Genomic DNA, 49,981 nt, shown 5'->3' on the forward strand with positions numbered 1-49,981 from the left:
CCGTGAAACGACTCCACGCCGATGATAGTGCGGATTGCCCGTGTGAAAGTAGGTAATCGTCAGGCTCCCCAGCAGCATCAGAAACCCCACCCCACAAAAGGTGGGGTTTCTGCGTTTACACGGCGGTAAAACGCGGCGATAAAACAGCGAGGCCACCTTACAGCCTCACTGCCTGCCGATCCGCAGTGCGTTCGCATAACCCGTCAGCTCAAGATAAGCCCGCCCGAGATCCGCGCCATCGCGGCTCACGCGCACCGCGCCCTCCCAGTACACCGCGCCAGTAGACTGGCGCGAGTCCAGTTCCTGGTCGTCCATCAGCGGATCGAGTTGCCATGTCAGCGCACCGGTTCGCACCGACATCGACACCGGGTACGACGTGTTCGTGCGCGGCGAGCGCCATGTGCGACGCGGCGTGAAGTCGACCTCGTTCGGAGCGAACGTTGTCACTCGTCCGTCGCGGTCGCGTAATGCAGCATGCGCCCACATCGCATGTCCGTCGCGGCTTCTCACCTTGAAGGCCATCAGTGCCGAACCGTCTGAGAGATTCGCGCCCAGCCAGTCCCATCCAACCGAATTCGCGTCGAGCAATGTGCTCGACCACTCATGATCGAGCCATGCAACGCCCGTCACGGCAGTGTCTCCATGCGATGAATCGCCATTGGCGCCCGGTCGCCTCACGCTGCCCGACACGCGCAATTGCGGCTCGCTGTAGTAATAACTGGCCTGTTCCGGCCGCGGGCCTTTGCGTGAGTAGCCATGTTCGCCCTGAATCAAAGGCGCTTGCGTTGGCGTTAGCTCGAGATGCAACGCGAACTCGCCGGCATCGGCGGTAACATCGTAGCGGCCATCGGCGGCACGAACAATTTTCCACGCGTCGAGCTTGACGTCGGTATTCGCAGGCTTCGCGTAGGCGAGGCCGAATCCCTCGCGGCCAATCCGCTGATCATGCACGAGGTGGCCGAGTGCAGGATCGCTCAACGCGGCGTGTGCGATGATCAGTTGAGAAGGCGCGAAAGCACTCGGATCGGCGGCATCGTGTCCCGTTGCCGAACGGAAGAACGTGATCTGAAAACCGAGCGGCCGATTATCGGGCGTAGTCAGCCAGCCGGTGGCGTACCACCACTCGGTGCGAAAATCGGCATGAGCGCCGGTGTCCATCGGCAGCACAATCTGATGGTCTTTCGTGACAGCGGCGAATTCCGGCGTTGCGGCAAAGACCATGTTGGCCGACAAGGCGAACGCGCCGACAACGAACAAATGTGGAACCCGTGGCCGAGTCCGACGAAAACGCGCGACCGAAACCTCGTTCCCCGCGTTCGCCCAATGCATGGATTGAAGCGCCATCGATTGAAGCGCCAATAACCGGCGCAAAGCTCGCATCACCAGTCCTCCTTGACCGCGCGCACTGCATCCACGGAAACGGCGCCACGTCCCGCAATCACCGCTGTCGAACACGACGACGCGAGCATCACGAGCGCAACGGTGGCCAGCATCGTCCACGGAACATGCAGCGACATGCTCCAGTGAAACGACTGCGGATTGACGACGAATACGAGAATCAGACTGATCGCGAAGCCGAGAACAAAACCCATTGCGATACCGCACGCGGTGAGCATGCCGCCTTCGAGCGCGAGGATCGCGAGAATTTGCGAGCGTGTCACACCGACATGCCGAAGCATGCCGAACTCGCGAGCGCGTGCGAGCGTCTGCACCGAAAATGTTGCGGCCACGCCGAACAAGCCGATGACGATAGCGACCGCCTCCAGCAGATATGTGACTGCAAAGCTTCGGTCGAATATCACGAGCGTGCGCGCGCGAATGGCGCCCGGTTGCGAGATGTCCAGCCTCGCGCCGAAAGGCAGTGCACGCAAGCCGGCTACCGTGCGCTCAATGCTCGAACCTCGCTCGACGGTAACCGCGACATCGGTAGCGCTCGTGTCGGCGGTGAGGCGACGGTAGTCGGCAAGCCGTATCTGGATCGCGCCCGTCTGCCGCGCGTAATCGCGCCATACGCCCGCCACCGCGAACACATTTGCGCGCTCGCCGATGGGCAAGCGGATACGCTGTCCGAGCCTATAACCATATAGATCCACCATTGCTTCGGACACCCAAACAGGTGTTTCAGCGCTTTGCAGATCGCGCGGCGTAAGCACAGGTCCCGTCATTTGCAGATTTGCACCCGGATCGGTTGCGTCGATCTCGCGTGCGAGTATCGCGACGTCCGGGCGCGCCGGATCGAGCGTGATATGTGAAGTGCGTGCGAACGCCGCCCTTGCAATGCCCGGCACGGCCGCAAGCCGCGTCTGTTCAGCAGGGCTCAAGCCGCCTGTGTCGCCGTTTTCCGCGACGCGCACATAAAGATCAGCAGACAGTAGATGGACCAGCCAGTCTTCGACGGACACGCGAAAGCTGGCCACCATGATCGCCATCGCCACGATCAGCGCGAAGCTCGACAACACACCGCCCATTGCAATCGACGCATGACCCGGCGCATTCGCGAGACGCGCAAGCGCTAGCGTACTGGCCGCTCCGGCGCGTGAGCGCGATGCGAACCCCCGGCTCGCTACGCCAAATATGAGGGCGGTGACCCGCGGCATCAATGCAATTCCGCCGATCAGCAGTAGCGCGACGGCCACATAACCGCCAATCGGCGCGTCGAACCATGGCGGTGCCTGCGTGAGAAGCGCGGCGATAACCAGGCACAAGAGGGCGGGCCACGGCGTGGCGAGCCGCGCGAGCGCGCCTTCTTCGGCACCGGCCTTGAGTGCGGAAGCGGGCCGTGCGCGCGCCGCTTCCAGTGCCGGCGCGAGGCTGCCGAGAACTGCCACGGCGATGCCGAGCGTCAGAAAAATAGCAGTTGCGACTGGTTCGAAGCCGACCTGCGGCTGCACGCCGGGAAAGTAGCCGCCGCCGAGATCGCTGCCGAAAAAACGCAACGCGCCGGCAGCGAGTGCATAACCGAGCGCGAGGCCGCATAGCGAACCGAGCAGGCCGAGCAGCGCGCCTTCCAGCAGAATCTGACGCAACAGTTGGCCACGCGTCAGTCCGAGTACGCGCAGCATCGCAAACTGCGCGCGACGACGCACCACGCTGAGTGCCTGCGTCGAAAACACGAGGAACGCCCCGGTGAAAAGCGCAACCAGCGCGAGCACGTTCATGTTGATTCGATAGGCGCGCGACAGCCGGTCCGTGCGGCTCTCGACGTCACGCGCTTCGGTAACGACCCATTGGCTGCCCAGCTCATTTTGCAGATCGCGTTTGAAGCGCTCGCGGTCGACACCGCGCTCAAGCTGCACGTCGACGCGCGAAAGCTTGCCGACCTTGCCGAACTTCCATTGAACCGCGGCAATATCCATGATCGCGAGCCGTTGACCCGGCCTTGTTCTCACGATGCCGCCGGCCACACGCAAGTGCACGATCGACGTGCCGCTCTGCAGCGCCACCTGATCCCCGGTCTTCACGTGCAACCATTCTTGCGCGGCGGTCGAGAGAAATACGGCGTCGGACGCGAGCGTGTCGAAAGGCTGTCCGCTCGACGGCACGCCCATCAGGTCCGGCGCAATGCGGCTTGCCTTGAACACGTCGATGCCGAGCACAGGCAAAGCCGCGTTCTGTCCCGGCACCGTGACGTCTAGCGCAAGAACGGGACTCGCGAGCGCGACACCTCTTTGCGTGGCGAGGCGCGGATAGATCGACTCGTCGAGTAGCGGCTGAGCGCCGCGCACCTGCAGATCGGCCTGGCCGGAGAGGCTGCGCGCCGCAGCGGAGAACTCGTTGAAGGCTGCGCTGTTGATCAGTTGCACAGCGTAACCGAGCGCCACACCCAACGCGATGGTTGCGATCGCAACGAGCGCGCGTGCCCGATGACTGCGCCATTCGGCGGCGAGCAGCCAGCGCGCAAGAATGCGGTGTCCGCCTCCGGGCGCGGAGCGCTGCGAATCAGCGGGCGTCATCGGTTGAACGCGCAGTGGTTCGCGCGCCGTGTTGCGCCTGTGAAGACGCCGGCACTTCCGACGCGGCATGCAAGCCGCCATCGCTGAGAATCATGATGCGGTCGGCGACGGCGGCAGCGGCCTCCGAGTGCGTCACCATCATCGTGGCCGCGCCGGTCGCCTTGCTTTGCGCACGAAACAACGCGAGCACGCCGTGGGCGGTATCGGGATCGAGGTTGCCCGTCGGTTCGTCGGCGAGGATCAGAGTAGGGCGATGGACCAGGGCGCGCGCGATAGCAACGCGTTGCATTTCGCCGCCAGACAGTTGCCGCGGAAAGTCGTCACCGCGGCCTTCGAGTCCGACTGCCGCGAGCATGTCGAGCGCCGCGGAAGAGGGCAACTCGTTTAGCAGCAGTGGCAGCGCGACGTTCTGCGCGAGTGTCAAATGCGGCAGCACGTGAAACGCCTGAAACACAAAACCGAGCTTTTGCCTGCGCAGACGCGTCGCGGCATTGTCGTCGAGACGCGACACGGCATGGCCGCCGATCATCACATCGCCGCTGTCCGCCTGATCGAGACCGGCGATCAGATTGAGCAGCGTCGATTTGCCGACGCCTGAGTCGCCCATGATCGCGACGAATTCGCCGGGCGCGAGCGTGAAGTCGAGATTTGCGAGGACGACGCGGCCCGCGCCGTAGGTCTTGCTAAGCCCGCGGCACTCGAGCGCGGGAACGACACCTTCGTGAAAAAACACCATGCAAGGTCCGGAGAATGAGGTCGACGCGGCTGCATCCGCTCGCTGAATGCGCGGCCTTCGATGTGTTGGCCGCCAAAGTATATTCGGCTTCTGTAAGGCGCGTCGGCGGATCCGCTCCTCGTGTGAAGCCTGCGTCCGGTGACGGCTTTTCCTGACACGGCACCTCGTTCCGCGCGTGCACCTGCATAAAAAATATTTCTGTCCAATACAGCGGGTCCTGCAGATCGGTGCGCGAAAAGACCCATGCGCGGCGCTGTCGAACGCATTCCGTGTGCCTTGTTGACGAAATCGCCATTGCGCACGTCATGAACTGGTCGCAAATGGTCGTCAAAAGCGCGCTTCTGCGGGAAATTTGCCGGACCGCGAAGGATCCCTAGCCCGTTTGTGCAGGTGCACATTTTTCCGGCTTGTGCAAGCGAAGCTACCGCAATAAGTCATTGTCTAGGGCATGAGCGCAATGTTGCGCTGCAAAACTATTCTTATCTTGGTAATCTCCCACCTCGTCGTTCGACTGCGGGTAAACGTGTAGTCGAGCGAAGTCTGCACACGTCGCCCCTGCTGGCCCCGAACCCTACATATTCGCTTCAATGCTTTCGAAATGGAAAGTGTTGGTGCGGCGTTTTGTACTTCAAGTTTTCGACAGCGCACATGCCATTGCCTCTCCTTAGTCTGCTTATCTGGATCCCTATCGTTGCCGGCCTCGTCGTTTTGCGAGCCGGGTCGGACACGGCTCGCGGCCGTACGCGGTGGCTCGCATTGATCGGCGCGTTTGCGGGCTTCGTTCCCGTGATTCCGCTGGTCGCGAATTTCCGCAACGAAGCGACGTCGATGCAATTCGTCGAAAACGTCAGATGGTCGCCGACTTTCGATATCGCGTGGCACGTCGGCGTCGACGGCATTTCGCTGTGGCTCGTCGCATTGACCGCGCTGACGACGATCATCATCGTGGTCGCCTCGTGGGAGTCGATCACCGAGCGCACTGCGCAGTACTTCGGCGCATTCCTGATGTTGTCCGGTTTCATGCAGGGCGTGTTCACGTCGCTCGACGGCATGATGTTCTTCGTCTCGTTCGAAGCAACGTTGATTCCGCTTTATTTGCTGATCGGCACATGGGGGCACTCCAATCGGTCATATGCCGCGGTGAAGTTCTTCTTCGTGTCGTTCCTTGGCTCGCTGATGATGCTGATGTCGATGCTGTATCTGTACAGCCAGACGCATAGCTTCGACCTCGCGCTGTGGCGGGAAACGCGCCTTGGCACCATGCCGCAAGTACTGATCTTTCTCGGCTTCCTCGCGGCATTCGGCGTGAAGGTGCCCATGTGGCCGCTTCATACCTGGTTGCCCGACGTTCACCTCGACGGCCCCACGGGCGCTGCCGTGATGATCGGCATGCTCAAACTCGGCGGCTACGGCCTGTTGCGTTTCGCATTGCCGATTGCACCACAGGCAAGCCACTTTTTCGCGCCGATGATAATCACGCTGTCGCTCGTCGCGGTGATCTATTCGAGTCTTCTCGCGCTCGTGCAGACCGACATGCGCCGCCTGCTTGCGTATTCGACGGTGGCTCATATGGGCCTCGTCACGCTCGGTCTGTTCGTCTTCAACCGTATCGGTCAGGCCGGCGCGATCGTGCAGATGCTGTCGTACGGCGTGGTGTCCGGCGCGATGCTGTTGTGCACGGGCATGCTCTACGATCGCACGAAAACGGCTGCGATCGCCGAGTACGGCGGGGTTGCCAACACCATGCCGCGTTTCGCCGCGTTCGTGATGTTGTTTTCGATGGCGAATGTGGGCCTGCCGGGTACGTCGGGTTTCGTCGGCGAATTCATGGTGCTGATGGGCGCGATTCGCTTTAACTTCTGGATCGGCGCGATGGCGGCGTCTACGCTGATTCTGAGCGCGGCCTACACGTTGTGGATGTATAAGCGCGTAATTTTTGGCGCGATTGCGAATGCGCGTGTTGGCAACCTGAAAGATGTCGGCAAGCGCGAATTCGTGTTGCTCGGCGCAATGGCGCTGCTGGTACTCGCAATCGGACTGGATCCGAAGCCTTTCACCGACGCCATCGACCCGTCGGTCGGTACGTTGCTGGCGCAATCGGAGCGCTCCACGCGTCCGGAGCCGACGCCTCGCGATGGCGGTGAACACCTGCAAGCAGCCGCCCCCGCAGCGGTCGTTGCGGCGACGCGTACGCCAGGGTGACAGGGCAGTGTGAATGCCGGAATAGTCGATTCCAGTTCGGCAAAATGCGCGCACAATAGATGCCGCATATGCCGAACTGAGCCCGAATCGCACTTTCATGCATCACAACAGGAGAGCCCATGAGTCAGCAGAAAGCCGTGGAGTATTCCGCAGCATCGCCCGAAGTCAAAGCTGTGTACGACGATATCAAGCAGACGCGTCAGGTCGACGACGTCAACAACTTCTGGAAGTACATCGCGCAGCATCCTCCGACGCTCGCGCGCACGTGGGACAGTCTGAAAGACGTGATGAAGCCCGGCGCGCTCGATCCGTTAATGAAAGAGCTGCTCTACGTGGCCGTAAGCGTGACGAACAACTGTGGTTATTGCGTTGCGAGTCACACGGCCGCGGCTCGTCGTGCGGGCATGACCGACGAGATGTTTGGCGAACTGCTCGCAGTAGTTGGCATGGCTAATGAAACGAACCGCCTCGCGGTGGGATATCGCGTGCCGATCGACGCAGCGTTCGAGTAGGCCGATTCACGCCTTGCCGCGCCACGCGGCAAGCAAACCGGGCAAGTCGTTCATGTCCCGAAACACCTGAGCCACGCCGACTGCCTGCAATGCGGCAGCGCTGCTATGCCCGAATTCGTTCGGGCAGTAACCGAATACCGTCGCGCCGGCTGCAACGCCGGCCGTCGCGCCCGTCACCGTGTCTTCGACAATAGCGCAGTGCGCCGGGTCCACATCTAACGCCGCCGCCGCGGCGAGATACACATCGGGGAACGGCTTGCTACGCGGTGTTTCGTGACCGCTGAAGATGCGTCCCTCGAAGCAGTCCAGGATCTCCGCCTTGGCCAATTGCAATTCGACTTTGATCCGGTCGGCACCGGAAGCAACGGCGATTCGTCCCTTCAATGATGCGTGAAGCGAACGTACCGCTGTCGCTGCGCCCGGTATCGCGGTCAGTTCCTTTTCGAGCGCTGCATTGCGGCGCGCGCGAAATTGCATCAGCCAGTCGGTCGTGATCGCAACGCCAGTGCGCGCTTCGATCAGCGGCGCTTCGTCCTTCACCGCCTTGCCGACAAAAATACGCATCGTCTCTTCAATGCTCAGGTGCCAGCCCAACTCGCCCAGCATCTCGGTGAGTACGCGGTTAGTGATCGGTTCCGAGTCGACGAGCACGCCGTCGCAATCGAAAAGTACGGCGTGAAACGGAAAATCGGCCATCGGGAAGAGTGGGAAGAGATCGCGGAACGGGAGAGCATACAACAACGCGCCGCGTGGCGCTGCGCGCTTGCATGACCGCGCGCAGCGCGAAGAGTCACGATCCCTTAGCGTCGAACCCGTCACTCAAGGTCTTCATGAACGCAATAATGTCCTGAATATCCTGATCCGTCATTGCAGGCTGATCACCGAATTTGCGATCGAACGGTGCGTCGGACACATCTACGTTCGCGTGAAACTGCGGCGGCAGATCGTTGTACTTTTGCACCTTGCCCGATGCATCGCGCGGATAGATCTTTTCCGGCGACGTATTACGCAGATTGTAGAAGTCCATAACCTGCTTCAGGTCGTGATACACGCCGTTGTGAAAGAACACCTTGCGGTTCGCGACATTGCGTAGCGTGGGTGTGAGGAACATGCCGCAATACTGCGTCTGTTTCGCGAGATCTCCACGAAACGGCCCACATACCCCCATATCGAAGAACTTTGGATCCTTATTCGCGGGAATGGCCTGATTGCGCGGCACACCCAGCGCTTCGTATTGCGTATCGGTAAACACTGGCGGCAAGCCGTCCTTGCTCGGCTGACTCAGGTGGCAGCCCGCGCAATTCGCTTTGTCCTTGTCGTTGAACAATTGCAGGCCGTGCAGTTCGGCATGCGTGAGGCGAGCTTTGCCTTCCAGCCAGTAGTCGTACTTACTCGTGAACGCGTGGAATGACGGATCTTCGATCTGATAACGCCCCACCGCGAACATGGCCTCTGAAATCAGCAGGCTCGGATTGCCGACAATGGCCGGCCCGAACATCTGCTTGAACTGGTCGATGTACTTCGTCTGCAGCAGCTTGTGCGCGACGTCTTCGGGCGTTTTGTTGGCCATCTCGACGGGATTCGTCAGTGGGCCGATTGCCTGGTCCTGCAAAGTATCGGCGCGGCCGTCCCAGAAGAGCCCGCCCTGCGGCACCATTGCCGGAGCGGCAGGCGCGGCGAGAGCGGTCTTTTGCGCGCGCGCGACGCCGCTTGCCTGCGAAGCGAGTTGCGTCAGATCCACCGGCACATCCGTGTCGCCCTGGTCGGGACCAATGCTGAACGGCGCCTGACGATACAGATAGGTGAGCGAGGGCGGCGGACGAAAACCCGCGTCGGTCATATGCGCGCCGCCGAGCTGAACAGGAAACGCGTTATCCGGCGCGTACGAATTCTTCGGCGAGTGGCACGACGCGCAGGACTGCGTGCCGGAAGCCGACAGCGACTGGTCGAAAAATATCTCCTTGCCGAGCAGTGCCACCGCGCTCAGTGGCGCGCTTGCCGGACGCAAAAGATGCACCGGTCGAGGGTTCGCGCCTGTGAGGTCTTCAACGATCGCGCCGACTGCGGCCGGCATCCGCTCCGGATAAACAAGCGCATATGCGCTGAGCGCGACGGCCGCAATAGCGATGCAGGCGGCGCTTCGCGCAAGCAGCCGGAGCGCTGAGCGGCGCGTGAGAACGGGACCGGGTTCGCCGCTCGCGGGAAGAGTCGGCGGCAGGGCAGCGTCTGGAGCTTGGTTCATGGCGGTCGTGACAATAGTTCTTCTGATGCGATCAAAAGGGCAAATCGAGCCAGTACATATGCACTGGCTCGACGCCGACTACGCTTTGCTGCAAGCCGTGCTCTGCGTCATGACACCGCGTTCGTCAGCGATGCGCGCGAGATACTCGCGCATCGCATGAACGCGGGTTGCCTGATCGCAAGTTTCTGCACGGCTCGTGACCAGCTCTGGTCAGATTGCCGGCGCTTGCGCCAGCGTCGTACCGAGGTTCTGGTCCAGATACAGCGGCGCGTTGTTGCCCGAGCCCGAGAAGTCGAACATGTTCATGATGCTGCCCGCAGTGGCGTCGAACGAACCGCCGCCAATGCGTTGACCGCTGAGCCAGTTATCCTCGATGAACTTCACGACCGATGCTTGAGTGATCGGCGTGTCGTCGACGAAGTTCGCCTTCGCCCACGGCGAGACCACGATAAACGGCGTGCGCGTACCCGGACCGCAACGGCCGTTCACCGCGCCGCCGTTCACGCCCTGCGGCTGCACTGCGCCCGCGGCCGTACACTGGCCTGCCGCGCTCAGGTTGTCGCTGCCCGCCACCGTCTTGCCGCCTGCCGATTGCGGCGTCGTCGAGTCGAACGACGAGCTCGTAGGCGCTTTGTAGCGATGGTCGTACCAGCCGTCCGAATCGTCGTAGGCGATGATCACGGCGGTGTTCTTCCAGTCAGGCTGCTGCTGCAGGAAGTTGATGACCTTCGTGACGAAAGCCTGTTCGTCGATCGGGTCCGAGTTGCCCGGATGGCCGTCCTCGACTGCCGGCGCCTTCAGGAAATTGACCGACGGATAGTTGCCCGACTTCACCGCGGCAAAGAAGTCGTCGGTGTCGTACTGGTGATGAACCGGCGTTGCGGTGTTGTCGAGCGGATCAGCCGCACCGATCACGGCCGTCGAAGACGGACGCGTATGCGCAAGGTTCGCCGTGCTCGCGTAGTACTGGAACCACGCGTGGTGCTGCACGTAGTCGGTCTTCGTCGCGTTGAGCACCTGCGAGAAGGTCGAGCGGGCGCAGCGCGTTGTGCCGTTCGCGTTGACCGTCTGCAGATTGAAGCCGCCCATGAAGCCGCCCCACGTGATGTTCTTCGCGTTGAGCAGGTCGCCGATGTTCTTGTTGTTCGACGACATCGTGCCCGTCACCGTGCTGCCCGCCGCGGTCGTGCAGACGTCACCGGTCGGGTCGAGGTCGCCGACCATCGTGAAGCCGCCGGCCGAATCCGGAATCGCGTTGCCCGACGTGCCGCCCGAAACGATCACGCCGTTGTTCTGGCCGGAGACGACTGCAAGCGCGCCCGGCGTCGACGGACCGTACGTGTCGGTGTACGCGTTCTGGTTCATCGCAAAGTGCTGCGCGTAGTTCCACAGCGCGGTGACGGTGTTGCCGTCGAAGTAGCCGAGCACCTGGCCCTTCGTCGCGAATGCTCCGGTGCTGCCCGCGATCGTCGAACCGGCTGCGGTGAAGAGCGGGAACGAGTCCATTGCGCCGTTGTTATAGGCGAGCTGTTCGGCGGCGTATGCGTGGTTCTGACTCGACGTGTTCGCTTGCGAGCGGTCGAGGCGGAACGGCAACAGATCCGCTGCGGGCAGACCGAGCCCGGCGATAGTCACCAGACCGACCGTGCGGCCTGCCGTATTCGGCGACGTAGGTAGCGCATTCGGGTTGGTCGCGATCAGGTTGTTGCTCGCGAGGTTATTGACCGCCGGCGTGCCTGCAGCCGCCGTGAATTGCGGTTCGCCCACCGGATTCGACGCTTGCGGATAAGTCGCGAAGTAGTGATCGAACGAGACGTTCTCGCCGAAGATCACGACGACGTGCTTGATCGGCGTGGCAGTGGCCAGGGCATCCTGTGCCGTCACCGAGGGTGCCGGCGATGAGGCCGGCGATGAGGCGCCCGGACTGATGCTGTGGTTGCCGCAAGCGGTGAGCGTCAGCAGTGCGGCAAAGGGAATGGGTAACAGGGTTCTACGGAACATGTGACTGGCTCCAGATTCGACTTCGCCGTTCAGCGCTTCCATGATGTACGTGTGGAGTTCGCTGGGGATATTGTTTATTGGAAATAGTGCGGCGCTTGTGGCTGCTCCACGCTGCGGCAACTACAAGCTGCGCGCATTGAAGCATTCGATGATTAAGATTTAAGGGCGCGCATATTACGTTGGCTCTCGATCGCCATTCATTCCGATAACCGTTGCTGTCGTTGTGCTGACGGTGACACTGGCGCGCGGCGGCAGCAAGCGGTAGTTGACTCACTGCGGCCCGGCACGACGGATGCTCCGGCATCCAGACGTAGCTCGCCGGACAGGCCGCCAAAAACGTGCGCTGCCGTGATCCCGTCATCTCTTTCCGAGGATTCGCCATGACAGTGAAGCTCAAACCGGTCGGTCAGCAGGTCATCGTCATCACCGGGGCGACGAGCGGTATCGGACTCGCTACCGCGCGTCTTGCCGCGAGCAAAGGAGCGCGGTTGATGCTGATCGCCCGCGACGAGGAAGCGCTGACCGCGCTCGCGAGGCAACTCGGCGATCAGGGCGCGCTCGTCGACTATGCGGTTGCCGACGTGAGCAACGCCGGGCAATTGCAGGCCGCCGCCGACAAGGCCATTGCGCGCTTCGGCGGCTTCGACACGTGGGTCAACAACGCCGGCGCGTCGATCTACGGCCGTTGCGCCGACGTGCCCATCGACGAGCAGAAAGAGTTGTTCGAGACGAACTTCTGGGGCGTCGTGCAAGGTTCGATGATTGCGCTCGCACACCTGAGGCAGCGCGGCGGTGCGCTGATCAATCTGGGCAGCGAGCTGTCGGACGTCGCGCTGCCGCTGCAGGCCGCATATGTCGCGTCGAAGCACGCAGTAAAGGGCTATACCGACGCATTGCGCATGGAACTGCTGGAAGAGCGCGTGCCGGTTTCAGTTACGCTGATCAAGCCGTCGGGCATTCATACGCAGTTTGTCGAGCATGCCCGCAATCATCTCGACGTGCAGCCAAAGCTGCCGGCGCCGGTCTATGCACCGGATATTGTCGCGAGGGCGATTCTGCATGCGGCGGCCACGCCGGTGCGCGATCTGTATGTCGGCGGTGCATCGGCGGCAATGGTCACGTTCGCGCGTCGAGCGCCCAATCTGTATGACCGCGTGATGGGCCGTCTTGGCATATTGTCGCAACGGACTCAGGAGCCGCCGCACACGGCGGCCGGCAACAACGGCGGCGATGGTGCATTGCGCGAGCGTTCCGAACAGAAGCGCCGGGTGTTTGAGTCGAGCCTGTACACGCAGGCGTCGATGTATCCGCAGCAGACAGCATTGCTTGCCGCGGGCGCAGCGGCCGTGTGGTTGCTCGCGCGTTATGCGCGGTCGTCGCATGGGCGACGCGTATAGGCGAAGAGCCGCGCGTGTGATTCACTTATCAGGATAATGGGCGGCCAGGAAGATGGTGGGCAAGACAAAGGGTAGCAAGACAAAGGGTAGCGCCTCATAGGCGACAGCAGCGCGGGAGCAGTGCAAGGCGCAACCCTTCGTCGTCCGATGCAATCAGGCGTAATGCCACTGAACGACTCGGGCGATCAGCCTCCGCCGCCGTTCGGGTTGCCGATTGTGAGCTTGTTCGATACGGACTTCACACCGGCGACGCTTTTCGCCACGTCCTCGGCTTGCGGAATCTGGGCGCCGTCAGGCACCGATCCTGTTAGCGTCACTGCGCCGCCGCGAGCCCGCACGAACACGTTCGACACATCGAAGCCCTGCGCTTTTGCCAACGCCTTGCGCACGTCGAGACCGAGTTTGCGGTCCGTCTTTTTCACCGCTTTTGTGCGCGCAGTGGAGGAGTCCGTCATGTCGGACGGCGCCGCATCGCTCGATTGCGCATAGGCGCTCGATGCAGTTGCCAGACACAATGCGATGCCGAGCGTCTTCAAAAGATTGACTGTTTTCACGTTTTCTCCATCCTCGAAAAGTTGATGTCGCTTCGTTGCATGCAAAATAATACGCGCCTGTGAACGGTGTCCGCTCACTGGGAGCATCCTGTCTTGTACAAACGCAATGCCGTGGCGCTCCCGGCGCGCTTAAACAATAGTTCAGCACGCGCGCTCATGCTGGAAAAACTGGCGGTGGCGTCTGCACTGACAGGCATCAGTGCGCCATATGCAGTTTGGCATTAAGCTCTCAACGGCGAACCGTGCGTTGCATCGCGCACGATCCGCCGAAGAACGATGAGTCGCACATAACCTTGAATGCACTTGCCAACTTAAGAGGGAGTCAGCCATGAAGCGCGTTGCCATCAAAAAGATCATGCTGGGCTTTGCGGTTACCGCGATGGTCGCAGCCGGTATGCCACTCGCCGCCGCGCAAACCACGACCGATACGGACACACAGACCGCGCAACCCGGCGGAGCCAGCGCCGCCAAGCCGACCAAGGCCGAGCGTAAAGCGGCCCGCAAGCAGGCTCGCGCAAAGAAGAATGCAGAGCTCAAGAAGCTGGAGGACGCAGGCTATCAGCCGTCGCGGAACGACCCGAACTATCCGACCGATCTGCAAAATGCTCAGAAGAAGGCGGGCATAGGCACAGGCGCGAGCCAGTAAGCATTAACCCGTAATTCGTGCCACCGGGCAGCGCGATATCGATGCTGTCCGGCGCAATGCTCTCTCGAACGGCGCGCGTGGCGCGAACTATCGTTTCGACTGACGAATAACACGCGACTAGCCGCCAGAGAAAACTCGGTATTACGCGGCGACACCAGCGCATCTGATCGTCGCACGGCGTTTTTTCTGCTCTCGAAACCCTACATTTGGCTTGTAGCGACATCTTCGCCTGGCGCTTTCCATATCGGCGAAACCCTTACCCATCAAGGCTTTCGCGGCGGCCAAACTTTGTCCGTGCGACATGAGTGTCGTATTTCCTCATGTGGTTGTCGCAAATAGTCGGCTAGGCGTACTTTTTTCTGGCAACTATGTATGCACAGCGCGGACGACGTCCGCTCGCAGCTTTGCATGGGACCAGGGTAAGTGTTTTGCACAAACTCTGGCCGACATAGGAGAGCATTCAATGAATTCCCCCAAGGTCGTGGTCGAAGGGCTGTGCAAGGTGTTCGGCACTAACCCGAAACAGGCGCTCGCCATGCTGGCGGGCGGCGCGACGAAAGAAGAAGTCTTCGCGCGGACCGGTCAGATCGTCGGCGTTCACAACGTATCCTTCGAAGTCAAGGAAGGCGAGATCTTCGTGCTAATGGGGCTCTCGGGCTCCGGCAAGTCGACGCTGATCCGCCTGATCAACCGGCTCGTGGAACCGTCGGCGGGCAAGGTGCTAATCGATGGGCGCGACGTGGCCAGCGTACCGCGCGCCGAATTGACCGCGCTGCGCCGCAAGGACATGAGCATGGTGTTCCAGTCGTTTGCGCTGATGCCGCAACGCACTGTGCTGTCGAATGCAGCGTTTGGGCTCGAAGTGGCGGGCGTCAGCCGCAAAGAACGCGAAGCGCGCGCGATGACCGTGCTCGAGCAGGTTGGCCTCGCTCCGTTCGCGGCGAAGCTGCCCGCACAACTGTCGGGCGGCATGCAGCAACGCGTGGGCCTTGCGCGGGCACTCGCGGTCAACCCGTCGTTGATGATCATGGACGAAGCGTTCTCCGCTCTCGATCCGTTAAAGCGCAAGGAAATGCAGAACGTGCTGCTCGATCTGCAACGCGAGCAGCAGCGCACGATCCTGTTCGTGTCGCACGATCTTGAAGAAGCCATGCGGATCGGCACACGCATCGCGATCATGGAAGGCGGCAAGGTGGTGCAGATCGGCACGCCGCAGGAGATCATCACGAATCCCGCCGACGATTACGTGCGCGCCTTCTTCGAAGGCATCGACACCAGCCGTTATCTGACGGCCGGCGATCTGATGCAGACCGACGCCGTGCCGCTGATGCATTCGCATTCGCCGCAGATCGACGCGTCGAGCGTGGCCGCCACCTTGAACGGCAGCGCCGACTATGCGTTCGTGCTCGACAGCGAACGCAAGATTCGCGGCTTCGTGTGCCGCGACGAAACAGGCAGCGCGTCGGCGAAACTGAACTACGTCGAATGCATTCGACGCACCACACCGCTAGACGATGTGGTCGAACGCGTGGTCGCGAGCCGCGCGCCTTTGCCGGTCGTCGAAGCAGACGGCTCCTACTGTGGTTCGGTCAACAAGACGAACGTGTTGCACGTTCTTACGCGCCATCGAGGTTCCCATGTCTGAAGTCATTCCACTTGGCGCCTGGGTCGACCACGGCGTCCACTATCTGCTCGACCATGACGCCAAGACTTTCGATTCCATCGGCAAGGTCATCGAGGGTTTTGCGGCGCTGATCGAACAAGGTCTGCAAGCCGTTCCCATGTGGGCGCTGATGGCGTTCTTCGTCGGCATAGGATTGTGGCGGGTGGGCTGGCGTTTCGCGCTCTTCACCTTGCTTGCGATGCTGCTGATCTATGGCACCGGGTTCTGGGATCAGATGGTGATCACGCTCGGCCTCACGCTGTCGTCCACGTTGATCAGCCTCCTGCTCGGCGTGCCGCTCGGCATCTGGACCGCGAAAAGCCGGACCGTCGAAATGATCGTGCGTCCCGTGCTCGACCTGATGCAGACCATGCCCGCGTTCGTCTACCTGATTCCGGCCGCGATGCTGTTCGGCCTCGGCCGCGTGCCCGGCATTCTTTCCACGGTGATCTTCGCCATGCCGCCCGCGGTGCGTCTCACGTCGCTCGGCATCAAGCACGTGAACCGCGAGATCGTCGAAGCGGGGCAGGCGTTCGGCTGCACGCCGTGGCAGTTGCTCTACAAGGTGCAGTTTCCCAATGCGCTGCCTTCGATCATGACCGGCGTGAATCAGACCATCATGATGGCGCTCTCGATGGTGATCATTGCGTCGATGGTCGGCGCGGGCGGGCTTGGCAACGACGTGCTCGCCAGTATTCAACGGCTCGACATCGGGCTCGGCTTCGAAAGCGGACTTTCTGTCGTGATGCTCGCGATCATTCTGGACCGTATCACGGAGAGCTTTGGCCGCTCGCCCGGCATGGCGCGCGCGCCGCTTCTCTCGGGCTTGCGCAGTGTGATGAAGGTGCGCCGCGCGCCGGCGGCGCAGCACAGCTGAGCCGCACATGAAGCGCGACGCGATCACCCAGGTCGAGGCCCCTTCAGATTCGCCGCTTTCCCGGCTCGCGCACGTCGGCTTTCTGACGCTGCCGAACTTTTCGATGATCGCGTTCACGAGCGCGGTCGAGGTGCTCCGCATGGCCAACTACGTGGGCCGCGCGGAGCATTACAGGTGGTCCGTGATCACGCCGGACGGCGAGCCGGCGCGGGCGAGCAACGGTATTACGGTGAAGCCCACCACGACGCTCGCGCAAGCCGGCATGCCTGACGTGCTGATCGTCTGCGCGGGCTGGCACGTGCGCGACTACGTCAACGAAACGGTGATCGGTTTGCTGCGCGACGTGGCGGCCCAGAACATACCGCTCGGCGGCATTTGCACGGGACCGTATGCGCTACTCGCAGCCGGGCTGCTCGACGGCTATCGCTGTACCGTGCACTGGGAAGATATGTCGCCGCTGCACAAGAGCTACCCGCATGTGCGTTTCGCCGACGAACTCTTCGTGATCGACCGCGACCGCATGACCTGCACGGGCGGCACCGCGCCGCTCGATCTGATGCTGAAACTGGTTGCCATGCGGCTCGGTCATCCGGTCGCGGCGCAGGTGTCGGAGCAGTTCATCGTGGAAAGAATACGCGGCTCGACCGACTATCAGCACATACCCGTCGACGCCCGCGTCGGTTTCTCGCGTGCCGAACTCATCGAGGTCGTTCGATTGATGGAGGCGAATATCGAAGAGCCTTTATCGCTCGACGAACTCGCGCGGCTCGTGCATCTGTCGCAGCGCCATTTGCAGCGCATGTTCAAGATGTTCCTGAGCGTATCGCCGACGCACTATTACCTCACGTTGCGCCTGCGGCGAGCGCGTGAACTGCTGCGCAATACCGACGCTTCGATCGCTCGCGTCACGGCCGTTTGCGGCTTCCATTCGCCGTGCCATTTCAGCAAGGCGTACCGCGCGCAATTCGGTCATGCGCCGAGCGTCGAGCGGCGACTGTCGGCGTAGGAGGTTCGTGCTTCAAGTTCGGTGACGTGCGTTCGCGCGTGCCTCGTTGCGCAGCAGGCGGCGTCGAAAAAGTCAGTGTAATAAGCCAGTCAAGCATTCAATCACCCAGAGGAAACGCCATGAAACGTTTGTGGGCTGCGTCGTTGTGCGCGCTGTCTGTGTCGTCCGTTCCTTCGGCTTTCGCCGCCGAACCCGCTACATGCCGCGACGTCCGCTTCGCCGACGTCGGCTGGACCGATATCGCCGCTACGACAGGGCTTGCATCGACGGTGCTCGAAGGACTCGGCTACAAGCCGACCAAAACGATCGCCTCTGTGCCGATTACCTTTGCCGGTGTGAAGAGCAAGCAGATCGACGTATTCCTCGGCTACTGGTCGCCGACCATGGACCCGATGATCGATCCGTTCAAAAAGGCCGGTCAGCTGAGCGTGCTGCCGACGCCGAACCTGACGGGCGCAAAGTACACGCTTGCCGTGCCGGACTACGCGTATCAGGCGGGTATCAAGACGTTCACCGACATCGCGAAGAACTACGACAAGCTCGGCGGCAAGATCTATGGCATCGAGCCGGGTAACGACGGCAATGCGTTGATCAAGAAGATGATTGACAGCAACCAGTATGGGCTCGGCAAGTTCAAGCTCGTGGAGTCGAGCGAGGCGGGCATGCTGGTGGAGGTGAACCGCGCGATCCGCGACAAGAAGTCGATTGTGTTCCTCGGCTGGGAACCGCATCCGATGAACGTGCAGATGAAAATCGATTATCTGTCCGGCGGCGACGACGTGTTCGGTCCGAACTACGGCGAGGCCAAGGTCATGACGGTTACGCCGACCGATTACTCGACACGCTGCCCGAACGTCGCGAAACTCGTGTCGAACCTGCATTTCACGACCGACATCGAGAATCACGTGATGCTGCCGATCATGAACAAAACGGACCCCAACAAGGCCGCGCGCGAGTGGTTGAAGGCGAATCCCGCAGTGCTCGACCAGTGGCTCGCGGGCGTGAAGACGTTCGACGGCAAGGATGGTTTGCCGGCAGTGAAGGCGTATGTGGCGGGGAAGTGATATCGGCTTTTGGCGCCGCTTGACGCGGCGCTAAACCGCCTGTTGCAAGGTTTCAGGCTATTAAACAAGGGACGAAATCAAAGGGCATCGACAAAACGCCTTGAAACAGGGCCTCAAATCGCCTGCGCCCGCCCCGGAAACGTCTCGTCGAAATCCGCACCATATTCCGCTTCCGCCGCCGTGCCGCGTTGCTCGCGATACATCATCGGCGGCAAGCCGAATTGTTTGCGGAATTCGCGGCCCAGATGTGACGCATCGGAAAAGCCACAACTCGATGCAATGTCCGCCACGGTCTTGTCCGAGCTGGTCAATAGCCAGGCAGCCGTGCGCAGGCGCACCTGCTTCGCGTAGGCCTGCGGCGCCTTGCCGGTTTGCGCCTTGAAAAGCCGCTCCAGTTGACGCGGCGACAGATCCAGCTTGCGCGCGAGTTCATCGAGTGAAAGCGAACGCCCCACGTGCTGTTCCATCAGCAGAATTGCGCGCTTCACTTTCGGGTGCGCCGCAGGTGCAAGTCCCGGCGGATGCGGCTGCGGCGCATTGCCTTTCTGCATGTCGTCGACGAGAAGAATACGCAGCGCCTTTTGTACCGTTGCGGTTTCGAAGTGGCGCAGAAGAATGGCTGCGGCCACGTCGATAGAAGCGCGCCCGCCTGAACACGTAATGCGCCGGCGATCGATCACGAACAGCCGGTCTGCCACGAGCGCCTCTTCATTCACCGACGGAAAACGCTCGATGAAATCCCAGTAGTGAAACCAGCTTACGCAAATGCGATGACCGTCGAGCACGCCCGCGCGCATCAGCGAGAACACGCCCGTACACATGCCGACAAGCGTTGCATCGGCCGCCGCGGCGCGGCGTATGAACGCAAGGGTTGCGTCGTTCGCGGCCGGTCCCGAATGCAGCAGGCCGCCCACCACGACGACGTAATCGAACGGCTCGGCGTTGTCGAAGGTTTCCCACGGAGTGATCTGGATTCCGCAACTCGCGCGTACCGGAGCAAGGGTTTCCCCTATCACGCTCCATGAACAGCGCACGGGCTTGCTGAAGTCGCCTTCGTCCGCGGACAGGCGCAACAGGTCGACGAAACCCGAAAACGCCGTCAGCGTGAAGTTCGGCAGCAGGATGATGCCAAAGCGGATGCGCTGCTTCGGCGTGCCGTCGATAGATTGAAGGGGAAGCGGTTCAGCGGAGTTCATGCATGCAGCCAGAGCAAAAAAAGGTTGAGTCAAGCATAGCACCGGGATCTACCGGGGCACTGATCATACGTGTCGTCAGCATCGCGAGGCGCAGGGGCTGCGCCTGTCGCAAATGCGTCAGAAGCCTTCGTAAATACGTCGCGACGCTTGGCGCGCAGTGCGCTTGACGCCACTATCCCACTGTCATGCCGTTTTTATTCTATCGGTCCAATTTGACGTGCGGTGCAATAGGGCCTGTTTCGAGGTAAGTCCCTCCACCCAGGCATTGCAACGCACAAGGCTAGCCATGAACGTCAGCGTATTCGATCTGTTCAAGATCGGTATCGGTCCCTCCAGCTCGCACACGGTCGGGCCGATGATCGCTGCTTGCCGCTTCGCGTCGCATATCGAAGACGCCAACCTGCTCGGCTTCGTGCGCCGCGTGAAGGTCGAACTGTTCGGCTCGCTCGGCGCAACCGGCAAGGGCCATGGCACCGACAAAGCGGTGCTGCTCGGCCTGGAAGGCAACCTGCCCGAACTGATCGACCCGGACACGATCGAGCCGCGTTTGCTCGCGATTCGCGAGACGAAGCAGCTCGCGCTGCTCGGCAAGCATCCGGTGAAATTCGACGAGCGCGAGCATCTTGGATTTTTTCGCAAGCTGATGCCGGGTGCGCCCGGCTCGGGCATCGTGCATCCGAACGGCATGCGTTTTCAGGCATTCGACGAGTATGGGCAGCTGCTGGTCGAAAAAGAGTATTACTCGATTGGCGGCGGCTTCGTCGTGAACCGCGAGGGCGATCGCGTGAACGGCGTACGTGCGGGCGCCGAGGTGCCGTACCCGTTTCGCACCGGCGACGATCTGATGCGCGTGTGCCGCGAAACGGGCCTCTCTATCGCCCAGGTGACGCTGCGCAACGAATGTGCGTCCCGCTCCGAACAGGAAGTGCGCGAAGGCCTGCTCGCGATCTGGCGCGCGATGTCGGCTTGCGTCGAACGCGGTTGCAAGGTGCGCGGCGAATTGCCCGGACCCATGCATGTGAAGCGCCGCGCAGCCGACCTGTGCGGGCAATTGCGCTCGCGCTCCGAGGAGTCGCTGCGCGATCCGCTTTCGATGCTCGACTGGGTCAACCTGTACGCGATGGCCGTGAACGAAGAGAACGCGGCAGGCGGGCGCGTCGTGACCGCGCCGACCAACGGCGCGGCAGGCGTGATCCCTGCCGTGCTGCACTACTACGTGAAGTTCATGCATGCGTCGAACGACGAGGGCATCGTCAACTTCCTGCTGACGGCTGCGGCTATCGGGATCATCTACAAGGAGACCGCGTCCATCTCCGGCGCCGAAGTGGGCTGCCAGGGCGAAGTCGGCGTGGCCTGTTCGATGGCCGCAGCGGCGCTTGCCGCAGTAATGGGCGGCACGCCGACGCAAGTCGAAAACGCCGCAGAAATCGGCATGGAACATAACCTCGGCATGACCTGCGATCCGGTCGGCGGACTCGTGCAGATTCCGTGCATCGAGCGCAACGCCATGGGCGCGATCAAGGCACTGAACGCCGCGCGCATGGCGATGAAGGGCGACGGCCAGCACTACGTATCGCTCGATAACGTGATCAAGACGATGCGCGAGACGGGCGCGGATATGAAGACGAAATACAAGGAGACGTCGCGCGGCGGGTTGGCCGTGAACGTCATCGAGTGCTGAACAGCGCTCTATTAGAGTCGTGATGAAGCACCAGGCATCAAGCACACGAGCACTACAAGCACCATAAGCACCGACAGTACCCACAAGGACCAACGATGAGCCGCTATTCGATATTCAGCCTCTTGCGCAACGGGATGTCGTATCACGAAAACTGGGAGCGCCAGTGGAAGAGCCCCGAGCCCAAACGCGAGTACGACGTGGTGATCGTCGGCGGCGGCGGACACGGTCTCGCCACCGCCTACTACCTTGCTAAAGAACATGGCGTGCGCAATATCGCCGTGCTCGAAAAAGGCTGGATCGGCGGCGGCAATACGGCGCGCAATACGACCATCGTTCGCTCGAATTATCTGTGGGACGAGTCGGCTGCGCTCTACGAAAAGGCAATGAAACTGTGGGAGGGTCTCTCGCAGGATCTGAACTACAACGTGATGTTCAGCCAGCGCGGCGTGATGAACCTCGCGCATACGTTGCAGGACGTGCGCGACACCGAGCGGCGCGTGAATGCGAACCGCCTGAACGGTGTCGATGCCGAATTCCTCACTCCTGCGCAGATCAAGGAACTCGAGCCGACTATCAATCTGAATAGCCGCTACCCGGTGCTGGGCGCGTCGATTCAGCGGCGCGGCGGTGTCGCGCGTCACGATGCGGTGGCTTGGGGCTTCGCGCGGGGCGCGGACCAGGCGGGCGTCGACATCGTGCAAAACTGCCAGGTCACCGGAATTCGCCGTAACGGCAGCCAGGTAACGGGCGTGGATACGACGAAGGGTTTCATCAAGGCAAAGAAAGTCGCGGTGGTGGCAGCGGGCAATACCTCCACGCTCGCCGACATGGCCGGCGTGCGCCTGCCGCTCGAAAGCCATCCGTTGCAGGCGCTGGTGTCCGAGCCGATCAAGCCGGTCGTGAACACAGTGGTGATGTCGAACGCCGTGCACGCGTATATCAGCCAGTCCGACAAAGGCGATCTGGTGATCGGCGCGGGGGTGGACCAGTACACGGGTTTCGGACAGCGCGGCAGCTTCCAGATTATCGAAGGCACGCTCGAAGCCATCGTCGAAATGTTCCCGGTGTTCTCGCGCGTGCGCATGAACCGGCAGTGGGGCGGCATCGTGGACGTCTCGCCGGACGCATGCCCGATCATCAGCAAGACCGACGTGAAGGGCCTCTATTTCAATTGCGGCTGGGGCACGGGCGGCTTCAAGGCGACCCCCGGTTCCGGTTGGGCCTATGCGTACACGATCGCGAAAGACGAGCCGCACGAATTGAACGCGCCGTTCTCGCTGGATCGCTTCTACACCGGCCATCTCATCGACGAACACGGCGCCGCCGCCGTCGCCCACTAACGCACTAGCGCTGGATAGAGAGACAAACATGCTGATGATCGAATGCCCCTGGTGCGGGCCACGCGCCGAAACCGAATTTTCCTGCGGCGGCGAAGCGGACATTGCGCGTCCGCTCGATACCGAGAGGCTCACCGACAAGGAGTGGGGCGACTACCTGTTCATGCGCAAGAATCCGCGCGGCGTGCATCGTGAGCAATGGATGCATACGCAAGGCTGCCGCCGCTGGTTCAAGGCGCAGCGCGATACGGTGAGCTACGAGATCCAGGGCTACGAGACGTTCGACCGTCCGCTGCTCAAGATGGATAGCAACGACGGCAAGGCACAAGAGGGCAAGACGCAATGAGCCAGAAAGACCGACTCCCGAATGGCGGGCGCATCAACCGCGCATTGCCGCTTACGTTCACATTCAACGGCCGCCGGTATCAGGGTTATCAGGGTGATACGCTGGCTTCGGCATTGCTCGCCAACGGCCTGCATTTCGTTGCGCGTAGCTGGAAATATCACCGGCCGCGCGGCATCGTTACGGCCGGAGTGGAAGAGCCGAACGCCGTCGTGCAATTGGAAACCGGCGCCTACACGGTGCCGAATGCGCGCGCGACCGAAGTCGAGTTGTATCAGGGGCTCGTTGCGAACAGCGTGAATGCGAAGCCGAGCATCGAGAAAGATCGCATGGCGGTCAATCAGAAGTTCGCACGCTTCATTCCGGCGGGCTTCTACTACAAGACCTTCATGTGGCCGCGCAAGTTCTGGCCGAAGTACGAAGAAGTGATCCGCGACGCCGCGGGTCTCGGCAAGGCGCCCGAGCAACTCGACGCCGACCGCTACGACAAGTGCTTTGCACATTGCGACGTGCTGGTCGTGGGCGGCGGGCCGACCGGTCTCGCGGCCGCGCACGCAGCCGCTTTGTCGGGCGCACGCGTGACATTGGTCGACGATCAGCCGGAACTCGGCGGCTCGCTGCTGTCGTGCCGCGCGGAGATCGACGGCAAGCCTGCGTTGCAGTGGGTGCACAAGATCGAAGATGAACTGCGGCAGATGCCCGACGTGAAGATTCTCACGCGCAGCACCGCGTTCGGTTATCAGGACCACAATCTCGTCACGGTGACCCAGCGTTTAACCGAACATCTGCCCGTGTCGCAACGCAAGGGCACGCGCGAACTGATGTGGAAGATCCGCGCAAAACGCGTGATTCTCGCGACCGGCGCGCATGAACGGCCCATCGTGTTCGGCAACAACGATCTGCCGGGCGTGATGCTGGCTTCGGCCGTTTCGACCTATCTGCATCGCTATGCAGTATTGCCGGGCCGCAACGCAGTAGTCTTCACGAACAACGACGACGGCTATCAATGCGCGCTCGACCTGAAAGCGGCCGGCGCGCAGGTGACCGTGATCGATCCGCGCGCGGGTGAATCGAAGGGCACGCTGCCCGCGCTTGCGCGCCGCTACGGCGTGAAGGTGATCGGCGGCGCCGTCATCACCGCGGCGCACGGCAAACTGCGCGTGGCGTCGGTGGATATCGCTTCGTATGCAAACGGCAAGACCGGCGCGAAGCAAAGCGAATTGCCGTGCGATCTGCTCGCGATGTCCGGCGGCTGGAGCCCCGTGCTGCATCTGTTCGCGCAGTCGGGCGGCAAGGCGCACTGGCATAACGAGAAGGCCTGCTTCGTGCCCGGCAAGGCGATGCAGGCAGAGACGAGCGTCGGCGCCTGCAACGGCGACTTCATGCTGGGTCAAGGCATCCGTTTCGCCGTCGATGCAGGCATCGAGGCCGCGCGTGCCGCAGGCCATATCGTCGCCCGGCCGAATCCGGTTCAGGTCGCCGAAATCAGCGAAGCAAAGCTGGAGCCGCTGTGGCTCGTTGGCGGACGCGAGCTTGCAACGCGCGGGCCGAAGCAGTTCGTGGACTTCCAGAATGACGTGTCCGCGGCGGATATTTTCCTGGCCGCCCGCGAAGGCTTCGAGTCGGTTGAACACGTGAAGCGCTATACGGCGATGGGCTTCGGCACCGACCAGGGCAAGCTCGGGAACATCAACGGTATGGCGATTCTCGCGCAGGCGCTCGGCAAGACAATTCCAGAGACCGGCACCACCACCTTCCGCCCGAACTACACGCCGGTCACGTTCGGCACATTCGCGGGCCGCGAACTCGGCGAGTTTCTCGATCCGGTGCGCAAGACGGCTGTGCATGAATGGCACGTGGAGAACGGCGCTGCTTTCGAGGACGTCGGCAACTGGAAGCGTCCGTGGTATTACCCGAAAGCGGGTGAGGACATGCACGCGGCCGTCGCACGCGAATCGCTCGCAGTGCGTACCAGCGTCGGCATTCTGGATGCATCGACGCTCGGCAAGATCGACATTCAGGGTCCCGATTCTGCAAAGCTCCTGAACTGGGTCTACACGAATCCGTGGAGCAAGCTCGAAGTCGGCAAGTGCCGCTATGGCCTGATGCTCGACGAAAACGGCATGATTTTCGACGACGGCGTGACTGTGCGCCTCGCCGATCAGCACTACATGATGACGACGACTACGGGCGGCGCGGCGCGCGTGCTGACGTGGCTCGAACGCTGGCTGCAAACGGAATGGCCGGACATGCGCGTGCGTCTTGCGTCGGTCACCGATCACTGGGCGACTTTCGCCGTGGTCGGCCCCAACAGCCGCAAGGTCTTGCAGAAGGTGTGTCATGACATCGACTTCGCGAACGCCGCATTTCCGTTCATGAGCTATCGCGAAGGCACGGTCGCGGGTGCAGCGTCGCGCGTGATGCGCATCAGCTTTTCCGGTGAACTCGCGTATGAAGTGAACGTGCCGGCGAATGTGGGACGCGCGGTGTGGGAAGCGTTGATGGCTGCTGGCGCCGAGTTCGACATCACGCCGTATGGCACTGAAACGATGCACGTGTTGCGTGCGGAGAAGGGCTACATCATCGTGGGTCAGGATACGGACGGCTCGATGACGCCTTACGACCTCGGCATGGGCGGCCTCGTCGCGAAGTCGAAAGACTTTCTGGGCAAGCGTTCGCTGACCCGCTCCGACACGGCTAAGCCGGGGCGCAAGCAACTGGTCGGGCTGCTCTCCGACGATCCGTCGTTCGTGATACCGGAAGGCTCGCAAATTGTCGCCGGTCCGTTCCAGGGCGACACCGCGCCGATGCTCGGCCACGTCACGTCGAGTTATTACAGTCCGATTCTCAAGCGCTCGATTGCGATGGCCGTCGTGAAGGGCGGTCTCGAGAAGATCGGCGAAACGGTCACGGTCCCGCTTTCGAGCGGCAAACAGATTGCAGCGAAGATCACCAGCTCGGTGTTCTACGACAGCGAAGGAGCGCGTCAACATGTGGAATGAAACTAAAACGGCGGCGTCGGTCGTGGACCGTGCTGTCGGCAGGCAAACCGGCGTCTGGCAGGAGTCGCCGCTGGTGGGCGTGGATGCGCTGCTGAAAAAGCATCAGGCAACGGCAAGCACGGCATTCAGATTGAGCGAGCGGCCGTTTCTAGAACTCGTGAACGTGCGAGGCGATACGCGCGACGCCGCATTCGTGCAGGCGGTAAAAAATGTGCTCGGTTGCCCGCCGCCCGAAAAAGCCAATACGATTGCGCGCGGCAACGGTTACGAGATGCTCTGGCTCGGACCGGACGAATGGCTCGTGCGCTCAGCGGTCGCGCATGACGCAACGCGCACTGCGCCGTTGCAGGCGAAGCTCGGTGCAGCGTTTGCAGGCGTGTTCGCGTCCGCGGTGGATATCGGCAGCGGCTATACGGTGCTCGAAATCACCGGCGCGCGCACGCGTGAAGTGCTTTCGCGCGGCTGTCCGCTCGATCTGCATCCCAAGTTGTTCGGCGAAGGGCAGTGTGCGCAAAGCCATTACTTCAAGGCGTCGATGACGCTGGTGCCCAGCGGCGCCGACAGCTTCGACATCATCGTGCGTCGCAGCTTTGCCGACTACTTCGTGAAGATCATGCTCGACGCAGCCGAGCCGTTGATGTCGTGACTGCGTTAACGCCGCGAGCGCTGTTCCCGTGGACCGCTCGCGGCTTTCGCACTGCCCGTCTCACATGACGTCGACCCGTGTCGTCACTGCGCGCCTCACCGAGCGCGCATGCCAGCAAGGCGATGCCGATGCCGCGCTCGCGCTGCTCGATCAGAGCATGCTGCTGCGGCACCGGCGCATCGCGCTGATTCGCTATCTACTCGCACAGCAACTGGGCGCGCCGTTGCAGGCGCGCCACCACGAATACGTTCAGAAAATCGCCGCCCGGCTGAGCGCGGACGCGCTCGCGCGTGTTGCAGGCGCGGCGCGTGCGCGGCTGCGCGCATAGCGTATAGCGCGTAGCGGTTGCCTCGCGCCCGGCCGGCGGCCGGTACGGCCTATCGGCGCGAGGACTGTTGAACGACGCCCCCGTTCCATCCCGATGACGTATTTCTTCTATGTCGCCGATTTATGTCGGCGTCTACTGAATGTGCTCATCGGAACATCACTCGCGGCCGCGCCGCAATATTCAGGGGATGCCATGCCTACCGCTTCTCAGTCTCGCGCGAGCGCCGCCGCGCGACTCGAACGGCTGCCGTTCTCCGGCTATCACCGGACCATCTTCATCATTATCGCGATTGCGTTCTTCTTCGATTCCGTCGACCTCGGCACGATGACTTTCGTACTCGGTTCGATCAAGACCGAGTTCGGTTTGTCGACGGCGACCGCCGGCCTCGTCGCGAGTGCAAGTTTCTTCGGCATGGTGGGCGGTGCGGCGGTCGCCGGCTTGCTCGCCGATCGCTTCGGGCGCCGGCCGGTGTTTCAATGGAGCATGGTGCTGTGGGGTCTCGCTTCCTATCTGTGTTCGACTGCGCAGAGTGTCGAAGCGCTGATCTTTTACCGGGTGCTGCTGGGCTTCGGCATGGGCATGGAGTTCCCGATTGCGCAAACGCTCCTGTCGGAATTCGTTCCGGCTTCTTCGCGCGGGCGTCTGATCGCGTTAATGGACGGCTTCTGGCCGCTCGGTTTCATCACGGCAGGCGTGGTGTCGTACTTCGTGCTGCCGACCTTCGGCTGGCGAACTGAGTTCGCGTTGCTCGCGATTCCCGCCGTGTTCGTGCTCGTCGTGCGACGCATCGTGCCGGAATCGCCGCGTTGGCTCGAACATCGCGGACGTCTCGGCGACGCCGACAAAATTCTTGCTGACATCGAAGGCAAAGTCATGAAGTCCGCGGGGCTGAGCCACCTGCGCCCGCCGGTCATGCTCGCCGAACCGGTGGCCGCCAAAGGCGCCGGCGCGTTTCGCGAGATCTGGAGCGCGGCTTACCGGCGTCGCACGGTCATGGTGTGGACGCTGTGGTTCTTTGCGTTGCTCGGCTTTTACGGTCTGACGTCATGGCTCGGCGCGCTGATGCAGCAGGCCGGCTTCGCGGTGACGAAGTCGGTGTTGTACACGGTGCTGATCTCTCTCGGCGGTATTCCGGGTTTTATCTGCGCGGCATGGCTCGTTGAACGCTGGGGACGCAAGCCGACCTGTATCGCGTCGCTTGCGGGCAGTGCGGTAATGGCCTACGTGTACGGGCAAACCGCGCTCCACGCCCAGACGCCCACGTTGCTGATCTGCGCGGGACTTGCAATGCAGTTCTTTCTATTTGCAATGTGGGCGGTGCTTTACACCTATACGCCGGAACTCTACGGCACCGGCGCGCGCGCCACGGGTTCGGGGTTCGCCTCGGCAATTGGCCGTGTCGGCTCGCTGATCGGGCCGTATGTGGTGGGCGTCGTGTTGCCGGTGTTCGGCCAGGGCGGCGTGTTCTCGCTCGGCGCGATGTGCTTCGTCATCGCAGCCGCCGCCGTGTGGATACTCGGCATCGAAACCCGTGGACTCGCGCTCGAGACGCTCGTGTCGGAAGCCGTGGAGAGCGACGCGCATGGCGTGCTCAGTCCGGCGCGCGAGTAGCAGCGTTCGCCCGCCACGGTGCAGCGGTTGCCTGTCCGCCGCACCGTGGCGGGATCGCGCTTCTCGTCGCTACTGTGCGCTCTCAACGAGTGCCGACATGATCCGATACGCCGCGCTGACGCGGTCCTCGATGGGGAAGTTCTTGTTGGCAAGCAACACGACGCCTACGCGTTTCTGAGGAACGAAGGCGACGTAGGTGCCGAAACCGTTCGTCGAACCGGTCTTGTTGATCCACACATTCTGCTGCGGCGGCAGCGGCGGATCGATCGCAGCGGCCGGTGTCGGGGTGACCGCCATGGCGGGCGCGTTGCCTTCATGCAAAGTGGAGAGCGCGACTGGATACGCGTATTGCTCCCATATCAGGTCTTGCGTGAGCACGCCGGCCTTGAAGTAGCCAGTGTGCGTGGCCGTAATCGCGCGCTGAAGCTTGCTGTCCACGTCGATCAGGTTCATGTTCGCCTGAACGAAACGGACCATGTCTGCGGCGGTGGTTTTCACGCCGTACGCTTCGTCGGCGAGAACGCCGCGTTTCATGCGGACCGGTGCGCCATCTTTCGTATAGCCCTGCGCGTAGTCGGACATTTTCGCCGTGGGGACGTGGATATAGCTGCTTCTCATGCCGAGCGCGGGAAACATGTGCTGCTCGATTAGCGGCGCAAAGTCCTGGCCCATGCTTCTGGCGGTGATCAGACCAAGCGTGCCGATACCGGGATTCGCATACGTGCGGTAAGTGCCGGGCGCGTACGCGGGCTTCCATGCGTTGAAGTACTGCAACAGCTGGGCGTTGTCATGAATGTCGTCAGGTACCTGAAGCGGCAGACCGCCCGGCGTGTGCGTGCCCAGGTTCAGAAGGCTCACCTTGCCGAACGCGCTGCCTCGCAATGACGGCAAATATTTCTGCGTCTCGTCCGACAGCTTCAGTTGACCGTTGAGTTGCGCGTAGGCGGCGAGCGTCGCGGTAAATGTCTTGCTGACCGAACCAATTTCGAATAGCGTGCGCTGCGCGACAGGCTTGCCTGTCTGTAGCGACGCCACGCCATAGTCGAATACATAGGTCTTGCCGTTCGCGATCACGCCGATCGCCATGCCCGGCACATGGTATTGCGCCATCAGCGGTTCGATTGCCGAGTCCACTACGGTTTTGATCGCGTCGTCGGTGTCGCCGGTGTCGCCGGCTTCGCCGGCTGCATGGCTTGCCGGTGCCATTGCGCTCAGCGCGAAGACGGCGGACGCCATTACGCTCAGGGCTCTTAGCTTCATATGCGGCGTTTTCCTTGAATTGCTATCGACAGGTGTGCTGACGCAGCACTATCCGGCTTTCGCGGAGCGCTGACAATCGAGGATAACTTGCGAGAGGGTCAAGAAAAAGTTATGGGCGGCAAGAGCTCGCCGCCCGGGCGGAAACCCGGAATCCGGAAACCGGAATCCTGAACGCGGAAGTCAGACGGTCGCTCGTTCGCGCTTCCTGGCAGGCGCGCCATTCGCGACGAAGTAAGGTGTGTCCACGCGCGCCAACGGCTCGCGCCCACGAATGCGGTCCGCGATCTTTTCCGCCAGCATGATGGTCGGGGCATTGAGATTGCCCGTGGTGATGATCGGCATGATCGACGCATCCACCACGCGCAGCGCTTGCAAGCCGTGCACGCGGCCCTCGTTGTCCACCACGGCCATGTCGTCATAACCCATCTTGCACGAGCAGGAAGGATGAAACGCCGTCTCGGCCCGCGCCCGCACGAAACTGTCGAGCTCGGCGTCTGTGGTCAGCTCGGCGCCCGGATTCAGCTCACGTCCGCGATAACGATCCAGCGCCGGCTGCCGCATGATCTCGCGTGTAATGCGGATGCCGTCGCGGAACTCGCGCCAGTCGAGCGGATCGGCCATGTAGTTGAAGAGAATGCTCGGGTGTGCGGCCGGGTCGCGCGACTTGAGCTTCACGCGCCCGCGGCTCGGCGAACGCATCGAGCCGACGTGCGCCTGAAAGCCATGCATTTTGATCGCATTCGAGCCGTTGTAATTGATCGCCACCGGCAGAAAGTGATACTGGATGTTGGGCCACAAGTCGTCGTCGCGTGTACGGATGAAGCCGCCCGCTTCAAACTGATTGCTCGCGCCAATGCCCGTGCCGTTGAGCATCCATTCGAGTCCGATGGCCGGCTGGTTCCACCACTGCAAAGCAGGGTAGAGCGACACGGGTTCCTTGCACTCGTACTGGATGTACATCTCCAGATGGTCCTGCAAGTTTTCGCCGACGCCCGGCAGATCGTGAACAACGGGAATGTCGAGTTCACGCAGCCACGTGGAGCGACCCACGCCGGAGCGTTGCAACAATTGCGGCGATGCGATCGCGCCGCTGCAGACCAGTACTTCCCGGCGCGCATGGGCATTCACTGTCGCGCCGTTGTGCTGATACGCGACGCCAACCGCACGTTTGCCGGAGAACAGCACACGATCGCTCAACGCATGCGTGACGATGGTCAGGTTCGCGCGTGCCCTCGCGCGATCCAGATAGCCGCGCGCGGTGCTGGCGCGCCGGCCGTTCGGCGTGACAGTGCGGTCCATTGGACCAAAGCCTTCCTGCTGATAGCCGTTCAGATCGTCGGTGCGCGGAAAGCCTGCCTGAACGCCGGCCTCGACCATCGCTGCGAAAAGCGGGTTATTGCCGGGCTTGCTCGTGGTCACGTGCACGGGGCCGTCGCCGCCGTGATAGGCGTTCGGGCCTGCGTCGCGTGTTTCGGCTTTGCGAAAATAAGGCAGGCAGTCCAGATAGGTCCAGTTTTCCAGACCGCGCCGCGTGGCCCAACCATCGTAGTCGAGCGCATTGCCGCGGATATAGCACATGCCGTTGATCAGCGACGACCCGCCTAGTCCCTTGCCGCGGCCGCACTCCATGCGACGGTTGTTCATATGCGGCTCAGGGTCCGTCTCATACGCCCAGTTGTAGCGGCGCCCTTGCAACGGATAGGCGAGCGCGGCGGGCATCTGCGTGCGGAAATCGAAGCGGTAGTCGGGGCCGCCGGCTTCGAGCAGCAACACCGTGACGTCGGCGTCTTCGGTGAGGCGCGACGCCAGCACGTTGCCCGCCGAACCCGCGCCGACGACGATATAGTCGTATTCGTTCGAAGTCATGGCTGGCTCCTCAAAACACCGGTTGATACGGACCGAGCTCGACCTGCACGGACTTGATGCGTGTGTAATGCTCGAGCGTGGTAATGCCGTTCTCGCGGCCCACGCCCGATTGCTTGTAGCCGCCCACTGGCATCTCGGCCGGCGACTCGCCCCATGTATTGATCCAGCAAATGCCGGCTTCGAGCCGATGAATCACGCGATGTGCGCGCGCCAGATTCTCGGTGACGACACCGGCAGCGAGGCCGTAAGCGGTGCGGTTCGCACGCTCGATGACTTCGTCTTCGTTGTCGAAAACCAGAATGCTCATGACCGGGCCGAAGATTTCCTCGCGCACGATGCGCATGTCGTCATGGCAGCCAGTGAAGACAGTTGGCTCGACATATTGGCCCTGGCCGAAATGACCTTCGCTCAGGCGCTTGCCGCCCGCGATCAACTGGGCGCCTTCCTGAACGCCGCTATCGATATAGCCGAGCACCTTCTGCAATTGCGCCGCGCTAACGAGCGGGCCGAAATTGGTGGAGGCGTCGCCTGGCGCACCCACGCGGATGCGCTTCACACGCTCCAGCACCAACGCTTCAAACCGTTCGAGCACACTACGTTGCACGAACACGCGTGTGCCGTTCGTGCAGACCTGGCCCGAGCTGAAGAAGTTGGCGCTCATCGCGATGTCGGCGGCGCGTTCGAGATTCGCGTCGTCGAAAACGAGCAGGGGAGATTTCCCGCCGAGTTCCATCGTCACTTCTTTCAACGACGATGCGCCCGCCATCGACATCACCTTCTTGCCGGTTTCCACGCCGCCCGTGAACGAGATCTTCTCGATGTCCGGATGCGCGGCGAGCATCGCGCCCACGCGGCCGTCGCCTTGCACGACGTTGAACACGCCGGCCGGCACGCCAGCCTCGGTGTAGATCTCTGCGAGTTTCAAGGCCGACAACGGCGTGACTTCGCTCGGCTTGAAGATCATCGCATTGCCCGCAGCTAGCGCTGGCGCCGACTTCCAGCACGCGATCTGAATCGGATAGTTCCATGCGCCGATGCCCGCGCATACGCCGAGCGGCTCGCGCCGCGTGTACACGAACGACGTCGGCCGCAACGGAATCTGCTGCCCCTCGATCGCGGTGGCAAGGCCCGCGTAATACTCGATCACGTCCGCGCCCGTGACGATGTCCACGGCTTGCGTTTCCGCAATCGGCTTACCTGTGTCGCGCGTTTCGAGTGCGGCGAGTTCGTCGTTGCGCTCGCGCAGAATGTCGACCGCGCGACGCAGAATGCGTGAACGTTGCATGCCCGTGAGCGCGGCCCACTCGCGCTGACCTTCACGAGCGGATTGCACCGCGCGGTCCACGTCCGCGGCACTTGCCTGCTGGACGGTAGCGAGCGTTTCGCCGTTGGCGGGATCGACGGTGTCGAAAGTTTCTCCGCCGGTCGCGTCCACATAGGTGCCGCCGATATAGAGACGTTGCGTTGCGAATACCGCCATGACTTGCTCCTTTGTGAAGATATCGCTGGTTCCTGTCGGGCAGATCTACGCCGATTCGCGCGCCGCCAGCACCAGGTCGATGTATTCGTTTGCCACACGTAGCGCCGCTTTAGTGTCGAACGGTTCGCCCGACAGCGCGCCGCGCAGCCACAGTCCGTCGATCAGCGCAGCGAGCCCGCTCGCCGCCCTCCGCGCGGCTGCGCGTGGCATCGCCTTCGCAAAATCGGCGCACAGATTCGAGTTCAGGCGCCGCGTATTCACGTATTGCAGCCGACGCAAATGCGGCTTGTGCATGCTCTCCGACCAGAAGGCGAGCCACGTCTTCATGACGGGCGCGCTGGTTTGCTCAGCATCGAAGTTGGCGGCGACTACCGCTCGCAGCCTGGAACGCGGGTCGGGCTTTGCCGCGCGGCGCCGACGTGAAGTGGCCTGCCACAGATCGCGCAGCACGTGCCGCATGGTGGCTTCCAGCAAGCCGTCCTTGTCGCCGAAATAGTGGCTGACAATGCCCGTGGAAATGCTTGCGCGTTGGGCGACAGACGCCAGCGTCGCGCCCGCCAGGCCGGTCTGGTCGATGGTGAGCAACGTGGCGTCGATCAACTGGGCGCGGCGGATTTCGCGCATTCCGAGCTTGGGCATGGTGATGGTGTGAAGATTGGACGACTCGCGGCTGGCGCAGACCGCATATTCAACCGGCGCATGGTAGGTTTTTTATATTGAACGGTCAATCAATAAAAACAGACGTCTGCGGCCATGTCGGTTACGGCCAAACCCATGTCGCGTTCCATGCAGGTGATTGCTTGCAGCGGGCGCTACGCTCGTTGAACGGCGCGTGGCACACAATCCACGCGTCTCTCACAAGACACGGAGACATTCAATGAGCAGCAATCGCGGCGTCGTATATCTCGGGCAGGGCAAGGTGGAAGTGCAGTCGATCGACTATCCGAAGATGGTCGATCCACGTGGCCGCGCGATCGGCCATGGCGTAATTCTGAAGGTCGTGAGCACGAATATTTGCGGCTCCGATCAGCATATGGTGCGCGGCCGCACGACCGCCGAGGTGGGCCTCGTGCTTGGCCACGAGATTACCGGCGAGGTGATCGAAGTGGGTCGCGACGTCGAGACGCTGAGCATCGGCGATCTGGTGTCGGTGCCGTTCAACGTGGCTTGCGGACGCTGCCCGACCTGCAAGTCGCAGCACACGGGCGTATGCCTGAACGTCAATCCGTCGCGCGCGGGCGGCGCTTACGGCTATGTCGACATGGGTGGCTGGATTGGCGGACAGGCCGAGTACGTGCTGGTGCCGTACGCCGACTTCAACCTGCTGAAATTCCCCGATCGCGCGCAGGCCATGTCGAAGATCCGCGATCTCACCTGTCTGTCCGACATTCTGCCGACCGGTTATCACGGCGCAGTGATGGCGGGCGTGAAGCCGGGCTCGACCGTCTACATTGCAGGCGCGGGGCCGGTCGGCATGGCGGCGGCCGCGTCGGCGCGCCTCCTGGGCGCGGCCTGCACGATTGTCGGCGACATGAATGAGGAGCGTCTTGCGCATGCGCGCAAGATGGGCTTCGAGACCGTTGACCTGTCGAAAGACGCGACGCTTGGCGAACAGATCGAACAGATTCTCGGCAAGCCGGAAGTGGATTGCGCGGTGGACTGCGTAGGCTTCGAGGCGCATGGACATGGAAGCAGCGGCTCGCACGAGGAAGCACCGGCCACGGTACTGAACTCGCTGATGGAGATCACGCGCGCAGCAGGCGCGATTGGCATTCCGGGCCTTTACGTGACCGACGATCCGGGTGCCGCCGACGCGGCCGCTCGCAAGGGTAGTCTGAGCATCCGCTTCGGGCTCGGCTGGGCCAAGTCGCACTCGTTCCATACGGGCCAGACGCCGGTGATGAAGTACAACCACAACCTCATGCAGGCGATCTTGTGGGACCGCTTGCCGATTGCCGACATCGTCAACGTGACCGTGGTGTCGCTCGACCAGGCGCCTGATGGTTACCGTCAATTCGACGGCGGCGCGCCGCGCAAATTCGTTATCGATCCGCACGGCTTGCTGAAGGCGGCGTGAGCATCGCAAGAAACTAGAGGCTGCCCATAAAGAAACGCGTTGAACGGATCTCCGTTCAACGCGTTTTTCTTTGACGCTGGCGAGTAGGGGCGCTTTTCAGGCCGCCATGACCGGCGCCGAAGACAGAGAAGGCGATTGCTTGCGACGCTCGCGCGTGGGCGCAGTGCCGAATGCGTCGCGATAACTTTTCGAAAAGTGGCAGGCGGACTGAAAACCGCAAGCCATCGTGATGTTCATGATCGACATATCGGTTTGCAGCAGCAGTTCGCGCGCGCGCCGCAAACGCAGTGTCAGATAGTAATGCGTGGGCGTCATCCCCAGATGCTCGCGGAAAAGGCGCTGCAACTGCCTTTGCGACATGCCGGCGAGTCTCGCCAGTTCCTCGCGTGACAGCGGCTCCTCGATGTTGTTCTCCATCAGCGAGATCACTTCGAACAGCGACTTGTTGGCCGAACCGAGTCGCGCGACCAGCGGCATTTTCTGTTGCGCGCTCGTATCGCGCACATGTTCGACGATGAACTGCTCGGCGATCTGCGTTACGCGCGCGGTGCCGACGCGCGGAGCGATCAGGTTCAGCATCATGTCGAGCGGCGCGACACCGCCTGTGCATGTCACACGGTCGCGATCGATCACGAACAGTTCTTTCAGAAAACGCGTGTCGGGGAATTCTTCTTTGAGCGCCGACATGTTCTCCCAGTGAATCGCACAGGCGTAGCCCGCGAGCAACCCGGCACGCGCAAGCGCGTAGGTGCCCGTGCACAGGCTGCCGAGTACACAACCCATGCGGGCGAAACGGCGCAAGGCGGACAAATGAGCCGGCGTGGTCGCGTGTTGCACGTCGATGCCGCCGATCACGAACACGATATCCGGCTGGCCGACGCATTCGACGGGACCCGTATCGACCGACAAACCATTGCTTGCCGCCACCGGCCCGCCGTCGGGACTCACGATCGACCAGCGATATAGCGTCTGCCCCGTCAGGTAGTTCGCCATGCGCAGTACTTCGATCGCATTCGTGAACGCGATCATCGTGAAGTTCGGAACGGGCATGAAGGCGAAATGCGACAGTGACGCCGTGCGATCGGTGGACATGTGAGGAGTGATTCCTTGGAATCTATAGTGTCGCGTCGCCGTGGGGAGCGGCGACTTCTTCAATTTTGCGTACTAGCGCAACTACCATGCCATCAGGCTAAACCCTTGGTTGTCGATGCCGATGCGCGGAACGCTCGCGAAACGGCACCAGGAGTGCACACAGCGGCACCACAGCAGCACCACCGACGCTGAAAACCCGCACCTTAACCGCGCATCGCGTTTAGCTGCTGTTCAGAATTCCTTCAGCATCGAACGGTCGTTCGACCTCGGCATGGCCGCGCGAGCGACATCTCTCAGGGTACTTACCGAGGCGCCGGTCACGACATGGGCAGGCTCGCGCGGGCGACTTGTCGAAAAAGGTCGCTCATGGCGGAAAAGGCAAAGAACGCGTCTGAATTCATAAATTGACGCGCGATGCAAGCGTCAAGAATAGACGCAATGCAAGCCGGTAGCAGCAGGGCGCAAGCGCCGCACAAGCCAAGCGTCAGCGCGGCTTCCGGGCCTTCCCGTCAACGATTCCACGGACCTTCCATGTCGAACCCGAATCCTTTCTTCGAAGAATCGCTCGCCACGCGCGATCAGGCGGTGCGCGGCGCTATTTTGAAAGAGCTCGAGCGCCAGCAGTCGCAAGTCGAACTGATCGCGTCGGAAAACATCGTGTCACGCGCGGTGCTCGAAGCACAAGGCTCGGTGCTGACCAACAAATATGCGGAAGGTTATCCGGGCAAGCGTTACTACGGCGGCTGTGAATACGTCGACGAGATCGAGACCCTTGCGCTCGAACGCATCAAGCAACTGTTCAACGCGAAGTTCGCTAATGTGCAGCCGCATTCCGGCGCGCAGGCGAACGGTGCGGTCATGCTCGCGCTGGTGAAGCCGGGCGACACGGTGCTCGGCATGTCGCTCGACGCGGGCGGGCACCTCACGCACGGCGCGAAGCCGGCCATGTCGGGCAAGTGGTTCAACGCGGTGCAGTACGGTGTGAACCGCGACACGCTGCTGATCGACTACGAGCAGATCGAGGAACTTGCGCAGCAGCATAAACCCGCGCTGCTGATCGCCGGCTTCTCGGCGTATCCGCGCGCGCTGGATTTCAAGCGGCTGCGTGCGATTGCCGACAGCGTCGGTGCGAAGCTGATGGTGGATATGGCGCACATTGCCGGCGTGATCGCGGCCGGACGTCACGCCAATCCGGTCGAGCATGCGCATGTAGTGACCTCCACCACGCACAAGACCTTGCGCGGTCCGCGCGGCGGCTTTGTGCTGACGAATGACGAAGACATCGCAAAGAAGATCAACTCCGCTGTGTTCCCCGGCTTGCAAGGTGGCCCGCTGATGCACGTGATCGCGGGCAAGGCAGTCGCGTTAGGCGAGGCGTTGCAACCCGGCTTCAAGACCTACATCGACAACGTGCTCGCCAACGCACAGGCCCTCGGCGAAGTACTGAAGGCGGGCGGCGTGGATCTCGTGACGGGCGGCACCGACAACCATCTTCTGCTGGTCGATTTGCGGCCGAAGGGTCTCAAGGGCAATCAGGTCGAGCAGGCGCTGGAGCGCGCAGGCATTACGTGCAACAAGAACGGCATTCCGTTCGACACGGAAAAGCCGACGATCACCTCGGGCGTGCGCCTCGGCACACCCGCGGGCACGACGCGCGGCTTCGGCGTGAACGAGTTCCGCGACGTGGGCCGCTTGATCGTGGAAGTGCTCGATTCGCTGCGCGACCACCCCGAAGGCCATGCGGCCACCGAACAACGCGTGCGCCGCGAGATTTTCGCGCTGTGCGAGCGCTTCCCCATTTACTGAGAACACCTGGAGCACACGATGAGCAATTTGCACGAAAACAGCATCATCATCGACGGCCTGAACATTTCGAAGTTCGAGCGCTCGGTGTTCGAAGATATGCGCAAGGGCGGTGTGACCGCGGTGAACTGCACGGTGTCCGTGTGGGAAAGCTTCCAGAAGACCGTCGATAACATCGCCGAAATGAAGCAGCAGATCCGCGAGTACGGCGAGATTCTCACACTCGTGCGCACGACCGACGACATCTTCCGCGCGAAGAAAGAGAACAAGACCGGCATCATTTTCGGCTTCCAGAACGCGCATGCATTCGAGGACAACCTCGGCTATATCGAGGCATTCAAAGACCTCGGTGTGAACGTGGTTCAGCTTTGCTACAACACGCAGAATCTGGTCGGCACCGGCTGCTATGAGCGCGACGGCGGTCTGTCCGGTTATGGCCGTGAAGTGATCCAGGAAATGAATCGCGTCGGCATCATGGTGGATCTTTCGCATGTCGGCGGAAAAACTTCGTCGGAAGCGATTGCTGCGTCGAAAAAGCCGGTGTGCTATTCGCATTGCTGCCCGTCGGGACTCAAAGAGCACCCGCGCAACAAGAGCGACGAACAACTGAAAGAGATCGCCGACGCCGGCGGCTTTGTCGGCGTGACCATGTTCGCGCCTTTCCTGAAGCGCGGTCCGGACGCCACCGTCGAAGACTATATCGAGGCAATCGACTACGTGGTGAATTTGATTGGCGAAGACCAGGTCGGCATCGGCACGGACTTCACGCAAGGCTACAGCACCGAGTTCTTCGACTGGATCACGCACGACAAGGGCCGTTATCGCCAGTTGACGAACTTCGGCAAGGTCGTGAATCCGGAAGGCATCCGCACGATCGGCGAGTTTCCGAACCTGACCGCCGCGATGGAGCGCGCGGGTTGGAGCGAGACGCGCATCAAAAAGATCATGGGTGAGAACTGGGTCCGCGTATTCGGTGAGGTGTGGAAGGTTTGAGCTTCACGCGCGCATAGCCCGCAGATTCGCCCCACAAAACAAGGAGTCTTCCACATGCAACCTCAACTGCCTATCGACGTCGATGCGAACACCGGCGTCTGGACCACCGACGCGCTGCCGATGCTGTACGTGCCGCGCCATTTCTTCACGAACAACCATACCGCCGTTGAAGAAGCACTCGGCATCGACACGTATGCCGAGATTCTCTACAAGGCGGGCTATAAGTCCGCGTACTTCTGGTGCGACAAGGAAGCCAAACAGCACGGCATCGCCGGCATGGCCGTGTTCGAGCACTACCTGAAGCGGCTTTCGCAACGCGGCTGGGGCATCTTCACGATCACGGAAAGCGATCCGTCCACGTCGCATGCGCGTATCGAACTGCATCACTCGTCGTTCGTGCTCGCGCAACCGGGCAAAGTCGGCAAGCTCTGCTACATGTTCGCCGGCTGGTTCGCGGGAGCAATGGATTGGGTCAACGACACGGCGCCCGATTCACAACGCAAGGGTCCGCCTTCGCAGTCGAAAGAAGCGCGATGCGCGGCGGAAGGCCACGACCATTGCGTGTTCGAAGTGTCGCCGCTCGCGGCATAGCACTAGAAGTCATTTATTCCGAGGTCGATCGCGATGCGTTACCCGAACCTTTTCAAGCCTCTTACGCTGAACAAGCTGACTTTGCGCAACCGCATTGTCAGCACTGCGCATGCGGAGGTGTATGCGGAACCCGGCGGACTGCCCGGCGACCGTTATATCCGTTACTACGAAGAAAAGGCCAAGGGTGGTGTGGGCCTCGCCGTATGCGGCGGTTCGAGCCCGGTCTCGATCGACAGTCCGCAAGGCTGGTGGAAGTCGGTGAATCTGTCGACCGACAAGATCATCGATCCGCTCTCGCGGCTCGCGGAAGCCATGCACGCGCACGGCGCCAAGATCATGATTCAGGCCACGCACATGGGCCGCCGCTCGGCGTTTCATGGCGAACACTGGCCGCATCTGATGTCGCCTTCGGGCGTGCGTGAGCCGGTGCATCGGGGCAACGCAAAGATCATTGAAGTGGAAGAGATTCGCCGCATTATCACCGACTTCGCGGCTGCCGCGAAACGCGTGAAGGATGCGGGCATGGACGGCGTCGAGATCTCGGCGGCGCACCAGCATCTCATCGACCAGTTCTGGAGCCCACGCACCAATTTTCGTACCGACGAATGGGGCGGTTCGCTTGAAAACCGCCTGCGTTTCGGCGTCGAAGTATTGCAAGCAGTGCGTGAAGCAGTGGGCCCCGATTTCTGCGTGGGTTTGCGCATGTGCGGCGACGAGTTCCACGAAGACGGTCTCGATCACGAGCAACTGAAAGAGATCGCGCAGGCAATGAGCGAAAGCGGCCTGATCGATTATCTCGGCGTGATCGGCTCCGGCGCGGATACGCACAACACGCTCGCCAACTGCATGCCGCCGATGGCGCTGCCGCCCGAGCCTTTCGTGCATCTCGCAGCCGGCATCAAGTCGGTCGTGAAAGTTCCGGTCATGCATGCGCAAAGTATTCGCGACGCGGGCCAGGCCGAGCGTCTGCTGGCGAGCGGCATGGTCGATCTGGTCGGCATGACACGCGCGCAGATTGCCGACCCGCATATGGTCATCAAGATCCGCGATGGCCGCGAGGACGAAATCAAGCAATGCGTCGGCGCGAACTATTGCATCGACCGCCAGTACAACGGGCTCGACGTGCTGTGCGTGCAGAACGCGGCAACCTCGCGCGAAGCGACCATGCCGCATGTCATTGCGCGTACGAACGGGCCGAAGCGCAAGGTCGTCGTGGTCGGCGCGGGTCCTGCGGGACTCGAAGCGGCGCGGGTCGCGAAGTCGCGCGGCCATGACGTGGTGCTGTTCGAGAAGAACGACTATGTGGGCGGCCAGATCATGCTCGCGGCAAAAGCGCCGCAGCGTGAACAGATGGCAGGCATTGTCCGCTGGTTCGATATGGAAACAAAGCGCCTGGGCGTGGACCGCCGTCTCGGTGTTGCCGCCGACGATAAAACCATCATGGCCGAAAAGCCGGACATCGTGGTGCTCGCCACGGGCGGCTCGGCGTTCACGTCGCAAGTCGCGGCGTGGGGCGTCGACGAAGGCCTCGCGGTGAGTTCGTGGGACGTGCTCTCGGGCAAGGTCGAGCCGGGCAAGAATGTCCTCGTGTACGACGGCGTGAGCACGCATGCCGGCGCCGGCGTCGCCGATTTCATATCGAGCCGCGGCTCGAACGTGGAGATCGTCACGCCCGACGTGAAAGTGGCCGACGACGTGGGCGGCACCACGTTCCCGATTTTCTATCGCCGCCTCTATGCGCAGGGGGTGGTCCATACACCGAATTACTGGCTCGACAAAGTGTACGAGGAAGACGGCAAGAAGATCGCCGTGATCCGCAACGAGTACACGGAGGAGCAGGAAGAGCGCGCAGTCGATCAGGTCGTGATCGAGAACGGCAGCACGCCGAACGACGAGTTGTACTGGAAGCTAAAGCCGGAGTCCGTCAATCGCGGGCAGGTCGACGTGCATAAGCTCTTTGCATCCGAGCCGCAGCCGTCGCTGTCCGAAGAGCTCGGTAATGGCCGCTTCCTGCTGTTTCGCGTCGGCGACTGCATCTCCATGCACAACATTCACGGCGCGATTTACGACGCGCTGCGCCTTTGCAAGGACTTCTGACAATGAGCCCCGTGTCTGTCATCACCGTGCTGTTGTGGTTGTCGATGGCGGGTCTGGCTTTCGCGCTCGCGAAGCGCGCCGCGTATTGGCGCGTGGGTCGCGCCACGGCGGCGGGCGCGTACGGCTGGGCGAATCTGCTGTCGATTCCGAAACGCTACTTCGTCGATCTGCATCATGTGGTCGCGCGCGACCCGTACATTGCGAAAACGCACGTGGCGACTGCCGGCGGGGCGATCCTCGCGATGGCGCTCGTGTTCGTCAACTACGGTCTCGCGATCTATTCGCCGTGGCTCGACAAGCTGATCTTTCTTGCCGCGCTCGTGATGCTGGTCGGCGCGGTTTTCGTGTGGCGTCGCCGGCATGGTGCGAAAGCGGTACCCGCGCGGCTTTCGCGCGGCCCGTGGGATCATCTGCCGCTGTTGCTCGGGTCGTTCGCGCTCGGTCTCCTGTTGTTCATCGCATTGCCGGCCGCGGCGATGTCGGGCGCGCTCGCGATCATCGTCGCGCTGCTGATCGCAGTGGGCGCGTTCACGATGACATTCGGCGCCGCGCGTGGCGGTCCGATGAAACATGCGCTCGCGGGTCTCCTGCATCTCGCGTTTCATCCGCGTCAGGAGCGCTTTGCCGAGCGTAACGATCGCGACATCGTGCCGCCGACCGCATTGAAGGCGCCGCTGCTCGACGCGAAAGAATACGGCGTGGGCAAGCCCGTGGAGTTTCGCTGGAACCAGTTGCTCAGTTTCGATGCCTGCGTGCAGTGCGGCAAATGCGAAGCAGCGTGTCCCGCGTTCGCCGCGGGCCAACCGCTCAATCCGAAGAAGCTCATTCAGGATCTGGTGACGGGCATGGTGGGCGGCACGGACGCCGAATACGCAGGCTCCCCAACCCCCGGCATTCCTGTCGGCAAGCATGGCGGTGCGCCTGGCAAGCCGCTGATTTCCAGCCTGATCGAGGCAGAAACGCTGTGGTCATGCACGACCTGCCGCGCTTGCGTGCAGGAGTGCCCGATGCTGATCGAGCACGTCGACGCCATTGTCGATATGCGCCGCAATCAGACGCTCGTGGAAGGCACGGTGCCGGGCAAGGGGCCGATCACGCTCTCGAATCTGCGCGAAACGGGCAGTTCGAACGGTTACGACATCGGCGCACGTTATGACTGGGCGGTCGACCTGCAAGTGCAGGTCGCGCAGCCTGGGCGCCGCGTGGATGTGCTGCTGATTGCGGGCGAAGGTGCGTTCGACATGCGCTATCAGCGCACGCTGCGCGCGCTCGTCAAGGTGCTGAACCGCGCGGGTGTCGATTATGCGGTGCTCGGCGGCGTCGAAACCGATACAGGCGACACGGCCCGGCGTCTCGGCGACGAAGCTACGTTCCAGCAACTCGCAAAGAAGTTGATCGGCACGCTCTCGCAGTACTCGTTCGGCAAGATCGTCACTTCCGATCCCCACGTGTTGCACAGCTTGCGCAACGAGTATCGGGCGTTGGGCGGCTTCTATGAAGTACAGCATCATACGGCGCTGATCGATGAACTGGTCGCGAGCGGCAAGCTGTCGCCGCGCGCGCTCGCCGCCTACGCGGACAGCAAGATCACGTATCACGATCCGTGCTACCTGGGCCGCTACAACGGCGAGACCGAAGCGCCGCGCCGCGTGCTGAAGAGCATTGGCATCAAGGTTGTCGAAATGGAGCGCCACGGCATGCGTGGACGTTGCTGCGGTGGCGGCGGCGGTGCCCCGTTGACGGACATTCCGGGCAAGCGGCGCATTCCGGACATTCGTATCGACGACGCGCGCGGCATCGGCGCCGAGATTGTCGCGGTGGGCTGCCCGAATTGCACCGCGATGCTCGAAGGCGTAGTTGGGCCCCGTCCTGAAGTACTGGACGTCGCCGAACTGGTTGCAGCAGCGCTGGAGTAACGCGATGAACACAATCAAACGAATCGATCCGCGCCGCCCGTTCACGATCACCGTTGACGGACTCAGACGCATCACGCTGGGCGTGACCGGTGTGGCGGGTGCAATGGATTTCGCCGCATCGGGTGCCGCGCATCGTGAACAACCGAAGCCGCGCCGCACGAGCGCCACGCCGCAGCATGTGATGCTGGTGGCGGCGCACGCGGACCGTGGCGCACTCGACGATCACGCGCGCCAGACGCTGGCCGCCGCGGCATTGATCGCCGATGCCACCACCGAGATCGTGCTGCTGGTATTCGGCGAATTTACGGGCGACGCCGGCGCATTGGGCGCTGACAAGCTGATCGAGTTGCCTTCGTTCGATCGTCGCCATTTCGCACCGGACGACGAATTGAACGCGCTCGCCGCATGCGTCGCGGCATATGCGCCGGTGCATCTATTCCTGCCCGACAACGCGACCGGCGACGGCGATCTTGGCCGCCGGTATGCGGCGGCGGCAAATGCGAGCGTCGCGACACACGTCGTTGAAATCGATGCGTCTCACGTGGCCGCTTATGCGCATGCGAACACTGCGTTCGCTTCGTGTGCGCTGCCAGAAGTGGTATTGCTTGCGCCCAATGCGGTCGATCCCAAGTTGCCGTTCGTCGGCGCAGGAGAGCGAGTCGCATGGCGTTTCGATGGCGAACCGACTGCCACCAGAGGCATCGTGCGCGACCTCGGTATCGAGGAGATGGACGCCGCGCAGCTCGCGCTCGAAGAAGCGGACTTCATCGTCTCCGCAGGCAACGGTGTCAGCGATGTGCCTGCGTTCGAGCGTCTCGCGGCCACGCTCGGCGCGGCGATCGGTGCAAGCCGTGTCGCAGTGGACGACGGCAAATTCACACGCGACAAGCAGATCGGCGCGACCGGCAAGACCGTTGAAGCGAGCGTGTATATCGCATTTGGCATATCCGGCGCCGTGCAGCATTTGCAGGGCATCAAAGATTGCCGGCATGTGATCGCGGTGAATCTGGATGCAAGCGCGCCCATCGCCAAGCGTGCGAACCTGACCGTCATTGCCGATGCGCAGGAAACCATCGCGGCACTCAATGACGCGGCTGCCGCAGCGCGCACTGCACGCGGCACAGGTGCTGCTTTACTGAACTCGAAGGCTGTAGCGGAAGGAGCGCTCGCATGAAAATCGCCGTTCTCGTTTCCGTGGGCCGACATCCGGTGAGCGGCGTTGCGCGCTACAGCCGTAACGACGCGGCCGCACTGACGCTCGCCTTGACGCTCGCAAAGCAGCATGCTGGGACACTCGACGTGCTGCACGCCGGCGACCCTGCGAATCCCGCACTACAGGAATATCTTGCGCTAGGCGCGCGCTCCGTCGAAGTGCTTGCCGTTCCCAACGCAGACGGGTCGCAAGCCGATGGCGCAGCGCTGCTTGCCGCGCGTCTGCCCGGCTACGATCTCGTGCTAAGCGGCACGCGCGCCGAAGGCGCTTTCGACAGCGGCATGCTGCCGTATCGGGTGGCGAATGCGTTGGGCATTCCGCTCGTCGGCGCGGCCGTCGATGTGGTCGTGAAGGACGGGTGCGCACAAGTTCGGCAATTCATGCCCAAGGGTTTGCGGCGCCGTGTCGAGGTGCAATTGCCCGCACTGATCGCCGTGCATCCGATGGCAAACGCAACGCCGACCTATGCCTATGCACGGCAGCGCGAAGGGACCATTCACCCGGTCGCCTGTGCGGCACCCGCTCGCGCGACGGAGCTCGCCTGGACTATTCGCCCGGCGAGCAGCAAGCCGGTGCGTCTCGCCGCTGCCGAGAAGCGCTCGGGCCACGCCCGGATGCTCTCCGCAACCACGACGGAAAGCCGCGGCGGCAGCGTCGTAATTGAAGGGAGTTCCGTCGAAAAAGCACAAGTGATTCTGGCGTATTTGCGCGAGCATCAACTCGTGGATTACTGATTTCCGGTTCAGGCGAGCATGCGGCCAGGAGGGCCTGGCGCGGCGCCAGACGTGACACGCAACGGAGCACACAATGAAAGTTTCCGCAGACGTTCGCGCAATGATCGAACGCCGCAAGAAGAATTACACGCTGGAAGCGCCGTTCTATACGAGCGAGGACATCTTCGCGCTCGACATGGACGTGATCTTCCGCAAGCACTGGATTCAGGTCGCGGTTGAGCCGGACGTGCCCGAGCCGGGCGATTACATCACAGTGGAAATCGGACAGGATTCCATTCTGATCGTACGCGACGACGACATGCAGGTACGGGCGTTTCATAACGTCTGCCGCCATCGCGGCGCACGCTTGTGCAATACCGACAAGGGTTCGCTCGGCAATATCGTGTGCCCGTATCACAGCTGGACGTATAACCTGAACGGCGACCTGATGTTCGCCGAGCATATGGGCGACCAGTTCGACCGCTGCAAACACAGCTTGAAGAAAGTCCACGTCGAGAACCTCGCGGGACTCATCTTTATCTGTCTGGCGGACAATCCGCCCGCTGACTTTTCCGTCATGCGCGCGGCAATGGAGCCGTACCTGGCACCGCATCAACTGGCCGGCTGCAAGATCGCGGCGTCGATCGACATCATCGAGGAAGGCAACTGGAAGCTGACGATGGAGAACAATCGCGAGTGCTATCACTGCGTCGCGAACCATCCTGAGCTGACCATTTCGCTTTACGAATACGGTTTCGGCTATCAACGTACACCGGCTAACGAAGAAGGCATGGCCGCTTTCGAAGAGACAGTTGCTCGCCGTACCGCGCAATGGGAAGCAATGAAGCTGCCGTCGGCGGAAATCGACCGGCTCGCGGATCTCGTTACCGGTTTTCGCACGCAACGTCTGCCGCTCGATCGGGACGGCGAATCGCAGACGCTGGACGCGAAAGTGGCGTCGAAGAAATTGCTCGGCGGCTTCGAGCAGGCCGATCTTGGCGGTTTGTCGTTCTGGACGCAGCCCAATTCGTGGCATCACTTCATGAGCGATCACATTGTTAGCTTCTCGGTGATTCCGCTTTCGGCCGGCAAGACGCTCGTGCGCACGAAATGGCTCGTGCACAAGGATGCGCGCGAAGGCATCGACTACGACGTCAACAACCTGACGGCCGTATGGCGCGCGACCAATGATCAGGACCGCGCACTCGTTGAATACTCGCAACGCGGCGCAACGAGCAGCGCCTATGAGCCGGGTCCGTATTCGCCGTTCACAGAGGGTCTCGTGGAGAAGTTCTGCGAGTGGTACATCGGCCGCATCGCAGACTACAGCAACGCGCCGCAGACGCACGATGCGGCGCCGTCCGCATTCGGCGAGAAAGTCGTGTCCTTCAAGCGCTGAGCGCACGATCGCAACCAGGAGCGGGAGAAAACAATGATGCGCGATCAGGCGACGTTTCAGCTCGGCACCGAGCCGGCATCGCAATACGCAACAAGCCGTGTTACGCAGCCGCGCTTCTGGGACACGCTGCCCGCGCGGTGGAACAGCGATGTGGACGAAACACTGGTGTGCTGCCATGTGCGCCAGGAAACGCATGACGTGAAGAGCTTTTTCTTCCGCGCGCCGGGCGAACGAACCTTCGTGTTCGAGCCGGGACAGTTCATCACGCTCGAACTGGATATCGACGGTGAGTCGATCAACCGTTGCTATACGATTTCCTCTCCGCCTACGCGTCCGCACACCATCTCCATTACGGTGAAGCGTGTGCCGGGCGGCAAAGTATCGAACTGGCTGCATGACAATCTGCAGGTGGGCGGCGAAGTTCGCGTGCTGGGGCCGGCGGGCGAATTCACGTGCGCCCGCCACCCTGCGCGCAAGCTGCTGTTTCTGTCGGCCGGTTCAGGCATTACGCCGCTGATGTCGATGAGTCGCGCGCATCACGAACTGGGCGAGGACAGCGACATTGTCTTCGTGCACAGCGCCCGCACGCCCGACGACATTATCTTCGCGCGCGAACTCGATCTGATCGCGTCAAATCACGCGCGTTTTCGTACTGCATTTGTTTGCGAGCGGGTTGGCGCACGCACGAACTGGCCAGGTGTCACGGGTTTTCTGACGTTGCCCTTACTCAAGCTGATTGCACCGGACTTTCTCGAACGCGAGATCTTCACTTGCGGGCCCACGCCGTACATGCAAGCAGTACGCAACCTGCTGGACGAGGGCGGTTTCGACCGCGGCCATTATCATGAAGAAAGCTTTTCGTTCGGCACGGTCAGCGAGGTCGCCGCACAATTGGCTACCGTGCATGTCGCCGAGGTGTTGCAGAACGCGGCCGAGCCGGCAACAGCCGAGAGTTTTGTAGAAGCCCGGGAACAGGCACCGGCTTTCGAGCCGGCTGCCGCACCCGGCGTGGCCGAAGTGCAGACACGCTACAAAGTCAGCTTCACGAAAAGCAATCGTGAGATCGAGTGCGACAGCGGCCAGCATGTGCTGGATGCTGCGAAGAAAGCGGGTGTGCGCCTGCCGGCATCGTGCACGCAGGGCATGTGCGGAACCTGCAAGGTGAAGCTGGTATCGGGCGAGGTGGCGATGAAACACGCGGGCGGCATTCGTCAGCGGGAAATCGATCAAGGCATGGTGCTGCTCTGCTGCAGCAAGCCGCTCACCGATCTCGTCGTAGAGAAGTGACTGGCGCCAACGGTCAGGAACAAACTGCCGTGAGTCGCGGCAGCAAGCGGAAGAGCCAGGTCGCGTGCGGACAACTATGTGTCGCAAAACAACGTTACCGGGCAATTCTGGCTGGCGATTCTAAATGCTCAATGGGTTGTTTTTTGACGGCAAACGGGAGAACGGCGATGAGACTGATCAAAAAGATACTGGTGTTGAGCACTCTGAGTGCGGCGCTGGCGGCAACCAGCGTAAGCGCCCCGGCGGATACGAAGCCGACCATCAAGATCGGCTACGTGGAAGGCTGGGACGATAGCGTCGCGACATCGAACGTCGCCGCCCGCGTGATCGAAAAACGCCTGGGCTATCAGGTGCAACTCGTACCGGTTGCAGCGGGTGTGATGTGGCAGGGTGTGGCGCGTGGCGACCTCGACGCGACGCTGTCCGCATGGCTGCCAGTCACGCACGGCGCGTACTGGAACAATTTCAAGGACAAAGTGGTCGATCTCGGTCCGAATTTCAACGACGCGAAGATCGGTCTTATCGTGCCCGACAATCTCGACGTGAAAACGGTCGGCGACCTGGAAGCGAAGAAAGCGGAGTTCGGCTCGCGCATTGTCGGTATCGACGCAGGTGCGGGCGTGATGCAGAAGACCAGCGAGGCAATCAAGGCTTACGGACTCGACTACAAGCTGATGCCGAGTTCTGGCAGCGCAATGACTGCGGAACTCGCGCGATCGGAAGCGGCGAGCAAGCCGATCATCGTAACCGGCTGGAAGCCGCACTGGATGTTCGCAAAGTACAAGCTCAAGTTCCTTGAAGATCCGAAGAAAGTGTTCGGTGAGGCGGAGCACGTGGACAGCGTCGTCAATCCGGAACTGGAAAAGAAGGCGCCGCCCGTCGTCGCGTTCCTGAAGAAGTTCCAGTGGAAGCCGGGTGAGATCGACAGCGTGATGCTCGCCACGCAGAACGGCGAGAAGCCGACCGCCGCTGCCGACGCGTGGATTAGCGCACACGGCGATCGAGTGGATAGCTGGGTTAAGTAGACAGAGCTTTAGCTGTCCTCGCATCGAAGACAAAAAACGCCGCTTATCAAAGCGGCGTTTTTCTTTGTGCGCCCAGCATGGGCGCAATCTTGTGGGTGCAAGTCCCATCGTGAGCTGACCACAGCGAACGAAGCAAAGCGCAACTGCGTGAGGGCGACCGAGCGTGGGGAGG

The 49,981-nt window shown here is 61.9% G+C and carries 39 protein-coding genes; 26 read left to right on the plus strand and 13 right to left on the minus strand.

Features of this window, described 5'->3' with window-relative positions; translation table 11 throughout:
* Positions 1-165: 165 nt before the first annotated feature.
* The 3 genes from ACTJLB_RS32020 to ACTJLB_RS32030 all read right to left on the minus strand — a co-directional run bounded on the left by ACTJLB_RS32020 (position 166) and on the right by ACTJLB_RS32030 (position 4,689).
* Positions 166-1,221, minus strand: coding sequence for a lipocalin-like domain-containing protein (locus ACTJLB_RS32020; protein ID WP_440785647.1), 1,056 nt, complete (start codon positions 1,219-1,221; stop codon positions 166-168).
* 158 nt (positions 1,222-1,379) lie between these two features.
* Complete coding sequence (locus ACTJLB_RS32025; RefSeq protein WP_440785630.1) at positions 1,380-3,953, minus strand: FtsX-like permease family protein; 2,574 nt, start codon at positions 3,951-3,953, stop codon at positions 1,380-1,382.
* Positions 3,940-4,689: an ABC transporter ATP-binding protein gene (locus ACTJLB_RS32030; RefSeq protein ID WP_440785631.1), complete on the minus strand. Its 750-nt coding sequence runs from the start codon at positions 4,687-4,689 to the stop codon at positions 3,940-3,942. Before ACTJLB_RS32030 ends, ACTJLB_RS32025 begins: the two co-directional genes overlap by 14 nt.
* A gap of 648 nt (positions 4,690-5,337) precedes the next feature.
* Between ACTJLB_RS32030 and ACTJLB_RS32035 the strand changes: the two genes are divergently transcribed.
* Complete coding sequence (locus ACTJLB_RS32035) at positions 5,338-6,891, plus strand: NADH-quinone oxidoreductase subunit M (protein WP_408414600.1); 1,554 nt, start codon at positions 5,338-5,340, stop codon at positions 6,889-6,891.
* Positions 6,892-7,010: 119 nt separating this feature from the next.
* Entirely contained in the window at positions 7,011-7,403 is a 393-nt protein-coding gene (locus ACTJLB_RS32040) for a carboxymuconolactone decarboxylase family protein (protein WP_020067473.1), read from the plus strand.
* Between the two features lie 6 nt (positions 7,404-7,409).
* Here the strand turns inward: ACTJLB_RS32040 and ACTJLB_RS32045 are convergent, their stop codons facing one another.
* The 3 genes from ACTJLB_RS32045 to ACTJLB_RS32055 all read right to left on the minus strand — a co-directional run bounded on the left by ACTJLB_RS32045 (position 7,410) and on the right by ACTJLB_RS32055 (position 11,646).
* The gene (locus tag ACTJLB_RS32045) at positions 7,410-8,099 is read right to left on the minus strand and encodes an HAD family hydrolase (protein ID WP_408174067.1); all 690 of its coding nucleotides are present in this window, start codon (positions 8,097-8,099) and stop codon (positions 7,410-7,412) included.
* 94 nt (positions 8,100-8,193) lie between these two features.
* Positions 8,194-9,645, minus strand: a complete 1,452-nt coding sequence (locus tag ACTJLB_RS32050; protein ID WP_440785632.1) for a cytochrome-c peroxidase — start codon at positions 9,643-9,645, stop codon at positions 8,194-8,196.
* Between the two features lie 210 nt (positions 9,646-9,855).
* Positions 9,856-11,646, minus strand: coding sequence for a phospholipase C (locus tag ACTJLB_RS32055; RefSeq protein ID WP_440785633.1), 1,791 nt, complete (start codon positions 11,644-11,646; stop codon positions 9,856-9,858).
* A 380-nt stretch (positions 11,647-12,026) separates the two neighbouring features.
* On the opposite strand from ACTJLB_RS32055, the gene ACTJLB_RS32060 reads away from it, so the two are divergent.
* A complete protein-coding gene (locus ACTJLB_RS32060) occupies positions 12,027-13,043 on the plus strand; it encodes an SDR family oxidoreductase (protein WP_088176225.1) in 1,017 nt (338 codons plus the stop codon).
* A gap of 185 nt (positions 13,044-13,228) precedes the next feature.
* Here ACTJLB_RS32060 and ACTJLB_RS32065 read toward each other — a convergent pair whose 3' ends face one another.
* Entirely contained in the window at positions 13,229-13,597 is a 369-nt protein-coding gene (locus ACTJLB_RS32065) for a BON domain-containing protein (protein ID WP_020067479.1), read from the minus strand.
* A gap of 328 nt (positions 13,598-13,925) precedes the next feature.
* Between ACTJLB_RS32065 and ACTJLB_RS32070 the strand changes: the two genes are divergently transcribed.
* The 5 genes from ACTJLB_RS32070 (at position 13,926) to ACTJLB_RS32090 (ending at position 18,853) form a co-directional block, all read left to right on the plus strand.
* Complete coding sequence (locus ACTJLB_RS32070) at positions 13,926-14,243, plus strand: hypothetical protein (protein ID WP_440785634.1); 318 nt, start codon at positions 13,926-13,928, stop codon at positions 14,241-14,243.
* A 463-nt stretch (positions 14,244-14,706) separates the two neighbouring features.
* A complete protein-coding gene (locus tag ACTJLB_RS32075; RefSeq protein WP_020067481.1) occupies positions 14,707-15,888 on the plus strand; it encodes a quaternary amine ABC transporter ATP-binding protein in 1,182 nt (393 codons plus the stop codon).
* Positions 15,881-16,783, plus strand: coding sequence for a choline ABC transporter permease subunit (gene choW, locus ACTJLB_RS32080; protein ID WP_087750794.1), 903 nt, complete (start codon positions 15,881-15,883; stop codon positions 16,781-16,783). Before ACTJLB_RS32075 ends, choW begins: the two co-directional genes overlap by 8 nt.
* Positions 16,784-16,790: 7 nt before the next feature.
* Entirely contained in the window at positions 16,791-17,789 is a 999-nt protein-coding gene (locus ACTJLB_RS32085; protein ID WP_020067483.1) for a GlxA family transcriptional regulator, read from the plus strand.
* A gap of 119 nt (positions 17,790-17,908) precedes the next feature.
* Complete coding sequence (locus ACTJLB_RS32090; protein WP_440785635.1) at positions 17,909-18,853, plus strand: choline ABC transporter substrate-binding protein; 945 nt, start codon at positions 17,909-17,911, stop codon at positions 18,851-18,853.
* 113 nt (positions 18,854-18,966) lie between these two features.
* Here the strand turns inward: ACTJLB_RS32090 and ACTJLB_RS32095 are convergent, their stop codons facing one another.
* A complete protein-coding gene (locus ACTJLB_RS32095) occupies positions 18,967-20,049 on the minus strand; it encodes a GlxA family transcriptional regulator (protein WP_027804535.1) in 1,083 nt (360 codons plus the stop codon).
* A gap of 286 nt (positions 20,050-20,335) precedes the next feature.
* Here ACTJLB_RS32095 and ACTJLB_RS32100 point away from each other — a divergent pair, with 286 nt between their 5' ends.
* The 7 genes from ACTJLB_RS32100 (at position 20,336) to ACTJLB_RS32130 (ending at position 28,997) form a co-directional block, all read left to right on the plus strand.
* Positions 20,336-21,730: an L-serine ammonia-lyase gene (locus ACTJLB_RS32100; protein WP_020067486.1), complete on the plus strand. Its 1,395-nt coding sequence runs from the start codon at positions 20,336-20,338 to the stop codon at positions 21,728-21,730.
* A gap of 95 nt (positions 21,731-21,825) precedes the next feature.
* Complete coding sequence (locus ACTJLB_RS32105) at positions 21,826-23,070, plus strand: sarcosine oxidase subunit beta family protein (protein ID WP_020067487.1); 1,245 nt, start codon at positions 21,826-21,828, stop codon at positions 23,068-23,070.
* A 28-nt stretch (positions 23,071-23,098) separates the two neighbouring features.
* A complete protein-coding gene (locus ACTJLB_RS32110) occupies positions 23,099-23,413 on the plus strand; it encodes a sarcosine oxidase subunit delta (RefSeq protein WP_440785636.1) in 315 nt (104 codons plus the stop codon).
* Positions 23,410-26,412, plus strand: a complete 3,003-nt coding sequence (locus ACTJLB_RS32115; protein WP_440785637.1) for a sarcosine oxidase subunit alpha family protein — start codon at positions 23,410-23,412, stop codon at positions 26,410-26,412. The genes ACTJLB_RS32110 and ACTJLB_RS32115 overlap by 4 nt, the downstream gene beginning before the upstream one ends.
* Complete coding sequence (locus tag ACTJLB_RS32120) at positions 26,402-27,058, plus strand: sarcosine oxidase subunit gamma (protein ID WP_440785638.1); 657 nt, start codon at positions 26,402-26,404, stop codon at positions 27,056-27,058. Before ACTJLB_RS32115 ends, ACTJLB_RS32120 begins: the two co-directional genes overlap by 11 nt.
* A gap of 64 nt (positions 27,059-27,122) precedes the next feature.
* Positions 27,123-27,386, plus strand: coding sequence for a hypothetical protein (locus ACTJLB_RS32125; RefSeq protein WP_020067491.1), 264 nt, complete (start codon positions 27,123-27,125; stop codon positions 27,384-27,386).
* 192 nt (positions 27,387-27,578) lie between these two features.
* Complete coding sequence (locus ACTJLB_RS32130; protein WP_440785639.1) at positions 27,579-28,997, plus strand: MFS transporter; 1,419 nt, start codon at positions 27,579-27,581, stop codon at positions 28,995-28,997.
* A gap of 69 nt (positions 28,998-29,066) precedes the next feature.
* Here the strand turns inward: ACTJLB_RS32130 and ampC are convergent, their stop codons facing one another.
* From ampC to betI, 4 genes are all read right to left on the minus strand, one after another.
* Entirely contained in the window at positions 29,067-30,257 is a 1,191-nt protein-coding gene (gene ampC / locus ACTJLB_RS32135) for a class C beta-lactamase (protein ID WP_440785640.1), read from the minus strand.
* Between the two features lie 180 nt (positions 30,258-30,437).
* Positions 30,438-32,123, minus strand: a complete 1,686-nt coding sequence (betA, locus tag ACTJLB_RS32140; RefSeq protein WP_440785641.1) for a choline dehydrogenase — start codon at positions 32,121-32,123, stop codon at positions 30,438-30,440.
* 10 nt (positions 32,124-32,133) lie between these two features.
* On the minus strand, positions 32,134-33,603 hold the full coding sequence (betB, locus tag ACTJLB_RS32145; protein WP_440785642.1) for a betaine-aldehyde dehydrogenase: 1,470 nt from the start codon (positions 33,601-33,603) through the stop codon (positions 32,134-32,136).
* 45 nt (positions 33,604-33,648) lie between these two features.
* The gene (betI, locus tag ACTJLB_RS32150; RefSeq protein WP_408422803.1) at positions 33,649-34,242 is read right to left on the minus strand and encodes a transcriptional regulator BetI; all 594 of its coding nucleotides are present in this window, start codon (positions 34,240-34,242) and stop codon (positions 33,649-33,651) included.
* Positions 34,243-34,480: 238 nt separating this feature from the next.
* Here betI and fdhA point away from each other — a divergent pair, with 238 nt between their 5' ends.
* The gene (fdhA, locus tag ACTJLB_RS32155; protein ID WP_408130576.1) at positions 34,481-35,680 is read left to right on the plus strand and encodes a formaldehyde dehydrogenase, glutathione-independent; all 1,200 of its coding nucleotides are present in this window, start codon (positions 34,481-34,483) and stop codon (positions 35,678-35,680) included.
* 96 nt (positions 35,681-35,776) lie between these two features.
* Here fdhA and ACTJLB_RS32160 read toward each other — a convergent pair whose 3' ends face one another.
* Positions 35,777-36,772: a GlxA family transcriptional regulator gene (locus ACTJLB_RS32160; protein ID WP_020067498.1), complete on the minus strand. Its 996-nt coding sequence runs from the start codon at positions 36,770-36,772 to the stop codon at positions 35,777-35,779.
* 531 nt (positions 36,773-37,303) lie between these two features.
* Here ACTJLB_RS32160 and ACTJLB_RS32165 point away from each other — a divergent pair.
* From ACTJLB_RS32165 to ACTJLB_RS32210, 10 genes are all read left to right on the plus strand, one after another.
* Positions 37,304-38,578 (plus strand): serine hydroxymethyltransferase, encoded by a 1,275-nt coding sequence (locus ACTJLB_RS32165; RefSeq protein WP_440785643.1) that lies wholly within the window; start codon positions 37,304-37,306, stop codon positions 38,576-38,578.
* A gap of 18 nt (positions 38,579-38,596) precedes the next feature.
* Positions 38,597-39,568, plus strand: coding sequence for a dipeptidase (locus tag ACTJLB_RS32170; RefSeq protein WP_110406476.1), 972 nt, complete (start codon positions 38,597-38,599; stop codon positions 39,566-39,568).
* Between the two features lie 54 nt (positions 39,569-39,622).
* Complete coding sequence (locus ACTJLB_RS32175; RefSeq protein WP_020067501.1) at positions 39,623-40,159, plus strand: DUF5943 domain-containing protein; 537 nt, start codon at positions 39,623-39,625, stop codon at positions 40,157-40,159.
* 33 nt (positions 40,160-40,192) lie between these two features.
* On the plus strand, positions 40,193-42,256 hold the full coding sequence (locus ACTJLB_RS32180) for an NADH:flavin oxidoreductase (RefSeq protein WP_020067502.1): 2,064 nt from the start codon (positions 40,193-40,195) through the stop codon (positions 42,254-42,256).
* 2 nt (positions 42,257-42,258) lie between these two features.
* The gene (locus ACTJLB_RS32185; protein WP_088176237.1) at positions 42,259-44,172 is read left to right on the plus strand and encodes a (Fe-S)-binding protein; all 1,914 of its coding nucleotides are present in this window, start codon (positions 42,259-42,261) and stop codon (positions 44,170-44,172) included.
* A gap of 4 nt (positions 44,173-44,176) precedes the next feature.
* The gene (locus tag ACTJLB_RS32190) at positions 44,177-45,346 is read left to right on the plus strand and encodes an electron transfer flavoprotein subunit alpha/FixB family protein (protein WP_440785644.1); all 1,170 of its coding nucleotides are present in this window, start codon (positions 44,177-44,179) and stop codon (positions 45,344-45,346) included.
* Entirely contained in the window at positions 45,343-46,119 is a 777-nt protein-coding gene (locus ACTJLB_RS32195) for an electron transfer flavoprotein subunit beta/FixA family protein (protein WP_440785645.1), read from the plus strand. Before ACTJLB_RS32190 ends, ACTJLB_RS32195 begins: the two co-directional genes overlap by 4 nt.
* Before the next feature lie 73 nt (positions 46,120-46,192).
* Positions 46,193-47,497 carry an aromatic ring-hydroxylating oxygenase subunit alpha gene (locus ACTJLB_RS32200; protein ID WP_440785646.1) on the plus strand — a complete coding sequence of 435 codons (1,305 nt, stop codon included), beginning with the start codon at positions 46,193-46,195 and terminating at the stop codon, positions 47,495-47,497.
* 33 nt (positions 47,498-47,530) lie between these two features.
* The gene (locus ACTJLB_RS32205; protein ID WP_087750779.1) at positions 47,531-48,784 is read left to right on the plus strand and encodes a hybrid-cluster NAD(P)-dependent oxidoreductase; all 1,254 of its coding nucleotides are present in this window, start codon (positions 47,531-47,533) and stop codon (positions 48,782-48,784) included.
* 167 nt (positions 48,785-48,951) lie between these two features.
* A complete protein-coding gene (locus tag ACTJLB_RS32210) occupies positions 48,952-49,809 on the plus strand; it encodes a glycine betaine ABC transporter substrate-binding protein (RefSeq protein ID WP_020067508.1) in 858 nt (285 codons plus the stop codon).
* Positions 49,810-49,981 lie beyond the last annotated feature (172 nt).

Origin of the sequence: Paraburkholderia sp. 22098 (genome assembly GCF_052045935.1) — a bacterium.
Taxonomy (GTDB): Bacteria; Pseudomonadota; Gammaproteobacteria; order Burkholderiales; family Burkholderiaceae; genus Paraburkholderia; species Paraburkholderia caledonica.

Coding starts and splice junctions, on each gene's coding strand:
- ACTJLB_RS32020 (WP_440785647.1), bottom strand. CDS start 1,221: ATGGTCTTTGCCGCAACGCCGGAATTCGCCGCTGTCACGAAAGACCAT.
- ACTJLB_RS32025 (WP_440785630.1), bottom strand. CDS start 3,953: ATGACGCCCGCTGATTCGCAGCGCTCCGCGCCCGGAGGCGGACACCGC.
- ACTJLB_RS32030 (WP_440785631.1), bottom strand. CDS start 4,689: ATGGTGTTTTTTCACGAAGGTGTCGTTCCCGCGCTCGAGTGCCGCGGG.
- ACTJLB_RS32035 (WP_408414600.1), top strand. CDS start 5,338: ATGCCATTGCCTCTCCTTAGTCTGCTTATCTGGATCCCTATCGTTGCC.
- ACTJLB_RS32040 (WP_020067473.1), top strand. CDS start 7,011: ATGAGTCAGCAGAAAGCCGTGGAGTATTCCGCAGCATCGCCCGAAGTC.
- ACTJLB_RS32045 (WP_408174067.1), bottom strand. CDS start 8,099: ATGGCCGATTTTCCGTTTCACGCCGTACTTTTCGATTGCGACGGCGTG.
- ACTJLB_RS32050 (WP_440785632.1), bottom strand. CDS start 9,645: ATGAACCAAGCTCCAGACGCTGCCCTGCCGCCGACTCTTCCCGCGAGC.
- ACTJLB_RS32055 (WP_440785633.1), bottom strand. CDS start 11,646: ATGTTCCGTAGAACCCTGTTACCCATTCCCTTTGCCGCACTGCTGACG.
- ACTJLB_RS32060 (WP_088176225.1), top strand. CDS start 12,027: ATGACAGTGAAGCTCAAACCGGTCGGTCAGCAGGTCATCGTCATCACC.
- ACTJLB_RS32070 (WP_440785634.1), top strand. CDS start 13,926: ATGAAGCGCGTTGCCATCAAAAAGATCATGCTGGGCTTTGCGGTTACC.
- ACTJLB_RS32075 (WP_020067481.1), top strand. CDS start 14,707: ATGAATTCCCCCAAGGTCGTGGTCGAAGGGCTGTGCAAGGTGTTCGGC.
- choW (WP_087750794.1), top strand. CDS start 15,881: ATGTCTGAAGTCATTCCACTTGGCGCCTGGGTCGACCACGGCGTCCAC.
- ACTJLB_RS32085 (WP_020067483.1), top strand. CDS start 16,791: ATGAAGCGCGACGCGATCACCCAGGTCGAGGCCCCTTCAGATTCGCCG.
- ACTJLB_RS32090 (WP_440785635.1), top strand. CDS start 17,909: ATGAAACGTTTGTGGGCTGCGTCGTTGTGCGCGCTGTCTGTGTCGTCC.
- ACTJLB_RS32095 (WP_027804535.1), bottom strand. CDS start 20,049: ATGAACTCCGCTGAACCGCTTCCCCTTCAATCTATCGACGGCACGCCG.
- ACTJLB_RS32100 (WP_020067486.1), top strand. CDS start 20,336: ATGAACGTCAGCGTATTCGATCTGTTCAAGATCGGTATCGGTCCCTCC.
- ACTJLB_RS32105 (WP_020067487.1), top strand. CDS start 21,826: ATGAGCCGCTATTCGATATTCAGCCTCTTGCGCAACGGGATGTCGTAT.
- ACTJLB_RS32110 (WP_440785636.1), top strand. CDS start 23,099: ATGCTGATGATCGAATGCCCCTGGTGCGGGCCACGCGCCGAAACCGAA.
- ACTJLB_RS32115 (WP_440785637.1), top strand. CDS start 23,410: ATGAGCCAGAAAGACCGACTCCCGAATGGCGGGCGCATCAACCGCGCA.
- ACTJLB_RS32120 (WP_440785638.1), top strand. CDS start 26,402: ATGTGGAATGAAACTAAAACGGCGGCGTCGGTCGTGGACCGTGCTGTC.
- ACTJLB_RS32125 (WP_020067491.1), top strand. CDS start 27,123: ATGACGTCGACCCGTGTCGTCACTGCGCGCCTCACCGAGCGCGCATGC.
- ACTJLB_RS32130 (WP_440785639.1), top strand. CDS start 27,579: ATGCCTACCGCTTCTCAGTCTCGCGCGAGCGCCGCCGCGCGACTCGAA.
- ampC (WP_440785640.1), bottom strand. CDS start 30,257: ATGAAGCTAAGAGCCCTGAGCGTAATGGCGTCCGCCGTCTTCGCGCTG.
- betA (WP_440785641.1), bottom strand. CDS start 32,123: ATGACTTCGAACGAATACGACTATATCGTCGTCGGCGCGGGTTCGGCG.
- betB (WP_440785642.1), bottom strand. CDS start 33,603: ATGGCGGTATTCGCAACGCAACGTCTCTATATCGGCGGCACCTATGTG.
- betI (WP_408422803.1), bottom strand. CDS start 34,242: ATGCCCAAGCTCGGAATGCGCGAAATCCGCCGCGCCCAGTTGATCGAC.
- fdhA (WP_408130576.1), top strand. CDS start 34,481: ATGAGCAGCAATCGCGGCGTCGTATATCTCGGGCAGGGCAAGGTGGAA.
- ACTJLB_RS32160 (WP_020067498.1), bottom strand. CDS start 36,772: ATGTCCACCGATCGCACGGCGTCACTGTCGCATTTCGCCTTCATGCCC.
- ACTJLB_RS32165 (WP_440785643.1), top strand. CDS start 37,304: ATGTCGAACCCGAATCCTTTCTTCGAAGAATCGCTCGCCACGCGCGAT.
- ACTJLB_RS32170 (WP_110406476.1), top strand. CDS start 38,597: ATGAGCAATTTGCACGAAAACAGCATCATCATCGACGGCCTGAACATT.
- ACTJLB_RS32175 (WP_020067501.1), top strand. CDS start 39,623: ATGCAACCTCAACTGCCTATCGACGTCGATGCGAACACCGGCGTCTGG.
- ACTJLB_RS32180 (WP_020067502.1), top strand. CDS start 40,193: ATGCGTTACCCGAACCTTTTCAAGCCTCTTACGCTGAACAAGCTGACT.
- ACTJLB_RS32185 (WP_088176237.1), top strand. CDS start 42,259: ATGAGCCCCGTGTCTGTCATCACCGTGCTGTTGTGGTTGTCGATGGCG.
- ACTJLB_RS32190 (WP_440785644.1), top strand. CDS start 44,177: ATGAACACAATCAAACGAATCGATCCGCGCCGCCCGTTCACGATCACC.
- ACTJLB_RS32195 (WP_440785645.1), top strand. CDS start 45,343: ATGAAAATCGCCGTTCTCGTTTCCGTGGGCCGACATCCGGTGAGCGGC.
- ACTJLB_RS32200 (WP_440785646.1), top strand. CDS start 46,193: ATGAAAGTTTCCGCAGACGTTCGCGCAATGATCGAACGCCGCAAGAAG.
- ACTJLB_RS32205 (WP_087750779.1), top strand. CDS start 47,531: ATGATGCGCGATCAGGCGACGTTTCAGCTCGGCACCGAGCCGGCATCG.
- ACTJLB_RS32210 (WP_020067508.1), top strand. CDS start 48,952: ATGAGACTGATCAAAAAGATACTGGTGTTGAGCACTCTGAGTGCGGCG.